At 58.9% G+C, this 57,671-nt stretch carries 46 protein-coding genes, 1 tRNA gene and 1 pseudogene (1 of these 48 cut by a window edge); 10 read left to right on the top strand and 38 right to left on the bottom strand.

Annotated features, from left to right (window positions below):
• The 20 genes from mfd to DWW12_RS04165 all read right to left on the bottom strand — a co-directional run.
• A protein-coding gene (mfd, locus tag DWW12_RS04260) for a transcription-repair coupling factor (RefSeq protein ID WP_117855143.1) crosses the window boundary here: on the bottom strand, positions 1 to 2,456 show its 5' portion. It extends 1,177 nt beyond the left edge of the window; only the first 2,456 of its 3,633 coding nucleotides appear in the window; the start codon lies at positions 2,454 to 2,456; its stop codon lies off the left edge, out of view.
• Between the two features lie 156 nt (positions 2,457 to 2,612).
• Complete coding sequence (gene nth / locus DWW12_RS04255; protein WP_117839838.1) at positions 2,613 to 3,278, bottom strand: endonuclease III; 666 nt, start codon at positions 3,276 to 3,278, stop codon at positions 2,613 to 2,615.
• 63 nt (positions 3,279 to 3,341) lie between these two features.
• On the bottom strand, positions 3,342 to 5,144 hold the full coding sequence (locus tag DWW12_RS04250) for an ABC transporter ATP-binding protein (RefSeq protein ID WP_117855142.1): 1,803 nt from the start codon (positions 5,142 to 5,144) through the stop codon (positions 3,342 to 3,344).
• 125 nt (positions 5,145 to 5,269) lie between these two features.
• Positions 5,270 to 6,625, bottom strand: coding sequence for a DNA recombination protein RmuC (locus tag DWW12_RS04245; RefSeq protein ID WP_117855140.1), 1,356 nt, complete (start codon positions 6,623 to 6,625; stop codon positions 5,270 to 5,272).
• Positions 6,626 to 6,748: 123 nt separating this feature from the next.
• Positions 6,749 to 7,183 (bottom strand): hypothetical protein, encoded by a 435-nt coding sequence (locus DWW12_RS04240; RefSeq protein WP_117583865.1) that lies wholly within the window; start codon positions 7,181 to 7,183, stop codon positions 6,749 to 6,751.
• 465 nt (positions 7,184 to 7,648) lie between these two features.
• A complete protein-coding gene (locus DWW12_RS04235; protein ID WP_199570677.1) occupies positions 7,649 to 8,248 on the bottom strand; it encodes a hypothetical protein in 600 nt (199 codons plus the stop codon).
• Positions 8,249 to 8,558: 310 nt separating this feature from the next.
• Positions 8,559 to 9,098 carry a rubrerythrin gene (gene rbr, locus DWW12_RS04230; RefSeq protein WP_117855137.1) on the bottom strand — a complete coding sequence of 180 codons (540 nt, stop codon included), beginning with the start codon at positions 9,096 to 9,098 and terminating at the stop codon, positions 8,559 to 8,561.
• 114 nt (positions 9,099 to 9,212) lie between these two features.
• A complete protein-coding gene (locus tag DWW12_RS04225; RefSeq protein ID WP_117855135.1) occupies positions 9,213 to 10,118 on the bottom strand; it encodes an adenine glycosylase in 906 nt (301 codons plus the stop codon).
• 21 nt (positions 10,119 to 10,139) lie between these two features.
• On the bottom strand, positions 10,140 to 10,625 hold the full coding sequence (locus DWW12_RS04220; protein WP_117564951.1) for an Rrf2 family transcriptional regulator: 486 nt from the start codon (positions 10,623 to 10,625) through the stop codon (positions 10,140 to 10,142).
• Between the two features lie 359 nt (positions 10,626 to 10,984).
• Positions 10,985 to 11,062: transfer RNA gene (locus DWW12_RS04215), tRNA-Asp, on the bottom strand.
• A gap of 409 nt (positions 11,063 to 11,471) precedes the next feature.
• Entirely contained in the window at positions 11,472 to 11,939 is a 468-nt protein-coding gene (locus DWW12_RS04210; protein ID WP_117640999.1) for a YfcE family phosphodiesterase, read from the bottom strand.
• A gap of 96 nt (positions 11,940 to 12,035) precedes the next feature.
• On the bottom strand, positions 12,036 to 12,752 hold the full coding sequence (locus DWW12_RS04205; RefSeq protein ID WP_006235156.1) for a LytTR family DNA-binding domain-containing protein: 717 nt from the start codon (positions 12,750 to 12,752) through the stop codon (positions 12,036 to 12,038).
• A gap of 72 nt (positions 12,753 to 12,824) precedes the next feature.
• A complete protein-coding gene (locus tag DWW12_RS04200) occupies positions 12,825 to 14,168 on the bottom strand; it encodes a histidine kinase (RefSeq protein WP_117855133.1) in 1,344 nt (447 codons plus the stop codon).
• Positions 14,165 to 15,352 (bottom strand): glycosyltransferase, encoded by a 1,188-nt coding sequence (locus tag DWW12_RS04195; protein WP_117855132.1) that lies wholly within the window; start codon positions 15,350 to 15,352, stop codon positions 14,165 to 14,167. Before DWW12_RS04195 ends, DWW12_RS04200 begins: the two co-directional genes overlap by 4 nt.
• Positions 15,353 to 15,534: 182 nt before the next feature.
• On the bottom strand, positions 15,535 to 16,785 hold the full coding sequence (locus DWW12_RS04190) for an MFS transporter (protein ID WP_117855130.1): 1,251 nt from the start codon (positions 16,783 to 16,785) through the stop codon (positions 15,535 to 15,537).
• A 101-nt stretch (positions 16,786 to 16,886) separates the two neighbouring features.
• Positions 16,887 to 17,831: a zinc dependent phospholipase C family protein gene (locus tag DWW12_RS04185; protein WP_117806053.1), complete on the bottom strand. Its 945-nt coding sequence runs from the start codon at positions 17,829 to 17,831 to the stop codon at positions 16,887 to 16,889.
• A gap of 92 nt (positions 17,832 to 17,923) precedes the next feature.
• Positions 17,924 to 18,658 carry a LytTR family DNA-binding domain-containing protein gene (locus DWW12_RS04180; RefSeq protein WP_117855128.1) on the bottom strand — a complete coding sequence of 245 codons (735 nt, stop codon included), beginning with the start codon at positions 18,656 to 18,658 and terminating at the stop codon, positions 17,924 to 17,926.
• Between the two features lie 39 nt (positions 18,659 to 18,697).
• On the bottom strand, positions 18,698 to 20,083 hold the full coding sequence (locus DWW12_RS04175) for a histidine kinase (protein WP_233539957.1): 1,386 nt from the start codon (positions 20,081 to 20,083) through the stop codon (positions 18,698 to 18,700).
• 117 nt (positions 20,084 to 20,200) lie between these two features.
• Positions 20,201 to 21,478 (bottom strand): amidohydrolase family protein, encoded by a 1,278-nt coding sequence (locus tag DWW12_RS04170; RefSeq protein WP_117648122.1) that lies wholly within the window; start codon positions 21,476 to 21,478, stop codon positions 20,201 to 20,203.
• Positions 21,479 to 21,609: 131 nt separating this feature from the next.
• Positions 21,610 to 23,061 (bottom strand): APC family permease, encoded by a 1,452-nt coding sequence (locus DWW12_RS04165; protein ID WP_117855126.1) that lies wholly within the window; start codon positions 23,059 to 23,061, stop codon positions 21,610 to 21,612.
• A 356-nt stretch (positions 23,062 to 23,417) separates the two neighbouring features.
• Between DWW12_RS04165 and DWW12_RS10010 the strand changes: the two genes are divergently transcribed.
• Complete coding sequence (locus DWW12_RS10010; RefSeq protein WP_233544226.1) at positions 23,418 to 24,419, top strand: C39 family peptidase; 1,002 nt, start codon at positions 23,418 to 23,420, stop codon at positions 24,417 to 24,419.
• 348 nt (positions 24,420 to 24,767) lie between these two features.
• On the opposite strand, the gene arcC is transcribed toward DWW12_RS10010, so the two are convergent.
• Positions 24,768 to 25,730 (bottom strand): carbamate kinase, encoded by a 963-nt coding sequence (gene arcC / locus DWW12_RS04155; protein WP_006235166.1) that lies wholly within the window; start codon positions 25,728 to 25,730, stop codon positions 24,768 to 24,770.
• A gap of 616 nt (positions 25,731 to 26,346) precedes the next feature.
• Here arcC and DWW12_RS04150 point away from each other — a divergent pair.
• From DWW12_RS04150 to DWW12_RS04140, 3 genes are all read left to right on the top strand, one after another.
• Positions 26,347 to 26,763, top strand: a complete 417-nt coding sequence (locus DWW12_RS04150; protein ID WP_117790295.1) for a DUF3830 family protein — start codon at positions 26,347 to 26,349, stop codon at positions 26,761 to 26,763.
• 2 nt (positions 26,764 to 26,765) lie between these two features.
• On the top strand, positions 26,766 to 27,290 hold the full coding sequence (locus tag DWW12_RS04145) for a hypothetical protein (protein ID WP_117855124.1): 525 nt from the start codon (positions 26,766 to 26,768) through the stop codon (positions 27,288 to 27,290).
• A 243-nt stretch (positions 27,291 to 27,533) separates the two neighbouring features.
• Entirely contained in the window at positions 27,534 to 28,895 is a 1,362-nt protein-coding gene (locus tag DWW12_RS04140) for an ATP-binding protein (protein WP_117855123.1), read from the top strand.
• A 435-nt stretch (positions 28,896 to 29,330) separates the two neighbouring features.
• Here the strand turns inward: DWW12_RS04140 and nifJ are convergent, their stop codons facing one another.
• A complete protein-coding gene (gene nifJ / locus DWW12_RS04135; RefSeq protein ID WP_117855121.1) occupies positions 29,331 to 32,870 on the bottom strand; it encodes a pyruvate:ferredoxin (flavodoxin) oxidoreductase in 3,540 nt (1,179 codons plus the stop codon).
• A gap of 477 nt (positions 32,871 to 33,347) precedes the next feature.
• Entirely contained in the window at positions 33,348 to 33,839 is a 492-nt protein-coding gene (locus tag DWW12_RS04130) for an FHA domain-containing protein (protein WP_187365023.1), read from the bottom strand.
• 431 nt (positions 33,840 to 34,270) lie between these two features.
• Between DWW12_RS04130 and DWW12_RS04125 the strand changes: the two genes are divergently transcribed.
• Entirely contained in the window at positions 34,271 to 35,629 is a 1,359-nt protein-coding gene (locus tag DWW12_RS04125) for a radical SAM protein (protein ID WP_082421808.1), read from the top strand.
• A gap of 169 nt (positions 35,630 to 35,798) precedes the next feature.
• On the top strand, positions 35,799 to 36,002 hold the full coding sequence (locus DWW12_RS09740) for a hypothetical protein (protein ID WP_124785779.1): 204 nt from the start codon (positions 35,799 to 35,801) through the stop codon (positions 36,000 to 36,002).
• A gap of 600 nt (positions 36,003 to 36,602) precedes the next feature.
• Here DWW12_RS09740 and DWW12_RS10085 read toward each other — a convergent pair.
• The 8 genes and pseudogenes from DWW12_RS10085 to DWW12_RS04090 all read right to left on the bottom strand — a co-directional run bounded on the left by DWW12_RS10085 (position 36,603) and on the right by DWW12_RS04090 (position 44,880).
• Positions 36,603 to 36,728: a hypothetical protein gene (locus tag DWW12_RS10085; RefSeq protein WP_255413194.1), complete on the bottom strand. Its 126-nt coding sequence runs from the start codon at positions 36,726 to 36,728 to the stop codon at positions 36,603 to 36,605.
• 368 nt (positions 36,729 to 37,096) lie between these two features.
• Positions 37,097 to 38,728: an ABC transporter ATP-binding protein gene (locus DWW12_RS04120; RefSeq protein ID WP_055310069.1), complete on the bottom strand. Its 1,632-nt coding sequence runs from the start codon at positions 38,726 to 38,728 to the stop codon at positions 37,097 to 37,099.
• 695 nt (positions 38,729 to 39,423) lie between these two features.
• Positions 39,424 to 39,690: pseudogene (locus tag DWW12_RS10115) on the bottom strand (methyltransferase); the annotation flags it as partial.
• Between the two features lie 327 nt (positions 39,691 to 40,017).
• Entirely contained in the window at positions 40,018 to 40,956 is a 939-nt protein-coding gene (locus DWW12_RS04110; protein ID WP_117855118.1) for an FHA domain-containing protein, read from the bottom strand.
• Positions 40,957 to 40,959: 3 nt separating this feature from the next.
• The gene (locus tag DWW12_RS04105) at positions 40,960 to 42,804 is read right to left on the bottom strand and encodes a hypothetical protein (protein ID WP_117855116.1); all 1,845 of its coding nucleotides are present in this window, start codon (positions 42,802 to 42,804) and stop codon (positions 40,960 to 40,962) included.
• A complete protein-coding gene (locus tag DWW12_RS04100; RefSeq protein WP_117855114.1) occupies positions 42,801 to 43,706 on the bottom strand; it encodes a hypothetical protein in 906 nt (301 codons plus the stop codon). The genes DWW12_RS04105 and DWW12_RS04100 overlap by 4 nt, the downstream gene beginning before the upstream one ends.
• Positions 43,707 to 43,949: 243 nt before the next feature.
• Positions 43,950 to 44,546 carry a recombination mediator RecR gene (recR, locus tag DWW12_RS04095; RefSeq protein WP_006235173.1) on the bottom strand — a complete coding sequence of 199 codons (597 nt, stop codon included), beginning with the start codon at positions 44,544 to 44,546 and terminating at the stop codon, positions 43,950 to 43,952.
• Between the two features lie 13 nt (positions 44,547 to 44,559).
• A complete protein-coding gene (locus tag DWW12_RS04090; protein ID WP_117855112.1) occupies positions 44,560 to 44,880 on the bottom strand; it encodes a YbaB/EbfC family nucleoid-associated protein in 321 nt (106 codons plus the stop codon).
• Between the two features lie 340 nt (positions 44,881 to 45,220).
• Here DWW12_RS04090 and DWW12_RS04085 point away from each other — a divergent pair, with 340 nt between their 5' ends.
• On the top strand, positions 45,221 to 45,694 hold the full coding sequence (locus tag DWW12_RS04085) for a hypothetical protein (protein WP_117855111.1): 474 nt from the start codon (positions 45,221 to 45,223) through the stop codon (positions 45,692 to 45,694).
• Positions 45,695 to 45,715: 21 nt separating this feature from the next.
• On the opposite strand, the gene dnaX is transcribed toward DWW12_RS04085, so the two are convergent.
• Positions 45,716 to 48,184: a DNA polymerase III subunit gamma/tau gene (gene dnaX, locus DWW12_RS04080; protein ID WP_158564378.1), complete on the bottom strand. Its 2,469-nt coding sequence runs from the start codon at positions 48,182 to 48,184 to the stop codon at positions 45,716 to 45,718.
• A 116-nt stretch (positions 48,185 to 48,300) separates the two neighbouring features.
• On the opposite strand from dnaX, the gene DWW12_RS04075 reads away from it, so the two are divergent.
• On the top strand, positions 48,301 to 49,017 hold the full coding sequence (locus DWW12_RS04075; RefSeq protein WP_117584192.1) for a hypothetical protein: 717 nt from the start codon (positions 48,301 to 48,303) through the stop codon (positions 49,015 to 49,017).
• 105 nt (positions 49,018 to 49,122) lie between these two features.
• Here the strand turns inward: DWW12_RS04075 and DWW12_RS04070 are convergent, their stop codons facing one another.
• From DWW12_RS04070 to DWW12_RS04050, 6 genes are all read right to left on the bottom strand, one after another.
• Positions 49,123 to 49,782, bottom strand: coding sequence for a DUF5028 domain-containing protein (locus tag DWW12_RS04070; RefSeq protein ID WP_117584193.1), 660 nt, complete (start codon positions 49,780 to 49,782; stop codon positions 49,123 to 49,125).
• A 5-nt stretch (positions 49,783 to 49,787) separates the two neighbouring features.
• Positions 49,788 to 50,432 carry an ATP-binding cassette domain-containing protein gene (locus DWW12_RS04065; protein ID WP_089573263.1) on the bottom strand — a complete coding sequence of 215 codons (645 nt, stop codon included), beginning with the start codon at positions 50,430 to 50,432 and terminating at the stop codon, positions 49,788 to 49,790.
• Positions 50,429 to 51,226 carry a hypothetical protein gene (locus tag DWW12_RS04060; RefSeq protein WP_147326479.1) on the bottom strand — a complete coding sequence of 266 codons (798 nt, stop codon included), beginning with the start codon at positions 51,224 to 51,226 and terminating at the stop codon, positions 50,429 to 50,431. Before DWW12_RS04060 ends, DWW12_RS04065 begins: the two co-directional genes overlap by 4 nt.
• 38 nt (positions 51,227 to 51,264) lie before the next feature.
• On the bottom strand, positions 51,265 to 52,146 hold the full coding sequence (locus DWW12_RS04055; RefSeq protein ID WP_089573265.1) for a hypothetical protein: 882 nt from the start codon (positions 52,144 to 52,146) through the stop codon (positions 51,265 to 51,267).
• Positions 52,147 to 52,200: 54 nt separating this feature from the next.
• The gene (locus tag DWW12_RS09730; protein ID WP_124785772.1) at positions 52,201 to 52,713 is read right to left on the bottom strand and encodes a hypothetical protein; all 513 of its coding nucleotides are present in this window, start codon (positions 52,711 to 52,713) and stop codon (positions 52,201 to 52,203) included.
• A gap of 109 nt (positions 52,714 to 52,822) precedes the next feature.
• Positions 52,823 to 54,301, bottom strand: a complete 1,479-nt coding sequence (locus DWW12_RS04050; RefSeq protein WP_199570675.1) for a LuxR C-terminal-related transcriptional regulator — start codon at positions 54,299 to 54,301, stop codon at positions 52,823 to 52,825.
• A gap of 1,096 nt (positions 54,302 to 55,397) precedes the next feature.
• Here DWW12_RS04050 and DWW12_RS04045 point away from each other — a divergent pair.
• Positions 55,398 to 57,251 (top strand): serine/threonine-protein kinase, encoded by a 1,854-nt coding sequence (locus DWW12_RS04045; RefSeq protein WP_117855105.1) that lies wholly within the window; start codon positions 55,398 to 55,400, stop codon positions 57,249 to 57,251.
• Positions 57,248 to 57,671 (top strand): FhaA domain-containing protein (locus tag DWW12_RS10005; RefSeq protein ID WP_233544225.1); only part of this gene is annotated, 424 nt, incomplete at its 3' end. The genes DWW12_RS04045 and DWW12_RS10005, both read left to right, overlap by 4 nt.

The raw sequence follows: 57,671 nt of genomic DNA, 5'->3' as shown, positions 1-57,671 counted from the left end.
TGCATGGTTCGCGGGATGGGCGTTGCCGAAAGCGTGAGCACGTCAATCTGCTCGCGCAGGTTCTTGAGCTGCTCCTTGTGCTGCACACCAAAGCGCTGCTCTTCGTCGATGATCACCAGGCCCAGGTTCTTGGGGTTCACGTCGGCAGAAAGCAAGCGGTGCGTGCCGATGAGCACGTCGATCGTGCCCTCGGCAAACGCCTTGAGCGCGCGCTTTTGCTGCGCCGGCGTGCGGAAGCGGCTGAGCACTTCGACCTCGAGGCCAAACGGGGCAAAGCGCTCAAAGAACGTCTCGTAGTGCTGCTGGGCCAGAATGGTCGTGGGGCAGAGCACCATGACTTGGCGGCCGGAGTCCACGCACTTAAACGCCGCGCGCAGGGCAACCTCGGTCTTGCCGAAACCCACGTCGCCGCACAGCAGGCGGTCCATGGGCTTGGGCGCCTCCATGTCGGCCTTGATGTCGGCAATGGCCTCCAGCTGGTCGCGCGTCTCGTCGTAGGGGAAGCTCTCCTCCATCTCGATCTGCTCGGGCGTATCGGGCGGACAGGCGATACCGGTAATCGACGAGCGGCGCGTATACAGGTCGACCAGGTCAAACGCCAGCTTTTTGGCGTTCTTGCGTGCCTTGTTGGTGGCACGCGTCCAGTCGGCGGTATTGAGCCTGGTCAGGCGCGGCTTGTCGCCGTCGGGGCCAACATAGCGCGTGATGCGGTCGACCTGCTCGAGCGGCACGTAGAGCTTGTCGCCGTCGGCATATTCCAGCAAAAAGTAGTCGCGTTCCTTGCCGCCCACTTCCTGGCGCGCGATCTCGCTAAAGAGCGCAATGCCGTGGGTAGCGTGCACCACATAGTCGCCCGGCTTAAACGGGAAGGTGATCTGCGTAATGTCAACCTTGCGGCGGCTGCGCGCGCGATTGGCATCCATGCGGGCGTTGAGGTCGGCGATCGAGAACACTGCCAAATTGGCGTCGGGCACCACCACGCCCTGCGGCAGAGCGGCATCGACAAAGGTCACGCGCCCGCGCGAGATGGTGGGCACGGCGGCACCGGCGGCAGCCTGGGCGGCACCCGCCTCGAGCGAGCGGGCGTTGAGCGCGTCGGCCTTGCGCTCGCGAATGGAAGCATGGGCCTCCTGGCGGGCGGCACGGTCGGCAGAATCCGCCGCCGCCACGCGTACACGGTCACCGATAACACCGGCGTTTTCGGGGGCGGCCGTCAGCGATTCCTCAAAGGTAATGCCCTCGTCGCCAAAGGTGAGCTCCATCGACTCGCGCGCACCGCGGTCGGGGATGGCAAACACGCAGGCATAGCGCTTGCCCACGACCTCCTGGATGCGCGTCATAAAACGGTTGTCCGAGCCTGCGATGGCCGGCTGCTCAATCTTGAGCTCGGCGGTCACCGCACCGCCGGCACGGATGAGGCTCACATAGTTCAGGCGCTGCTGGGCACCAAAATCGAGCTGTTGGGCGCGCACGTACAGACCATCCAGGCGGTCAATCCCTGCCTCGCCGGCACGGGTCTCAATATCCTCGTAGGCGCGCAGGCAGTCGTCGAACAGCGAGCGCGGCTCGGACAGAACCACGAGTGCCTTGCCGCTCACGTGCGCCAACGGGCTTACGGTCTGGCCGTACATCACCGGCAAAAAGCGGTCGAGCTCGGGCGTGACGATACGCGCATCCACCATCTCGAGCAGCGCCGCCAGTTTGCTGTCGTCCTGACTGGCGCGATAGAGCGCCACGTGCATGTTGTGGACGGCATCGTCGGTAAGCGCCAGCTCACGGCAGGGGAAGATCTCGATGCTGTCCTCGTTGCCGATGGTTTGGCCCGTGGAGCTCACCATGCGGCGGATGCGGTCAATCTCGTCGCCAAAGAACTCGATGCGCACGGGCGCCTTTTCCTGTGCGGGGAACACCTCGACGGTGTCGCCGTGCACGCGGAACAGACCGGGCGCATCGGCGGCGCCGGCATTGGTGTAGCCCATGCCCACCAGGCGCTGCGGCACCTCGTCAAAAGGAATCTCCTCGCCCACCGCAAAAGTGGTGGACTCCCAATAGCGACTCTCGACCGGCGGTACGCAGCGCAACAGCGCACGGGCCGAAGCGACCATGATGCAGTTGTCCCCGCGCACGATGCGCCCCAGAGCCTCGCAGCGCTGCGCCACCACGGCGTCGTCGGGCGCCTGCTCGCGCCACGGATAGTCCTTGCGCTCGGGAAAACGGCACACATGCGCCAAGCCCACGTAGGCGGCAAGGCTGCGCGCGGCGCGATCGGCCGCGTCCTCGCCGCTCACAATGTAGGCCGTGGGGCGCGGACGGCGCGCAAACTGGGCGGCCGCCATGAGCGTACGGCCCGACTGCGACACGGCCAGCGTCACGTCCTCGCCGGCATCGAGTCCGGCCTCGACGGTCTGCAGCGCCTCGGCAGTGTAGAGCTGCGCGGCTATACGGTGAATGAGCATGTGGTCCTCCGGCATCGCAACGCCAAAAGCCCGCCGGGGCAGGCTCGGCGGGTCGTACATCAAAACTATTGATTGTCATGGTAACGCATGGGGCGGACTCCGGCTCAAGGGCAAACCCAGCCCCGCAAAAAACGCCAGACGGAGATGCGTTCCGCCCTACCCCGCTACGCGCACGCTGGGGCACAAATCTGCCAGCGGACACTCGTCACACTTGGGTTTGCGGGCGTCGCAGATCTCGCGGCCAAAGGTGATCCACTGATGGTTGACCGACTCCCAATACTCGTGCGGCAAAATCTTGAGCAGATCCTGCTCGGTCTTGAGCGGTTCCTTGGCATGCGTCTTGGGACTCAGCATCAGGCGGTGCGCAATGCGGTTGACGTGCGTGTCCACCGCAATGCCCTCTACGATGCCATACCCCACGTTGAGCACGATGTTCGCCGTCTTACGTCCCACGCCCGGCAGCTTCACGAGTTCCTTCATGTCGGCCGGCACCTCGCCGCCATAGTCGGCGACGATCATCTGCGCGGCCTCGACGGCATGCTTGGCTTTGCTCTTGTAGAAGCCGAGTGACCTGATGGTGTCCGCCACGTCAGCTACGCTCGCCCCGGCCATGGCCTCGGGCGTGGGCCACTGGGCAAACAGCCGCGGCGTCACCTTGTTGACCTGCGCATCGGTCGTTTGTGCCGAGAGCAGCACCGCGATCAGCAGGCGGAAGGGATTCTCGTGGTCCAAAAAGCACTCGACCGGGCCATAGCGACGGTTGAGGCGCTCACACACCTCGATGGCGCGCTCGCGCTTGGCGGCATTGGTCTCGCGTGGCATAACGACTCCTCGGCTCAACGGCACAATAAACTTATGGGCACAATTGTCCCACGTCCGAGACGCTTACGCCTCCAAGAATGCGCCGGTCTGGCGGCCCCACAGGCTCGCGTACTCGCCACCCGCCTCGACAAGCTGCGCATGCGTGCCGTCCTCGACAATCTCGCCGTCCGCCAGCACCACGATGCGGTCGAGCGAGGCCACGGTGGACAGGCGGTGCGCCACCACAATGGAGGTACGTCCACGCATCAGGTTTTCGAGCGCCTCCTGCACCAGCGCCTCGGACTCGCTATCGAGGGCAGAGGTCGCCTCGTCGAGCACTAGAATCGGCGCGTCGGTTAGGATGGCGCGGGCGATAGCCACGCGCTGACGCTGGCCGCCCGAGAGCTTGACGCCGCGCTCACCCACCATGGTGTCAAAGCCACGGGGCAATCGGTCGATAAACTCCAGGGCATTGGCCAGGCGCGCGGCCTCGCGAATCTGCTCATCAGTGGCGTTGGGACGACCGTAGACAATGTTTTCGCGAATGGAGCGGTGGAACAGCAGCGCCTCCTGCGGCACGTAGGCAACCTGGCGGCGCAGGCTTTGCTGCGTGCAGCGCGAGACATCCTGACCGTCCACGAGCACGCGGCCGCCCTGAACATCGTCCAGGCGCAGCAGCAGCTTGGTGAGCGTCGTCTTACCCGAGCCCGATTTGCCCACCAGGCCCACGCGCTGGCCCGCCGCCACATGAAGTGTCAGGTCATCGAACACGTTCTCGCCCGCCGCAGCGTCACGGTACGCAAAGCTCAGGTGCTCAAAATCAATCGCGCCCTCGCTCACCTTGAGCTCGGGGGCATCCGGGTCGTCTGTCACCAAGCGTGGCTCGTCCAGCACGCGCGTCATCTCGGCCGCATCGCCCAAAGCGCGGTTGATGCGCTGCATCATGGAGCTTACGTAGTTCAGGCGCATGGTGAGGTTATAGGTGTAGGTAAAGATCATGACGAGCGAGCCGGCCGAGATGCCAAACCACGCATTGCCGCCCGCCACGAACACACTCACCACGGCCATGGTGATGACGATAAGGCCCGAGGTCGTAAAGTTTCGCTGCATCATGGCGTGCATCGAGACCGTCTCGGCGTCGCGCGCGGCGCGATCGGCGGTATCGAACAGGTCGCGCTCAAAGTCCTCGCGCCCGCAGGTCTTGACGGCCAGGATGTTCGTGACCGCGTCAGACAGGACACCCGAGAGCTTGTTTTGTGCAGCAGACGTCGCAGCCGAAAGTGGCATGATACGTTTGTACATAAGCCAGACAAACGCAATGTAGACGGCCATGATGCACACCAGGATCACGGTAAATGTGGGCACCACCGGAGCGAGCGCCGCCACCGTGCAAATGACCGAGGTGATAGTGGGGATGAGCGAATACACCGTCACGTCCACCAGACCCGTGTAGCCGCTCATAAAACGGCTTGTTTGGCTGACGAGCGATCCGCCAAAGCGGCTGGTGTGGAATGTCATGGATTGGTTGGAGAGCGTGTCGAAGCACAGACGCGCCAGGTGATAGTTGCCCGCAATCTCGAGCTTGTAGACGGTGTAGTCCTGCAGCTTGGAGAGGATTTGACCCACCAGGTTAACGAGCACGAGCGCCAGGATATAGGGGCCGAAGACCTCAAACACCTGGTCACCCGCCACGGGACCGGCTTGAATGCGGTCGACAATGAGGGCCATCACATAGGTATTGGCAAACGTCAGCAAAAAGATGTAGCCCGCCGACGAGAGCACCGAGAGAAAGACAATCAGCGGCTGCGTGCGCGTGATATCCCAAAACCGCTGCAGCGTGCGGCGCACGGTGGAGCGGCTGAGCGGGCTGGTGCTTCTCTGAGACATGGGCTTCCTTTCGCGTCTGATAGGGCGAAAGGCCATTGTTGCACATTAAAGTGCGCTTTAGGCAAGTGCGATGCGAAAAGCACCCGCGCCCTGCGCCTGCGCAGGCGCCCCGCCGTCAAGTGCCGCTAGTCCTCGTCTTCTTGGTCTGCGAGCAGGCCCGCGGACGTGAGCCCCAAGACCTCGTCGGCCTCCTTGGCGTCTTCCAGCGCGTCGATGTCCTTGAGTTTGCGCTCCATGACGTTGGTGCGCGTGGTAATGATGCCCTCGACCGTTTTGCCCGCGGTCTCGATCTGCTGCTGGGCGCGGCGCAGCGCCGCCTGATAACGCGGCAGCTCGGCCTTGACGGCGGAGAGCACGCGCAGTACGTCGTCGGTACGTTTTTGCAGCCTAAACGTCTGGTAGCTCATCTGCAGGCTGTTGAGAATGGCGGCCATGGTGCTGGGGCCGGCAACGTTGACGTGATAGTCGCGGCCCAGGGTCTCGATAAGCCCGGGGCGACTGACGACCTCGGCATACAGGCCCTCAAACGGCACGAACATAATGCCAAAGTTGGTGGTCGCGGGTACGCTCAGGTACTTTTCGCAGATGTCCTTTGCCTCGCGCTTCACCATCATATCGAGCGCCTTGCGCGCAGCGGCAACGGCCTCCGCGTCGCCCGACTCCTGCGCGTCGAGCAGGTGCTCGTACGCGTCGCCCGGAAACTTGGAGTCAATCGGCAACAGCACGGGATCGCCCTCGTCCACCGGCAGCTTGACGGCAAACTCAACGCGTTCCGAGGCGCCGGGCTTGGTGGCGACGTTTTCCAGATACTGGTCGGGCGTGAGGATGTCCGCCAGGATCGCGCCCAGCTGCACCTCGCCCAAAATGCCACGCGCTTTGACGTTGCCCAGCACGCGCTTAAGGTCGCCCACGCCGGTGGCGATAGACTGCATGTCGCCCAGGCCCTTGTACACGGCCTCGAGCTGGTCGCTCACCTGCTTAAACGATGCCGACAGGCGATCGTTGAGCGTACGGGAGAGCTTCTCGTCCACCGTCGCACGCATCTGATCGAGCTGCACGTTGTTGTCTTTGCGGATGGCGCCCAACTGGGCATCGACCGTCTCGCGCACCTTGTCCAGGCGGTGCTCGATGCCTTCGCGGTTGGCGCCAAGCTGTTGGGCCGTCTCGCGGCGCAGGTCATCCATACGGTCACCCGCCTGCGAGAACTCGCGCGCAATGGTCAGGTAGCGCTGCTGCTCTACGGCGGCGTCGGTCGTCTGCTGCTGCGCGATAGCATTGGCCGTGCGGCGGGTTTCGGCCAACGCGACGTTCAGGGTGTCGAGCGTGCTGTTGGCCTGCTCGAGCGCTGCCAGCGTTTCCGCGCTACTGTCGCCACGCTCCCACAACTCGGCACGCAGGCTCTTGAGCTGGAGGGCGCAAGCCACAGCAACCCCCACCGCCACCAAGGCGATCACAACAAGCACAATATCAATAGCAGACATAAACTCCGCCCAACAAACCCAATCGAGCACCAATCAAAGCCGCGATCAATCTTACCCTGTCAAACGCAGTTCATGTCCAATCGAGCGCAGACAAGTTACCTTTGCGCTATGGGTGCTGGTCCGCTAGCTCTCCCAGCTGGCGCGGATGGTTGCTGCGACATCCCCCAAGCGCTGACCAAGAGCTGCCAAGTGCTGAAGTACCTCATTGGGCGAGGCGCCGTTGAGGATGCACGTGAGGGCATATGAGGCCAAGAAGATTGTCGCGAGCCCCATCGGGATCAGCACGATCATCGCCAGCGTACGCAGGCGCTGGGCCCAGAGACGGTGACGCGCACGACGTTTATCGAACGCGAGCTCCTGCGCATATGAATCCTGCTGTACGGAATAGGCCTCTGGCGCCGAGTCACACCCGGGCACAGCTGCAGGTACAGCAGCGGGCACGACATTTTGCGCAAAGGGCTGGGCTGCCGCCCCTTGCATTTGCATCTCCATGAGTCGTTGCTGCTGACGCAGCATGCGCTCAGCTTGTTGCTGCGGAGTCTCAAGAAACAGATCCATGCTGGCCTCCAAAATCGGAGCATTCGATGCTTACGACCAGCATCCCGCACCGCCATGACCGCGACAACGCAATCGCCGGCAATAGCCACAAAGTTTCTTTTGCTCAAAAGCCGTCGAAAAGCCCAACAACTCCCCTACCAGCACTTTCTCTGAGCTTTTTTCGCCAGCAATCTTTTGGCCTTCCACTCTTACGCCAACTGACCAAAATCTAACCAAAAACTTGACGAAAATTGTGAAGACAGGGACCCCACACAAAAACGTGCCGCCCCAAAAGGGGCGGCACACAAACCAATCTATTAGCCAAAACTCGCTGGCAAGCTCGCGCCGTCAGACCCGCGGCGTATGCCTTTGCCTCGCGCGACCCTGCGAAGCCGTGAGCGAGAGGGAAAGGGATGCGCCGCGGGTCTGACGCCCGGAGCGGTAAAGCCAGCAGTTGCCCCGCGCTCCGCAGCTGGTGAAAGCAGATTACATGCCCGCGAGACCTCGAGCTGCGGTGGCACACATAAACGCCAGGACTAGGATCACGAGCGAGCCCGCGATGTCTGCCAGCACACCCATTGCACGGCGCTCAAATAGCCAGCTCTCAAAGTGCGGGGCAACGTTGCGCCAAACACGCCACAACAAGATACCCATGCCGATGACGCCGGGAATATTGAGCAGCAAAATCTCGGAGCACAAGAGGCCAATCAGGTTTCCGGCGGCAAAGCCCGCATCGCCCTCGCAGTATTTGCGATAAATCATGTACAGCATGTACGCCACAAACGGCTGCAGGCACGCAGAGATAAACGTAACCACCATCGAGGGGTCCTGAGAAAAAACATCGGTGAGCTTATCCACGCTCGCGGCATCCTTAGAGGCCAGGAACAGGCCAATGACCACCACAGGCACCACGCCCAAGATGACCTCGACCATCGTAAACAGCTTGGCGGTCAAATCCTCACTAGCAGAATTCAGATGCGGCGCCCACTCAGGATGGGCATGCGCGCCGACCTTCCTGTCCTTCTCGGCACGATCGGCCTTTTTACCCCCAGGAGCCCGACGACCAGGATCCTTGCGAGTCCCCACCGCAGCCACCCGAGCCCGAGACTTCTTGCCCATACAAAAACACCCCATCAGGTAGTAGATAAACTAAAAGTCGCTACCCAGTGTACCCCACCCATGAACGGTGCCGTCCCAACCACTCCCCATACAAAAACGTGCCGCCCCAAAAGGGGCGGCACACAAACTACTAATCAGCTTTTCAGTAACGAGCACGCGACGACCCAACGCCGGGGCGCGGGGCGGAGAGATGCCTTTCCCTCGCGCGACTCTGCGAAGCCGTGAGCGAGAGGGAAAGGTATCTCCCCGCCCCGCGCCCCGCAACTAGCATCACGCGCTAGTAGTTCACCACCCGCTCCTCAAAGTACGCCTTCGGGTGGTTACACACCGGGCACACCTCGGGCGCCTCGGCACCAACGTGCAGGTGCCCGCAGTTCAGGCACTTCCACACCTTCACGCCCTCGCGCTCAAACACCTCGCCCGACTCGATGCGCTCGACGAGTTTGTTGTAGCGCTCCTCGTGGGCCTTCTCGACGGCGGCGACACCACGGAACTTCTCGGCGATCTCGACAAAGCCCTCCTCCTCGGCGGTCTTGGCAAACTCGTCATACATCGTGGTCCACTCGTAGTTCTCGCCCGCGGCGGCGTCGCGCAGGTTGTCCAGAGTGCCCGGAACGGCGCCGTCGTGCAGATACTTAAACCACAGTTTGGCGTGCTCGGACTCGTTGCCTGCGGTCTCGGCAAAGATGTTCGAGATCTGAACGTAGCCGTCCTTCTTGGCCTTGGATGCATAATAGCGATACTTGGTGTGTGCCTGGGACTCACCGGCAAAAGCGGTCTCGAGGTTCTTCTTGGTTTGGGAATTCTCAAAATCCATAGGTGTACTTCCCTTCAACGCATGCCGCCCGTAGGCTTCGAGCGGCCTCGTCTTTAGGATGCCCTCATGTCGGAAATCTAAACCTTACAATCCTGTTCTTCAGATTTCCACGGGCTAAATGCTCAGCCAGCGATCGCCCTCGGCTCGGCAAAAGCCCTCACGCTCCAGGTCGGCCAGAATGCCCGCGACAAGCTCGCGCTCGACCGGCCCGCGCCCAGCCGCCGCTTCCATATCGTTAACGCCTGTAACAGCTTCATCAACCGTAATGCCCGCAGGCTGCCCATCGCGCGCCGCCAGCAGCATGCGCACAATGTGGGCGCGCTTTTGGCGACGCGAGCCCTCAAACTTTGATTGACGGCTATAGCCCGCCGAGCGCCTGGACGGATTGGGCAACGTCTTTTTTAGATATGCGCCGTAATCCAGCAACGCGTAATACCACGCGCGCGGCGTGTCGGCATCATCGAGCGGCACGGCAAAGGGAGCGATCTCGTCGGTCGCCGCACCGGGGGCCGCCGGACAGGCCGCCTGAATCAGCGGCACCAGCTCGCGGTCGGGAACAGCCGGTACATCGGGAAAGAAGTGATGCAGAAAGACCGTGCGCACGTTGGTCTCCAGATACACGCCTGGAAGGTCAAACGCAAACGACCGGATACCTTGCGCCGTTGCCGGGCCAATACCAGGCAGAGCGACCAAGTCACGCGTCTCACGCGGAAACTCACCGTCCCAGTCCTCCACAACGCGCTGAGCGGCCTTGTGGAGCGCCAGAGCGCGTCGGTTGTAGCCCATGCCCTGCCAAGCGTCCAAAACATCGGAAGGCGCGGCTTGGGCAAGCGCCTGCACGGTCGGAAAGCGATCGAGCCACGCCGGCATACGCGTCTCCACGCGTGGCACCTGTGTTTGCTGCAACATGACCTCAGAAAGCCAAATGATGTACGGATCGCGCGTGCGGCGCCACGGAAGGTCGCGATAACGCAGGACCCCTTCCGAACGAATCATCGAACGAAAGGGGTCCTGAATCATATCTATGCTCCTTATGCGGCGCTATTCCTCCCGGCATGTATACGCACAGGTGGCGTACTCGGGAAACGCTTCGCGGTCGGCGAACTTGGGATCGACGGCCGGGAACTGGCGGTGAGCGACGATGTCGCCGAGCGAAACGGAATCGAGGTAGTCGCGCATCAACGCTTGAGCTCCGGCCCACAGGGGATGATAGCAGCACGTGCCCATGCGCGCACAGTCGCCATCGGGTGCGGTGCAATCATTCATAACCATAGGGCCCTGAACGGCCTCGACGACCTGACGAATGGTGACGTCGTCCGGACTGACCTTGAGACGCATGCCACCGTGGACGCCACGCAGGCTCTCCACAATACCGGCCTGGACCAAACCGTGCTGAATCGAGCGGGCAAACGAATACGGAACATTGACCTCTTCGGCAGCGGTGCGAACAGAAAGCAAACGCTCCGGATCCTCGGCAAGCATCGCCAGCATACGAAGGGCGTAATCAGTCTTCCTCGATATGTCCATTTTTCCCCTTTCAAGGAATACGAACAGCTCGAACGAGCTCCGGGGCCGAGCTTGTGTCGAGACGCTAAATGACCGCTAGGACATCCAAATGGTAAATCGGATATCCACTGAGTGCCGCGCTTGGAGCGAAATGCATCAGATGCGGCCTACAGTGCAATTTAGTATAACCTAACCCCCTGTCTCGTTGAACAGGTGTTGCGCAACAAAGCTGTTGTTTAGACAGATATGCTTATTAGATTTTACTTGCGTTCCCGAAGGGGCGGGGATTCTGGGCGAAGATGCGCCAGGGCGATCGTTCTATCGAAACAAAGTGCATCAAACGCAAAAAGCCACGTCCGAAGACGTGGCTTTAATTGCGTTGGCGGGAAGTACGGGGCTCGAACCCGCGACCTCCGACGTGACAGGCCGGCGCTCTAACCAAACTGAGCTAACTCCCCAGGCAGGCGTTCGCGTTTGTTTCCGCTCGCGTGCGCTGCGGGGATTAGTATACACAGAAGTCTGTCCGGCGCGCAACAACTTTTTTGAAAAAATTTTTGGGGCCATCCGGGAGGGTCTCCGGGGCTGGGGGCGGGGGTTAAGTTTGCTGCTCTACAGTCCTGCGCAAGACGGAAAGCACATTAAGTGCTTTCCTTTGCGTGCGGAACTCGCGACAAACTTAACCCCCGCCCCCAGCCCCGGAGACCCTCCCTGCCGTCACATTATTCAACCAGTTTTGCGGGCGTGCGCCGCTGCGCGGCTAGCCCGCGTGCTTCCCGGCGGGGTTGGTCTGATTGTTCTGGTTGGACTTCTGACTTTGGCTCAAAGAAAAACGGGAGATGCGTTGTGCATCCCCCGTTTTTGTTGCGGTTAGTCCAAGTCAATAAACTTAGTGGTCAGTATCTTGCCGTCTTTGACGAGCATTCTGGCCATGGTGGGGCCTCGGCTGCCTCTGGGGTAGCTGGCGCTGCCCGGGTTGAGGACTAGGCAGCGGCCCACTTGGGCTTCTTTGGTTACGTGGGTGTGGCCGTTGATGGCTACGTCCACGGATCCCACCGGAAGGTCTTCGCGGTAGTGGGCTACGGCGAATTTGAGGCCTTCGTAGGTAAAGAGCGCCAGGCGATCCACATCGGGGCCGTAGTCGCGGTAGTAATCGTTGTTGCCCAGTACGGCCCGCACGGGGGCGATGGTGCATAGGTGCTCGTAGTCCATCTCTGACGTAAGGTCGCCGGCGTGGATGATCAGGTCTGCGCCCTCAAGCTCGTCCAGGAGCGCAGGCGATAAATAGCCGTGGGTGTCCGAGATGATGTCGATGCGCTTGGCGCTTGCACTGTTCATGGGATCCCTTCCGCAAAAAACGATTCGGCAGATACATACAAAAAAGGCCCCACGGCTCCGCAGACGATGGGTCTACAGGGCTGCGGGGCCAGTGTGCTAGAGACTCAGGGCCTTCTTGAGCGGCACGACGCGGCGGCGCGAAACCGGCACGCGTTCGTCGACGCCCGTAATGCCCAGCTGGATGGCGCCCGAGGGCACCGTCTCGACGTCCGTAACGCACGCCAAGTTGACGATATAGCGGCGGTGAACACGGAAGAAGCCAAAGTCGCAGAGCTTGGCCTCAAACTGCGCCAGCGAGGTCGTCGACAAAAAGCGATCATCGACGGTATAGATGCAGGAGTAATCGTCCTTGGCCATGATAAAGCGAATGTCGTCCACGGGAATGAGCACCTTGCGGCCACCCTTTTCCACCGGGATACGCTCGATGGTCACCTTGCTGTCCGTAACCGGCTTGGCGCGTTGCATGACCTTCTCGATCGCGCGATCCAAGCGAGCTTCCTCGACCGGCTTCATCAGATAATCGACGGCATCCACGTCGAATGCCTCGACCGCATGGTCGCTATACGCAGTCACAAACACGATCGCCGGCGGATTTTTGAGCTTATGCAGCGCCTCGGCAAGTTGCAGGCCCGAGGCACCGGGCATCGAGATATCGAGAAACACGACATCCACGCGACTTTCCATAAGCATCTCGATGGCGGAGCGGACGCTCGACGCCTCCGTGATCGTGCCGATCTTGCCCGTTTGCTCGAGCAGGAAGCGAAGCTCCGAGCGAGCCGGCGCCTCATCATCCACAATCATCGCACGCAGCATAGGGATAAAACCTTTCGTCAACTAACTACGCCGGGCATCCGTCGCATGACGTTGAGCCCGTAGCCTTTTATTTTACTCTTGAATGTCAAAGATGCTCTCTGACAAATCAAGATGAAGGAGCACTTTGGTGCCCTTGCCCGGCGCCGATTCGACACGCGTATAGGAGTGCGGCCCATAAAAGCGATGGATGCGCTCCGAAATATTGTGCATGGCCACACCGGCGCCGCCACCCTGGGGAGAGCTGGCGTCGGGACGGGCAGAGCGCTCGTCAAACAGTCTGGCGGCGGTACCCTCATCCATGCCCACGCCATTATCGGCCACGGCAATCAAGATTGCATCCTCGCCGTCTTGGTGAACGGTCACGTCGATCCTCAGGGCGTCGTCATCGCCCATACCATGACGTACGGCGTTCTCGACAATCGGCTGGATCACGAACGCCGGCACCAGCGTATCTTCCACGTCCTCGGACACATCGAACGTCGCAAGCACGCGGTCCTCGCCAAAGCGGGCCTTCTCAAAGGTAAGGTAGCGCTTGGTCTGTGCGACCTCGCGCGAGACCGGAATAAGCGATCCCGAGTTGTCGAGTGTAGCACGATAGAACGATGAGAACTCACGAAGCAGTTCGCGGGCCCGCAGCGGGTCGGTGCGCGTAAACGATGCAATGGTGTTCAGCGTGTTGAACAGGAAGTGCGGGTTAATCTGCGCCTGCAGCGCACGCACCTCGGCGCGCGCCGTGAGTTCCTTTTGCACCTCGAGCTCGTGGATGGCGAGCTGCGTGGACAAGATCTCGGCAAAGCCCGAGGCAAGCGCATACTGGGTACGGTCGACGGCGCGCGGGGTCTTGTAGTAGAACTTGAGCGTGCCGACGGTACGATCGCCCACCTTGATGGGGGCGATAATGCCGGCGGGAACTTGGTTGTGCGAGCCGTCCGAGCCCACGACATCCACCATACGGTTGAACGACTGCACGATGCCATGTTCGATAACGTAGCGTGTGGCAAGCGTGTGGATGGGAGTATCGGGCAGCAGCTTTTCCTCGAACTCGCCCGCGCAGGCCAGCACGTTGCCCTCATCGGTGATGGCAACGGTCATGGCACGTGTCTCGGGCAGGATACGCCGGCACACCAAAAGCGCCGATTCCTGCGTCAGACCGCCCTTAATGTCCTCGAGCATGGCCGAGGCAACCGAGAGCGTCTCCTCGGTGTACTGGGAGCGTACCGAATCGGGATTGAGCGTCAAAAAGATAAAGATGCACAGGAAGATGCACAGCAGCGCACAGGCAATCACCGTAGCAATCGGTTCAATGCCAGTCGCCAGGGCAAAGATAAAGTACGCCAACACGCAAACGGCGCAGACAACGGCGATGATGCGGAAGATTGAAATTGAATTATCGCGCTGGGCGCGGCGGTCGATCATTCAGCCCCCTCCAGGATGCTAATCAGTTGTGCGTCGCGCCAAAGTTCGTCCATAATCTTGGGCCAGAAACTCTGAAAACGCAGGTAGCTTGCGGCGTTTTGGCGGGCATAGGTCTTGGCCTCGTCAATACCATGACGCCAGATGCGCAGATACCCCTCGTGCTCGCGGGTAAACATGCTGCGAACCATGGCGGTCTTGCGTACGCGGTCGTCAAGCTCGCGCGAAATCCACGGACCCGGATAGGGCATGAGTGATGCGGCCGTAACCGGAATGAGCTCCTTTTGGTGTGCAGCGAACGTCAGCTTGGCCCGCTCGTAGTACCAACGGTACACGTCCTGCATAAAGCGCGGCGAGCGCTTCTCGGACTCGGGCGGCAGGTGGCGCACGGCCCACTCGTTATCGAACCACACGTCATAGCCGAACATGCGCATGTTAAACAGGTAGTCCAGATCCTCGCCGCGGGTGATAAACGGGTCGAAGGCCACGCGCGTAAAGGCGCGGGCGTGCAGGGCCATCAGGCCGCCGCACACGTAATTGGAGCGCGAGATGCGGGTGCCCGAGAGCGCCTTTTTCATCCAGCGATTGAACTCGATACGCTTGGTCCACCAGCGATGGCAAATGCCCGCTTTGTCCGTGGGAGCCAGCGGCGACCCGTCGCGATCATAAAAGTATCCGCTCTTGACTAAAATCGGCAGGCTCTGACGCGTCTGCTGGCCCAGCGCATAGGTCGCACGCTTCATAAAGTCGGCATCGATGACGGTCTCGTCGTCATCCAAAAACACAACCGCGTCGTGCCCCAGCACCGCCGCGCAGGCAAGGCCCATGTTGCGGATGGCACCGTAGCCGCGCAGGCTCACGCACTCGCCCGAGCCCTTGGGCGCAATCTGTGCCACGCGGTCGGCAACACGCGAAGCCTGAGTATTGGTAACGACGGTGACCTTAAGTGTGGGATGCGCATTAACGATTTCGTGCACGCGATGGGATACGTCGGCCGTGGCAGAAACCGGACAGACCACCAAGAGAATGATGCGCGGAATGTCGCGCACCTGTTCGAGTGAAGTCAGGCAGCGATCGAGTTCCGGGTTGGCGGCATTGAGCGACGTCGAGTGATCGTAGGTGCCGGGAGCGTTTGCTTGGGTATCATCGCCCGCCCAATATGTTGGGATCACAACCGTGGCGTTCATACCTTTACCCTCCTTGCAACACAAAAACGGGGCGCCGCCAAACACAGGCGACGCCCCGCGACCTAGCTGATTCCATCATACCCACTTGGGCTAAACATTGCTCGGAAGTCAGAATGATTTATGCGGCTACTTCCAAAAGAGTACTGCAGATAGGCACAATTGCTGTACTGAGCCCGGTTGCCTTACGCCGCCGCCTGAGTCATGCGGGACAGGCGGACCAGCAGCATAAAGCCAACAACCAGCAGCACGCCAATGGAAAGGACGCCCAGCGACGGGCTGCCGGTCAGCGAGGTGACGACCGACACTAGAAAGGTGCCCATGACGCTTGCATAACGACCAAAGATGTCAAAGAAGCCATAGTACTCGTTGGATTTTTCTTTAGGGATAATGCGGCCAAAGTAGCTACGGCTGAGCGCTTGCACGCCGCCCTGGAACAGGCCGACCATAATGGCAAGCACCCAGAACTCAAAGGCGGTCTTTAGGAAGAACGCGGCGAACAGCACAATGCCCATGTAGGCGGCGACCGCCACCAAGATCATATTGAGCGTGCCCACGCGTCCGGCGAGCTTGCCGTAGATGATGGCGGACGGAAAGGCCACAAACTGCGTGACGAGCAGCGCCAGCACCAGCTGGGTCGAATCGATACCCAAAGCCGAGCCGTAGCTGGTTGCCATGGAAATGACCGTGTGCACACCGTCGATGTAGAAGAAGAACGCGATCATGTAGACCAGCACGGTCTTGTTGTGGGCGATCTCGCGCATGGTGTGTCCGACCTCGGAGAACACACCGCCCACGATGTGGCCGATGGTGTCCTGGGGACCGCGCTCGCGACCGTACTTTTGCTTATAGGTGCGAATGAGCGGCAGGGTAAAGATGAGCCACCAGGCACCGGTGATGATAAACGACAGACTCGTTGCCAGCATGGTGGGGACGCCAAGAGCGGGGCCACCCATGATAAGCGCCAGGCAGATGATGAACGGCACGGTGGAACCGATGTAGCCCCAGGCATAGCCCGAGCTGGACACGGCGTCCATGCGCTCGTCGGTGGTAATGTCGGGCAGCATGGCGTCGTAGAACGTCATGGAAGAGTTAAGGCCGATGGTGCACAGCACGTACACGGTCAAAAATGCCATGGCGGACATTGGGATAGCCTGCGCCAGGCAAAGGACCAGGCCCGTGAGGAAGAAGCCCAAGAAGAACTTGATCTTGTTGCCGGCGTAATCGGCAAGCGCGCCCAGAATGGGCATGAGCATGGCAATGACCAGCGAGGCAATCGTCTGCGCGTTGCCCCAAGCGACCACCAGGTCTGCCGAGGAAGCACCGGTATTGATGGCATTAAAGTAGATGGGCACCACCGAGGTATTGAGCAGCACGAGGGCCGAGTTGCCCACATCGTACATAACCCAGTTACGCTCGAGCTTGGTGTATTTCATGGACAGGGCCCCTTCGTATTCGCCCGATATGCAGTTAGTTCATCGTACCCCAATTGTCCAGAGGCGCCGGTAAGGATTCGGCAAAGGGGCACGCACGAGCCCTACTCCTCGCGGTCGAACTCCTCGTCGGCGCCGAGCACGCGACCGCTGTAATTGACATGGTTGGTCACGGCTTCCATATCGCCGGTCTCGATAAAGCGGGCGACCGTGCACTCGTAATCGACCAGCGCGCGGTCAAAGACCTCGGGGAAACTCTCGTTCGAGACCTCGTCGGTAAAGGGGTTCTTCCATGCCAAGTGGCCCAGGTTGCCGGTACGCTCGGGCAGCTCGGTCGTCACACGGTGCGCAAGGCCGTCGAGCAGCGAATAATCGTGCACCAAGCCCTCGATCAGGGCAATCGCGCGCGTCTTGGCCGAACCGGCCGGCTCGATAGTGCGGTAGAGCAGCTGCATGTCGGCTACGGCGCCGGCGTACTCCCCCGCCGGGATATCGATACCGTACACGCGCCCGGCGACGTAGCTCATCAGCACGCCGGCAACACGATTGATGCGGTCGGTCGTAACGATCTCGCCCGCCGGCGGATAATCCTCGACCGTTGCCCCATCGCGCTTGAGCTGCAGCATCAGCACGTCCAGGTCGCTTTCGAGCACGGCGTGAACTTGGCTGCCCGAAGCCTCGAGCTCGGGATCGGAGTCCACAATGCCAAACTGCTGCTCGTAGACAAAGGGGTGGGCATTGCGGTCGAGCACATAGTGCGACAGCAGGCCCAGCGCAAAGGCGCGACCCAGGTTGGCATCGCGCGGTTGCAGGTGCGACACGCCGTCGCGCAGACACGATAACTGGCGCGACATACGCGAGCGGTGCATGACCTGAGCAAGCAACGTGCAATCGGAAACGCGCGGCGTGAGCATGTGGAAGAAAAACGGGTCGGGGCCCTGGTTGCCCAGGATAAAGGCAATACGCTCCTCGTCGGACGTGATAACGCCCTGCGGAAGACGGTCGATGCTTTCCTCGCCAAACAGATGATGCGTAATGAGCGCAGGCATAATGATCCTTTCGATTTCATTCGATGCCACCCATTATGCCCACCGCACGGTCATGCCAAACCCACGGCGGTAAACGACGGCACGCAAGCCTCTTACGCAAGTCCCAGGTGCGACTTGACCTCAGCGGCACGACGACGGGACACCGGCACCGTCGAGCTCACGCGGTCGAGCCTGAGCTCCATCAACCCCGTGGAGCCAATCTCAACATTGTGCACGTCTTCCAAATTGACCAGATAGCTGCGATGGACGCGGATAAAGCCCTCGGAGCCCAAGCGACGTTCGAGCGAAGAGATCGACTCATTAATCAGATATGTTCCCTCGGCGCAGACGGCGTTGCAAAAATCGGCACGCGCCTCAAAGTAGCAGACATCCGCCACGGGGATGAACACCTTTTTACCCCCGCGGTCCACCGTCAGGCGAAGGGGCTGGCGCGGGGTATGGACAGCGCGGCGAACACCCAGGGCGGTTTCGATCTTGTCGAGCGCCTTTGACAGGCGGGCATCCTCGACCGGCTTGACGACATAGTCGACAGCATCGAGGTTATACGCGTCGGCCGCGAACTCTGCAAACGCCGTCACAAACACCACCACCGGCGGCGTCTTTAGGTTTTGCAGGGTCTCGGCTAGCTCAATTCCCGAGCGGCCGGGCATCGTGATATCCAAAAACAGCACGTCGGGCTTGTTCGACAGAATCGACTCCACGGCCTCGGTGACATTGCCCGCCTCGGCAATCTGTCCCACACGTGCATCCTTTTCCAGCAGATAACGTAGCTCAGCCCTAATAGCAGGCTCGTCATCAACCACCAAGATGTTCCATCCCTCGGACATATGCGCTTCCCCTCTTTTTTCTCTCAATCCAACCGCGCGCTACACCTTCATCGGCGCCGGCTCATGCGGCTCGCCGTTCAGCTCGACGATGACCTGCGTCCCCACGCCCTCCTGGGACTTCACGCGCATGCCAGAATCTTCCCCGTAAAAGAAATGGATGCGCTGAAGCACGTTGAAGAGCGCCAGGCCGCAGCCTCGCTTGATGGAGCCGTCGGCGGTAATGCTCTCGGGCTCCTCTCGGCGATGCTGCTCAAACAGGTGCGCGCAGACTTCTTCGCTCATACCGATGCCGTCATCTTCGACGATGATCTCCAGACCGTCATCGGTCTCAAAAGCCCCAACACGAATAGAAAGCGGCTCGGTCTCGCGCTGCGCATGCTTGATGCAGTTTTCGAGCAGCGGCTGTAAGATAAACGGCGGCACCATGCTGTCGCGCACCTCAAAGTCGATGTCGACCGAAACGCGCAGACGGCCGTCGCCATACCGGGCCTGCATAAGATTGATATAACGAGTGCCCTGTTCCACCTCATGCTCGAGCGTGGTGAGCGTATCGGAGTCAGAAAGCGTCTGACGATAGTAATTGGAAAAGTCGATCAGCAGCGATCGCGCCTTGTCGGGCTCGGTTCGCACGAGCGACACGATCGTGCTGATGGTATTGAACAGAAAATGCGGGTCGACCTGCGACTGCAGGGCGCGCAGCTCCACGCGGGCCGTAAGCTCGTCCTGGCGCTCGAGCTCAAAGCTGGCGAGCTGCGTGGAAATGAGATCGGCAAAGCCCGAGGCTAACGCCGTCTGGCGCATATCGATGCTGCTCAGGCGGGGATAGTACAGCTCGAGCGTACCCACGCAATGCCCGCGCACGGTAAGCGGTGCGACAATACCGGCGCGCAGGCGGGGAAAATAGCCACCCGTCTCATTGGAGGTGTCACGCGAAAACACGCTCTGCTCGCCCGTCTCAATCACACTGAGCGTGGTCTCGAGCACGACCGGGGTGCCGGCGGGACACTTTGTCGAATCCTCGCCCCAACTTGCCAACACCTGCTTGCCGTCGGTGAAGCAGATGGCCGAGGCGATAGTTTCGGACAGAATGATTTTGGAGGCGCCCAGGGCAGCTTCGGGCGTAAGGCCACGCGACGTGTAGGCGAATATTTTTGATGCGATGGCGAGTGTACGGTCGGTTGCGCTCGATGTGAGGTCGTCGGGGACCACAAAGACATACGAGAAAAAGAAGCACAGCATGACCAGGCCGGCAATAACGACAACGCCCGGAACGGGATTGGGATTATCGGTTAAATCCCAGATAAGCAACAGGATAAGCGCCGGAACGACAACACCGAGCAGGATGGCCTGGACCACATGCTGGGCCGTACGAAAGACCTTGGTAGAGTTGTAGCTCTTGACCAGAATCAGCCTGTTTAAATCCACCGTCATCCCCTTTTATCTACCGCACCCATAGCAATAAAGAGGGCCGCAAGCGACCCTCTCCATTGCATTATGCAATCAAAAACTGTGTTTTACATCCAGCCATCGACAAACGGTATCTTAGGCGCTGTATTTGTTGGCCTCGCCAAAGGTGCCAGCCTCGACGATCCAGCCGTCCTTCATGATGACGTCCATGTTGTCGGTGTTGAGCACGTGGATGTCGGCGGCGACGTCACCGTTGACGACCAGCAGGTCGGCGCACTTGCCGGCCTCGATGGAACCGGTCTCGTCCTCGATGTGGCACATCTTGGCACCGTTGAGGGTGGCGCAGGTGATGGTCTCGACCGGGGTGAAGCCGATCTTGTCGACAAACTCGTACATCTCCTCGATGGAGCAGGTGCCGTACGGGGTGACGAAGGAGAAGGAGTCGGAGCCGATCGTCATGACGACGCCGCGCTTCTTGGCCTCGCGCAGGCAGTCGTAGTTGCGCTGCAGCTCCTTCTCGACCAGGGTGCCCTCGTACTTGTCGTGCAGCTCGGGGACGTAGACGGGCGGATAGGTGGCGTACCAGGTGGGCAGGAAGGCGATCGTCGGCGTGAAGAAGGTGCCCTGCTCGGCCATGAGGTCCATGGTGCGCTCATCGATATCGAAGCCGTGAATCAGCTGCTCGCAGCCAAAGCGGACGGAATCGTAGGCAGCGGCGTGGTTGTTGTAGCAGTGGCTCCACACGGGGATGCCGACCAACTTGGCCTCTTCGATCACGGCCTGGATCTCCTCGGAGCAGTAGTGCTGGTCGCGACCGGAGTCCCAGCGCCAGATGCCGCCACCGGTAGCCCAGATCTTGATGGCATCGGGGTTCTCGCGCAGGCGACGACGGACGGCCTTGCGCAAATCCCAAGGACCGTCGACCTGGTCGCCCCAGGGATGCGATTCCTTGTTGAGCTCCTGGCTGCAGTGGTGGGAGTCACCGTGACCGGCAACACGGCAGAAGCCCAGGCCGGTGGCCAGAACGCGCGGGCCCTTAAAGACGCCCTTGTCGATGCAGTCACGGATCTGGATACCAAAGCGGCCGATCTCGCAGACGGTGGTGAGGCCGTGGGTGAGGCAGTCGTAGGCCTGCTTGACGGCAACGGCCTGCTTCTCGAGGAGCGGCTGCATGACCCAATCGGTGTCATCGTCGGTCAGGTTGCCCGAGAAGTGCAGGTGGGTGTCGATCAGGCCGGGAAGGACGGTCTTGCCGGCGGCGTCGATAACCTCAACGCCCTCGGGAAGGTCCTGCATAGCACCGGCATACTCGATCTTGCCGTTGTCGTCGACGAGAACGAGGGAGTTCTCGACCGGCTCGGCACCGGTACCGTCGATGAGCTTGCCGCCAACGATTGCATACTTAGTGGACATGGTTCCTCCTTATGGATCCATATAGTGGGCGAGGCCGTGTTGGGTTAAGGCCTCACAAAACTACCCAAGTGGTGCCGGGTTCGGTGCGCGGAAGAGAGGATCCCGCGCACCCGATCCGCCCCGGCTAGGCGCTACTTTTTGCGGGAATTGGTAAAGGCCATAAGAGCCAGGCCAATGGCCAGCCAGCCGATCACGATGCTCCACTCCACCATGTTGAGGGAGGCGGGAGAGAACGGAATCACGAGCAGCCCGATGATGACGGCGCAGGCAGCGACAGCGAGGCAGATGCCAAACTTGCCGCCGGGCACCTCGTAGGGACGAGGCAGGTCGGGCTCGGTGAAGCGCATGCGCAGGCAAGCGAGGGCGACCATGCCGCAGGAGAAGATGAAGGCGAGGGCCGACACGTTGGTCAGAGGAATGAGCATGTTCTTGCCCAGGAACGGACCGATGACGGTGATGACGCCCAGGACGACGCAGGCGAGCTTGGGAGCGCCGGACTTGGGATCGACCTCGGCGAACTTCTCGGGCAGCTGGCCCTTGCGGCCCATGGCGAGCATGATGCGGCTCGTGGCGCCGTAGAAGGAGTTCATCGGGCCCATGGGTCCAAGCGTGGCGATGACGAGCATGGCCAGGTACAGAAGCATGTTGATGCCCTTGAGGCAGGCAAGCGCGGGAACCGGGCTCTTAACAAACTCATGCCAGTCGAGGATGGTGCCGAACGAGTAGATGCAGACCATGTAGAAGCCGCCTGCGGCCAGCAGGGCTAGGGAGATGATCTTGCCGAACTTGTTCCAGTTGAGGCCCTCGGCTGCTTCCTCAGCCTGCTGAGGAATGGTGTCGAAACCGGCGTAGAAGAACGGGGTCAGAACCAGGACCGACACGATGCCGGCGAACAGGCTGGTGCCCTCGGTAGCGGGCTTGCCGCCACCAGCGCCGGTGACCTGGGAGAACACGGGCATGGCGTGTTCCGGCGAACCGGTGAACAGCGAGACGCCCATGGCGAGCAGCATGCCGCAGAGCAGGGCCTTGGTCAGGAAGGCCTGGAGCTTGGCGGCCGAGCTGGCACCGCGGAAGTTGAGGAAGATGACGTAGACTGCAAAGCCGAGCGCGATTAGCGTCGGGAACAAGTAAACGTCGGCGCCCAAGATGGTGTAGAGCTTGACGGCGCGCAGCCACTCAAGACCGGGCAGGCTGCCGAACATCTCGGACACGAGGGTCGAGATGGCGATGGCCTCCCACGGGCACAGGATGCCGTTGCCCAGGGCCAGGAGCCAGCCGGTGATGTAGCTCATCGTACGGCCAAAGCTACGATCGACATACTCGACGATGCCGCCCGAGATGGGGATAGCAGCCGTGAGCTCACCGAAAACAGCTCCGACGGGCACGAGGAAGATTGCACCCAAGAGGAATGCGATCATAGCGGGAACGGGACCGCCGCCCACGACCATCCAGTCGCCGACCTGCAGGACCCAACCAGTACCGATGATGGCACCGAAACCGATGGTGAAGAAGTTCCAGAGCGAAAGCGTTTTCTTCATGCCGCCGTTACCTTCGACTGCAACTTCTGCGTTCTTGTCCGCCATTGTTCCCCTCCTTTCCTTATTGACGCCTCTTTGGCGTCACCCCTTGCGCGGTCTGTTTTGCCGCGCGCTTTTATTTCGTGGCTTTAAGATACGGCCTTGGCACAGCAGCGCCGCTTGTGGCTCGACCGAAGGCAGAACTGCAAAACGAGCGGCGCCGTTTTTGGGACGAACGGCGGAAGACGTCATTCGTCTTGGACGCTTTCATCTTGTCTGCTTTTGAATACCTGTTGCCGTGACGCTTGGCGCGCGGCGCGGCAACGTTCATACCATTTGTCAGGCTTTTGGCGCACATACCCATGTGTCGTGCATCTTTTTATGTAGGATAGACAAGTTACACATGAGGCAAGGTGATTCGAATGGCATACGGATACAATGACGGCGACCAACGGCCACAAAGCGTGCGCCTTGCCGGCCGTACCACACCAACGCCCAGAAGCACCTCCGACAACGACAACCAGCAGCGCCCCCAAGAGCAGCCCGGGGCTTCTTCTCGGCAACAAAGCCGTACCGTGCAGCAGTCAGACCGCGTGAGCACGAGCGCACGCCAACGCCAGATCGACACATCGCAGCCACGCCGCTACGATTGCCGTACGACCGACTACTACGTTAAGCGCTCCTTTTCGCGACCTCAACGCAATCGCGGCAATTCCGCCCCTCGCCCCGCGTCGCACACCACAAGCCACGCACTTCCAGCCCGCCGCCTACGCCTTGCGCTTTGCTCCATTGCCGCCTGCCTCGTCTTTGTGTTTTTGGGATCCTGTATCTCGCACGGATCAGCCGGTCTTGAGCCCACTGCCGAGGACAAGCTGCTTAAAGCTCCCGTCGCGCCCGGTTACTCCTTTGCGTTCTCGACCCCACGCTCGCAATGGCAGGCCGGCACCATGCCCCACATCTACCAAATTGACCCCGCATGGTCGGAGCTGCCCTATGCCGGTGGCACTATTCGCGAAAACGCTTGCGGTCCCACCTGCCTCACCATGGTCTATATCTTTAAGACCGGCCATACCGATAAGACGCCGGTCGATATATGCGCACTGGCCGAAGCCGGCAACTACGCCCCCACCGGTGCCACCGAGTGGTCGTTTATGACAGGCGGTGCGTGGCAGCTGGGACTTAACGGAACGGAGCTCCACAACGATCGCGAATCGATTACCCAAGCACTTCGCTCGGGTGCGCCCGTCATCGCCGCAGTGCGCCCCGGCACCTTTACCAACGTGGGCCACTACATTGTGCTTTACGGTATTGACGACGCCGACCAGATTCAAGTCTTCGACCCCAACTCGGCCAGCCGCAGCGCCCGCCGCTGGGGCGTCGTAGAGGTCCTCAACGAAGTCGAAGCCATGTGGGCCTACTACTAGTCATTGGGCACTCATTGGGGACAGACTTGAATGAGTGGCCCCAGACTGCCCGGAGCCGCCGGCACGGAAGGCGCATCCCGCTTTGAAGTTCGATAGCGGGATGCGCTTTCCGTTAGCGGCCTGCTTGGGAAACTGAGAGCCACTTTTCGGCATATTTCCGGGATGCATTTTCCGGTTGAGGGCCTCAAAGGAAACTGCACCCGTTTTGGACTACTCATTTAAGTCTGTCCCCAATGACTAGGTGAATAGCAAAAGCCCCGCAGTCGGAGCGGACTGCGGGGCTCATGAAGAGAGGCTAGTTTGTGGGCGCTTTGCCTGGCGCCCACGAGAGAGGCAACAGAGTAGAGACTACTCGTGGATGCGGGTACCGGAGAGGCCGGCCATGGTCTCGGCGGCCTTGTCCAGAGCGCCGATGATGCAGGTGCGGCCCTTGCGGGAACGGGCGAACTTGATGGCAGCGCGGACCTTGGGCTCCATGGAACCCTTGCCGAACTGGCCCTCGTCGGCCAGGCGCTCGGCCTCGTCGGCGGTGAGGTCCTCGAGCTCCTCCTGGTTGGGCTTGCCGAAGTTGATGGCGACATGCTCGACGGCGGTCAGCAGGAACAGAACGTCGGCGTCGCAGTCCTCGGCCAGCAGCTCGCCGCCCAGGTCCTTGTCGATGACGGCGGGAACGCCCTTGTAGCAACCCTTGTTCTCGTAGTCGCGGACGACGGGGATGCCGCCGCCACCGCAGGCGATGACGATGAACTCGTTGTCGAGCAGGTTGAGGATGGAGTCAGCCTCGACGATCTTCTTGGGATCGGGGGAGGCGACGACGCGACGCCAGCCGCGGCCGGAATCCTCGACGAAGACCTTGGAGGGATCCTCGGCCATGAACTCCTTGGCCTGCTCCTCGGTGTAGAAGGGACCGATCGGCTTGGTCGGGTTCTTGAACGCAGGGTCGTCCGGATCGCACTCGATCTGGGTGACGACGGTGGCAGCGTGCCAACGCTTATAGCGCTTGTGCATCTCGCGGCCAATGCCCTGCTGCAGGTGATAACCAATGTAGCCCTGGGACATGGCGCCGCACTCGGGCAGCGGCATCTCGGGGGTACCGATGGCATCGTGGGCAGCGGCGAAGGCGTTCTGGATCATGCCGACCTGCGGGCCGTTGCCGTGGGTGATGATGATCTCGTTGCCCTGCTCGATGAGACCGAGGAGAGCGTGGGCGGTGTTGCTCACGGCCTCGATCTGCTCGACGGGGTTGTTGCCGAGGGCGTTGCCGCCGAGGGCGACGACAATACGATCGGGCTTGCCAAGAGGCTTAGACATTGCTGGAATCCTTTCTGTAAAAGGCCTACAACCCATTAATAACCCGCGTCCGTGCGATACGCGAGTTTATTAAGGTTTATATTCTCTTTATCGCTCATTTTATTCATTTTGAAAATAGCGGAACGGTGAACGGTCGTTTTTATCCGCTCAGCGTACAGAACCCCAGCTCAGACATATCTACGCCATTTACGTGCAACTTTATTTAAATGCAGCGAGGATTATGTCGGATTATGCAAACTACATCTCTGCTAAACACAAAACGGACAGCGCAATATCTTACTCGCACTATACGAGATTCTATGCACTTATAAGTTGAGTATGCACCCCTGCAAAAACAAGGGGCTTTTCATCCAGCATAAGGAATAATCAATCGCGTCTCACCCTTCGGCAAGCGACCGAGAGCGAACTGCGGTTTGACCATGCGGGTCTGACCAAGGGTCCAAAAAACGAAATAGGAATATTGCTTTCGCTCCTCAAGCGTGATACTTTAGCCGAGTACAGCACGGGCTGGGGCGGCAGGCGTCTGTCGTGAAGTTTGGGTTCGGCGACCCCGTAGCTGTCTTCTCCTTTATCCGCCAGCGAGCCCCTTGAGCGACGGATTGAGGAGGTCCTTACTATGACAAAAATGCTCAAGATTACGCTGAATGGTGAGACGTTTCTCGCCGACATGCTCTGGGACAAAGCGCCCGAAGCATGCAGACTGTTCGAAGCGTCCTGTCCGGTCGAGTCGCGCATCTTCTCGGCAAAGATTTGCGATACCGAGGTGACCTATCCCGTATCGGGCCCCATCGCCAACTACGAGCACATCGAGAATCCCGTCTTTAACGAACCCGCGGGTGCGGTGAGCTGGTACGGCGGCTGGTCTTCGGTCTGTATCTTCTTTGATGTTTGCGAGCCTTTTGGCACCTGCAACATGTTTGCCCGCATCTGCGAGGCCGACCGCGAGCGCTTTGCCGCCGTCTGCCGCAATGTCTGGGACAACCAAGGCATGTACATTAAAAACGAAATCGTCGAGATCGAAACGGAGGCCTAAAGATGATGGATATCAACACCCTGCTCACGCTCGACCTTGCTGAGTACACCACTGCACTTGAAGCCCTCGCCGACCAAATGATGCTCGAGGAGCCCCGCGACATCGACCTGATGCGCCGTCGCAAGCTCGACACCGGCCGAGAGTTCGCAGTATGGAACTTTACCGTCGGTTACTGCATGAACGCCGCCGATGCCCTTTCGCTCCTGCGCGCCCAAGCAACCGAGAACGCCAACGGCGACACCGCCAACTTGGCCACCCTCAATAACAGCGCCGCGCGCCTGTGCGACTGGTTCTCGGGCGCCTTCGACGTCACCGGCAAGATGGACGACACGACCGCCATCCTCGCCCGCAGCCGCGATCTCTACACCCTGGTCGAGACCCGCGAGCAGTTTGCCGCCCTCACCCGCGCCACCGAGCGCTATCTGGTTCAGCTGCAATTTTGGGTCGATCGCCAGATTCCCTGGCCGGCCATCAGCGACCTGGTCCACGGCTACCGCCTACGCACCGAAACCGGCGAGACAAGGTAAGCCGAACTAGCAACACCAACAACGCCCCATCGCGGGATCAAAAACAGCAACCAGGAGGCTGGAGACGCAAATAACGACGTCCCCAGCCTTTTCGCAAAGTGCCGTGCTGGTTCGATGGCTTTGAGACCTAAGCGAATCTTTGCTATTTGCCAATTTTTGTATGATTTGGGGCATTTCTATTTGCCATTTTTTGTATGATTTAGGTCAATTCTATTTGCCAATTTTTGTCATTTGGGGGTTTTAATGCTACGCCGTAAGGTCACTAATAGGCTTTTGAACTGGAAAAATAACTCTCATAAGGCATTGCTTGTTACCGGTGCGCGTCAAATTGGCAAGAGCTATGCGATTCGCGCGTTTGGAAAGAGCAACTACGCTTCGTATTATGAGGTCAATCTGCTACTTGATGCCGAGGCAAGAGACGTACTTGTTGGCGCTAAGAACTCCATTGACTTCATCAACCGTGTGGCCCTTCTTGCGGATGCACCGCTTGTTGAAGGAGACACGCTTATCTTCGTCGATGAGATTCAGGAGTATCCGCAGATCGTTACACTTATGAAGGCGCTGGTCGAGGACGGACGCTTTAGCTATGTCTTCTCGGGGTCTATGCTTGGGACTGAGTTTAAGGGGATCTCTTCTTTTCCGGTAGGGTATGTCGAGCACATTGTTATGCGGCCGATGGATTTTGAAGAGTTTTGTTGGGCAAACAGCGTCAGCGAAAATGTGCTTGCAGATATTCGCAGCCGCCTTGTCGAGAGACGTCCCGTCGAAAACTATATTCATGAGGCGATGCTCAAAAACTTTAGAGTCTATATCGTTTGCGGCGGCATGCCGGAGGTCGTTCAGAACTATATCGATTCGGGCTATTCGCTCGTGAGAACGCGTGAGCTTCAAATTCAGCTAGTCGATCAGTACAAAAGCGATATCTCTAAATATGCATCGACTCGAGCGTTTAACGTTCGCTCCATTTTCGAGCAAATTCCCGTTCAGCTTGAGGCGGAGTCCCATCGCTTTATCGTCTCGTCTCTAGGCGAGGGAGCTCGTCTTCAAAAATACGAGCAGGATTTCCTATGGCTGGTGAACGCAGGCGTTGGATTGATGGTCCCCCAGGTGACGGAGGCACGAAGCCCTCTCAAGAGGACGGAGAAAACGACGGCCTTTAAACTATACGAGTCCGATACAGGTATGCTCGCATCGCGGTATCCCGGCAGCACGGCACGCGCCGTCTACCTTGACATGAAAACCCCCAACCTCGGCGGCCTCTATGAGAACGTGGTCGCACAGGAACTCGTTGCCCTCGGAGCAGATACGTGGTACTACCAAACGCGTGAGGTCGGTGAAGTCGACTTTGTAATCGAAGGTGCCCGCGGGCATGTTGTCCCAATCGAAGTCAAATCGGGCAAGAAAGTTCGAGCACATGCAGCCCTCGACCGTTTGATGAGTGTGGGCGAGTACAAAATTCCCGAGGCCGTTGTGCTGAGCCACGAAAACCTTTGCAAAGAGGGCAAGATCCTTTACGTTCCAATCTATATGACATTCTGTCTCGATGAGTTTATGGAAAAGGACGACCCCAACAACGATTTCTCGTTTGCACCCATATCTCTCTAGGTCATCTGAGTCCGCAAGCCAGCCCCCACGCCCAAAGTACTGCGCCTTTCGCGCCAAAGGCGCGAAACAGCAAGGGGATAGAAGGCAGCGACAACCAACTCCCCCACTATGCCCAAAGTGCTGCGATGTTTCGCGCAAAGCGCGAAACAGCACTGGGGCAGCAGAAGGCCACAATCAGCTAGCCCTCCATGCCCAAAGTGGCGCGCTGTTTCGCGGCCACGCCGCGAAACAGCGACCGGGACAAGGCACCCCCACAGCCACGTCCTTCATTCAGCCCCACAATCCGAGGACGTAGTCGTAGCAGGATCTGAGGGCTAACCTTCGCGGACACTCCGCAGGACGAAAGAACCCCCGCCGCACGTAGTGCGCAGCGGGGGTTCTTTCATGTCCGAGGACGTCCGCGAAGGTTAGCCCTCAGATCCTGCGGTGGGAGACCTAGGCCTCGTTGTACACCGTCTTGAGCTTCAACAGGTGAGCGTAGCGGTCCATAGCGGCCTGCTCGTTCTCCTTGAAGAGCTCCTCGGCGCGCTCGGGGAAGGAACGCGTCAGCGAAGCGTAACGGGCCTCGTTCATCAGGAACTCCTGATAACCGCCCGCGGGCTCCTTGGAATCGAGTGAGAACTTCTTGCCGGCAGCAGCCTCGGGGTTGAAGCGGAAGAGGTTCCAGTAACCGCACTCGACAGCCTTCTTCATCTCGGCCTGGCAGTTCTGCATGCCGCCCTTCTTGATGGAGTGCATCTCGCAGGGGCTGTAGCCGATGATGAGGGACGGGCCGTCGTAGGCCTCGGCCTCGTGGATGGCCTTGAGGGTCTGAGCCGGGTTGGCGCCCATGGCAACCTGTGCCACGTAGACGTAGCCGTAGCTCATGGCAATCTCGGCCAGAGACTTCTTCTTGGTCACCTTACCGGCGGCGGCGAACTGAGCGACCTGGCCCAAGTTCGAGGCCTTGGAGGCCTGACCACCGGTGTTGGAGTAAACCTCGGTGTCGAAGACGAAGACGTTGACGTTGTGGCCGGAAGCCAGGACGTGGTCCAGGCCACCGAAGCCGATGTCGTAGGCCCAGCCGTCGCCGCCGAAGATCCAGAAGGACTTCTTGGTGAGGTAAGCCTTGTCGGCGAGGATCGCCTTGGAAGCGTCGCAGCCGCACTTCTCGAGCTCGGCAACGTAGGCAGAGGCAGCGGTCTTGGAGGCCTCGGCGTCGTTGACGGAGTCGATCCAAGCCTGGCCGGCGGCCTTGAGCTCATCGGACGGACCATCGGCAGCGATGATGTCCTGGGTAGCGGCGATCAGCTTGTGCTGAACGGCCTCATAGCCAACGGCCATGCCCAGGCCGTGCTCGGCATTGTCCTCGAACAGGGAGTTGTTCCACGCCGGGCCGTGACCGTCCTTGTCCTTGCAGTAAGGAGCGGTGGCAGCGGGGTTGCCCCAAATGGAGGAGCAGCCGGTGGCGTTGGAAATGAACATGCGGTCGCCGGCGACCTGGGTCACCAGACGTGCATAGGCGGTCTCGGCGCAGCCGGCGCAGGAGCCGGAGAACTCCAGGTAGGGCTGCTTAAACTGGCTGCCCTTGACGTTGGCCGCGATGAGCTCCTTCTTCTCGGAGACGTTCTCGACCATGTAGTCCCAAACAGGCTGCTGGTCCATCTCCTGCTCGGTGGGAACCATCTCGAGGGCGCCCTTGGGGCAAACCTTGACGCAGTTGGTGCAACCCATGCAGTCGAGCGGGGACACAGCCATGGTGAACTTCATGCCCTTGGCCTTGGGGCCCATGGCGTCGAGCGTGCGGGTAGCCTCGGGCGCGGCGGCAGCCTCGTCCTCGGTCATCGCAAACGGACGGATGGTGGCATGCGGGCACACGTAGGCGCACTGGTTGCACTGGATGCACTTGGTCTCGTCCCAGTGGGGAACGACCACGGCGACGCCGCGCTTCTCGTATGCGGAGGCGCCCAGCTCAAACTGGCCGTCGGCGCAATCGACGAAGGCGGAAACAGGCAGGCTGTCGCCGTCCATGCGATCGATGGGCTCGAGCAGGTTCTTGACCTGCTGGGCGATGGCGGACTTGGTCTCCTCGGAGAGCTCGATGGGGGCAGCATCCTCGGCAGTTGCCCAGTCGGCCGGAACCTCGAACTTACGGAAGGCGGTAGCGCCGGCATCGATAGCCTTGTGGTTGGCGTCGACGATGGCCTGGCCCTTCTTCATGTAGGACTTGGTAGCCGCGTCCTTCATGTACTGCAGGGCGTCCTCGGCGGGCAGGACCTTGGCCAGCGCGAAGAAGGCGGACTGGAGCACCGTGTTGGTGCGCTTGCCCATGCCGACCTTGGCGGCCAGGTCGATAGCGTCGATCAGGTAGACGTTGACGTTGTTGTTCGCAATGTAGCGCTTGGCCACAGCGGGCATGTGCTCGGCGAACTCCTCGTCGCTCCACTGGCAGTTGACCAGGAAGGTACCGCCCGGCTTGACGTCGCGGACCATCTTGAAGCCCTTGACGATATAGCTGGGGTTGTGGCAAGCGACAAAGTCGGCCTTGGTCACGTAGTACGGCGAACGGATCGGGGAATCACCAAAGCGCAGGTGCGAGACGGTGACGCCGCCGGTCTTCTTGGAGTCGTACTGGAAGTAGGCCTGGACGTACTTGTCGGTGTGGTCGCCGATGATCTTGATCGAGTTCTTGTTGGCGCCGACGGTACCGTCGCCACCCAGACCCCAGAACTTGCACTCGATGGTGCCGGGGGCTGCGGTGTTGGGCGCATCCTCGGCCTCGGGCAGGCTCAGGTTGGTCACGTCATCGACGATGCCGATGGTGAACTCGCGCTTGGGCTCGTCCTTCTTGAGCTCCTCGAAGACAGCGAACGCGGACGCGGGAGGCGTGTCCTTGCTGCCCAGGCCGTAACGGCCGCCGACGACCTTGATGCCCGTCTTGCCGGCCTCGTAGAGAGCAGAAACGACGTCCTGGTAGAGCGGCTCGCCGATGGAACCCGGCTCCTTGGTGCGGTCCATGACGGCAATCTTCTGGACGGTCTCGGGGAGAACGTCGACAAAGTGCTTGATGGAGAACGGACGGAACAGGCGAACCTTGACCAGGCCGACCTTCTCGCCGTGAGCGTTGAGGTAGTCGATGACTTCCTCGAGCACGTCGCAGAAGGAGCCCATGCACACGACGACGCGGTCGGCATCGGGAGCGCCGTAGTAGTTGAACAGGCCGTAATCGGTGCCGAGCTTCTCGTTGATCTTCTTCATGTAGCCCTCGACGACGGCGGGAAGCTCGTCGTAGACCTTGTTGCAGGCCTCACGGTTCTGGAAGAAGATATCGCCGTTCTCGTGGCTGCCGCGGGTGTGCGGGTGCTCAGGGTTGAGCGCGTGGTCGCGGAAAGCCTGGACGGCGTCCATGTCGCACATCTCGGCCAGATCCTTGTAGTCCCACATGGCGACCTTCTGGATCTCGTGGCTGGTGCGGAAGCCGTCGAAGAAGTTAAGGAACGGGGTCTTACCCTCGATGGCGGCAAGGTGAGCCACCGGCGAGAGGTCCATGACCTCCTGGACGTTGCCCTCGGCGAGCATGGCGAAACCGGTCTGGCGGCAGGCCATGACGTCGGAGTGATCGCCAAAGATGTTCAGGGCGTGGGAAGCGACGCAACGCGCGGAGACGTGGAAGACGCCCGGGAGCTGCTCGCCCGCGATCTTGTACATGTTCGGGATCATCAGGAGCAGACCCTGAGAAGCCGTGTAGGTGGTGGTCAGAGCACCGGCGCCCAGCGAACCGTGAACGGTACCGGCTGCACCTGCCTCGGACTCCATCTCGACGACCTTGACCGGGGTGCCGAAGATATTCTTGCGACCCTGGGCCGCCCACTGGTCGACATGGTCGGCCATCGGGCTGGACGGCGTAATGGGATAGATTCCCGCTACCTCGGTGTACGCATACGAAACATATGCGGCCGCCTCGTTGCCGTCCATAGACTTAAACTTACGCGCCATATACCCCTCTCCTCTCATATAGGTATACAGGCCCCGGCGATCGCCGGGATGTTGGCGTGATGGGGTTTTCGCTGTTGCTTCCAATCATCTGGCAGGCAGGCTCAGCAGCAGGTACATGGCGTGGAGAGAAGGCATGCCGAGGCGAGGAGGGCTGCACGCGCTCCACAAGCCCAGCTACCCGTCTTGCACATGACCGAGCGCCGCAAAGGCCGCATGCCGGATGCTCCCGGGCACGCCCCGGCGATGGGAAGCGCCCGCAACGGAAATCCGCATGCGGGTTTATTGTACCCCGCCGTCAAGTGTAATTTCGGCAAATATAGGCGGGCGGTAAAGGTTTACCTTGGGTGACCATCAAGGGCAAAATTGATCCTTCCGTCACCGAGGGACCAAATGGCAGCTGCGGTGAAATAGGAACTGTTTTTGCCGGCCGTAGCCTTAAACAGCCCCTATTTCACCGCAACTTATTTAGGAGATGAGTCAGAGGGCGCCGAGGAGGATGGCGTAGGTTGTGGATTCTCCGAGCTTGAGCTCGTCACCGGGGTTGAGCTGGGCGGAGCGGCCGGGCTCGACCTGGGTGCAGACGTTCGTCGCGTCGTTTACCACCACGGTTCCGTTGGTGGACGACAGGTCCTCAACGTACCAGACATTTTGGTCATCGCACCACACGTGGGCATGGCGAGCCGAAACGTCATCGCCCACATCGGTGATGCCGCCCTCCCCCGTTGCCAGCGCGCCGATCTCGACGCCTTCCTCACTCGGCTGAATCCAGCGCGGGACGCTCACCGCGTAGCCGTTTTGCACGCGCAGCAGTCCCAGCGGATGCGCCGGCGCGACCTCGTGCTCGCCCGACTTGGAACCAAGGCGGGCGTGAGAGCAAACGGCATAGGGAACGAATCTTGCGGATGTACTCCTCGACGTCAGGCAGGTAAGCCCCACGAAGTCACCGGGGAGGCCCAAGCGGCCCGGCACCACTTCCAGATTCTGACCAGGGCGAGTCGTTCGCCGGTGGCTGAAGGCTCGCTCCCACCCAAAAGGGGAGATTCGCGTTGTTCCCCAATCGCTCTCGCATCTTTCATTTTGCTCGAGGTGGGCTATAAAAACTTTCCTGGTGAAAGGCGGCGATTGGTTTCCTTTCTTTCTAGAGGAGCGCGCCTGTAATCTGTTTTCATCCTAAATCAAGTTGAGATCGGACCTTCCAGAGGCAAGTCGACTCAAACTGCGAGGCTCCATGTTGGAATAAAGAGCGCTGTCGAAGTGCCAACAACACAAAGCTTGCCAGTCTCAAATAGAACCTTTTGGGAGTCCGATTGGGCCGCACACCGAATCCCCGCTGGTGGTTTTTTATAGCTGCGTAACAATAAACAAGGTTAGTGCCAGTCCAGCATGAAATTGAGGAACGTATGCATTTTTTCTCAGTAAGTGATCGTCGTTACTGCTTCGATGAGGTCACTCGCAATTGCTTTCAGGTTGACCAAGCATCAGAAGATGCGCTTCGCATATTTGAAGCATCGGGAAGAACGGTCAACTCGAAGTTGCTAACAAAGTCACTTGCTGCGAAAGGCTACGACCAAACGACCATAGCAGAACTTGAAGACGACATTGATGAGTATCAACGATTGTCTGAGCGGACTTTCTTAACAAAAGACACGCCTCGAAAACTTAGATCCATCGAACTCCACGTTTCACATGCATGCAACCTTGGTTGTAGTTACTGTTTTGCCGGTAAAGGAGATTATGGAACGTCTCCTCTGCTGATGACAGACGAGATAGCCTTCAAGGCGGTCGACTACCTCGTCGCAAGTTCATCGGAAAACGAAACGCTTGCAATCGTCTTTTTTGGTGGGGAACCCATGATTAACGAGCCGCTGATATGGAAAACGGTCGACTATTCAAAAAGAATATACCCCAATAGAAACTTTACCTATTCTATTACGACCAACGGAACGCTTTTGAATGACACTGCTGTGAATTCTTTCAAGGAGCACGGGTTTTCTGTTCTGATTAGTCTCGATGGTACAGGATGCAAGCACGATGCATCGCGCCCGTACAAGACGGGAGGCGGCTCTTTCTCCGATATCGACAAAAACGTTCGTCGTTTTTCCGAGTCGTTCCCCTTCGGCGCAAGAGCGACCTTAACAAATAATAACTGTAACCTTGTTGAAGACTATCTTCAGTTTAAAGAGATGGGCTTCAGAAGGATTTACTTCTCGCCCGTGAGCTCATTCGATGAGAATATCAAACTCGACGAACACTCATTAAACAAAATCAGGGCGGGCCTAATAGATTTGGCGGATCAATATCTCAAACAGATTGATCAAGGGGAAAAGCCCTTGTTTAGAACATTGAAAACTGCAGTTGATTTGATTATGAGCAACAGGATCGCCTTTGTCGGATGCGGGGCTGGCAGGCGTTTTATTTCCGTGACTCCCGAAGGGGACGTATACCCCTGTCACAGGTTTGTCGGGATGATGCGATTCAAAATGGGCAACATCGTCACCGGAATTGACGAAACTAGGTATATTGAAAACTGGAGTCAGGGTGTCGAAAAAAGAATTGACTGTACGGACTGTTGGGCTCGGTCTTTCTGTGGTGGGGGCTGTAGCTGGGAGGCTGCAGACGAGCACGGCTACTTGCCCAAGAGTCTACACCCTGCATCATGTGAATATAGAAAAATGTGCTACGAGATGGCTTTTGACCTTATTTCCCGCCACTCATCTTCGCAGGAGAAAAATCAACGAGAAGCTACTGTATCGGAATAAGCGGTTCAGCGCATTGCTGTCACCATTGTGGAGGTGTTCGTTCTTCTGATTACCGTCTGCGAAGCTTATTGCTACGTTCGCCGAAACCATTCTAGAAATATGGTGAACTAGACATCTTGGTTTGTTATACACAATATTGAGGTTTTTCTGCACTCAAAGGGAGGTAGTCGTGAAGCATATTCATCCGATTAATCCAGGAAGTGGCGACGAGGCAGGCGTGAAGCCGATGTCTTTTGACTGCCTCTTGGGCATTACTGACATCTGTACTGTTTATGATAAAGCAGATGGCTGTGGTGCATACGATTACTGCGACTATGACATGGATGGCGGCAGCATCTGCGTTGTAGATCACTGTGGCATTGATCAAACGTAGTCTCTAATTGGATTAAGGTGAGGAGCTGTTATGAAGCATATCCATCCTGTTGGTTCAAATGAACATACTCCCGTTGAGCCTTGTTGTCTTGGAGTTGATATATGCAATTTTTACGACATCGCCGAGTGCCCTGTTGCGGATTGGTGCTATGTCGATAAAGAATCAAGCTGTGTTTTGCCAGCAGATTGGTGCGATCCAGTTGACGAGTAGTTTTTGTGTCTAGGAACTATTTGGTCCAATTCAAAATAAGATGGGGACAAATACCAAAATCTCGTGTCTGGGAGGAGTTATGCCATTATTGCAAGGTCTCGTTGGATTAACCTTTGTACTTGCTTTATATCTGGCACCTTTTTTATTGTTATTCTTCATTATCCGATTCTTTCTTCGGAAAAAATAGGAGTATCACGCAAACATTAGCGTAGCTTTCTTCCAATATGAGCCGAGCATTGGCAAGTGGAATAAGAAGCCCGACCGTTCGTCACATGAAAGTGATCGGACGGGCCTCTCAATTTAACCCGGGCCGCCACCCATAGCGGCTTTCCGGGCGTATTTTCGGTGCAAAGCAATCGTCAGTTTAATCCTATGCGTCGATACCGCATTTCATTTGTTCGGCTCGTATTCTACGGCCTTGTAACCCTCGCACTCTCCGGCAAACGGATTGAACACGAAGGCAGAGATGATGTGTGCGTGGACATCGAGGCTGCTGTAGGCAACATACTGGGGCATGGACCCCCGCTGCGCGTGGCATGCGGCCCGGCATATTCATTGCCGTCCAACCCCGTGTAGTTGCAGCAAAGGGTGGAACTTCAATGCTCAGCTCATGTTGTCCGTGGGACACGAGAATTGTAAGTACACTTTGGTGTGATTCTCACGATGATACTGAGCCACCTGGAATAAGATACGTCGCGACAACACTTCGCTTCACCTCTGTCTCGACAAGACAACGTAGACTAAAGTTTCCTTTAGTAAGAGAATGAGAACTATATCTGAAAGCGTTGCGATGGCGTGAAGGCACCGAGTCCGAACCGACTGAATGCTACGTGCATCTGCATCGCTTTTTTGTTATCTCTGTCAGTTGGGTAGCACTACACTTGTCAGCATTTACCCCGGTACATGCTGCCTAAATCCACTACCCCTTCTACCGCGCCGACCATCTCGTCATCGTGAGAGACAATGATGATCAGCTGGCTTTGCTTGTTGCGCTTAACATAGGCCGCAAGCTCGGCGCGGCTTACAGCGTCTAACCCAGTCGTGGGCTCGTCGAGTACCAAAACTGACGACTTGCGTGAAATCGCCGACCATAAGTACACTCGGCGCAGCTCACCGCCCGAAAGCGCGGAGCAACGTTTCCCGAGCAACTCCTTCACGCTGTTTTCCAGCGAAAGTAGGCCATCTACACCCCGGTGATAGGAAGAAAAGGGCGTGTCGAAATACTCTAACAGCTCTTTCACCGTTTCGTCCGGCGCGAAGCACGACTGTGGGCAGCACGATATCTCTCTCGCACGTATGTAATCCAAGTCGCATTCTTCGATTGGCACGCCGTTGTATTTTACTTTGCCTTTCGATGAGTATAGCCCGAGCATCAAGTAAAGAAGTGACGTCTTGCCTCTTCCGTTTTCCCCAACTATGCAATATGTACCAGGACCGGAAAACTTGAAAGAAAACCCGCCGAGGACCTCTCGGACAGATCCGTCTGGAAGGGCAACCGAGAATTCCAAATCAGATACCGAAATGTCATTTATTTCATCGAGTTTAGCTAAATCGGTCCGATTCCACCCCGATCTCTCCTTTTCTCTCGTCGCGATAGCCGTCCTATCCCATGATGCTTTGGCATCTTGATAGGATTTGAACAATGACATCATACTTTTCAAAGTCTTAAAGAGAACCGCGAAGTATGTACCGATGATAGTGTACTCGCCTATTGACATAGTTCCGTTAATGATTCGTACTCCGGAAACAACAAGTATCACCGCTTGAAACAACGCTGCGAAAAGACCATCGAGCGATGTCAGAGAATATGATAGCTTTCCGGAGCGCAAAACTTTGGGAAAATAGCTCTTAAACCCAGCGTCGAGCGCTTGTTCGCTCTTGCCGTACGAAGATGTCAGTTGAATGTTGAGAATCTGATTAAGCTGCGATGCAATTGCGGCGTAAAAGGCGCTGTCCGCCTCTTTCTTCTCATACGTGACCCTATACAAAAGTTTCCTCAACCCAGTAATTACACAGAAATACACGATGAGGAGAATGATGGAAAACACCGCGAGAGTTGAATCAATTGACCATATGATAAGCAATACGATGGGAATGGCTACAATGGACAGCGGCGCACTGATAAAATTCGCCAAAACGAAGGATGAGACCACGCTAGAGTCGGAAATAATCCGTTGCGTTGTATAGGCTGGATCGATGGTCCGACTCACCAAGTAATCGTCTCTTTCAAAACGCAAGACGGCCTCCCTGAGAAGATCAAAGGAAAGTCTCGTGGTTATGCGAATGGAAAGTGTTCCTGCAAAATAAGTAAAGAGGGTGGAGAAAACTCCTATTGACGCAACCAGGAGCGCGAAGAGTACGGCGTCTCTTTCGCTGCGGTTACCGAGAAGAAAATCTAAGAATTTCCCGTTCACGTATGGCATGGCATAGGAGAGAGCGGTTCCAATCACCGTGATAGCAATGAAGACGAAAGCCCCTTTTGCTCTGATGAACCTCGAGAGAACGCATCGAATCAAGGAAGGCCCCAATCTACCCGCCACAAAACATCAATCACTGATACCTTACACCTCAACACAACAGGAGCGAAGATTTGCCAATGAGACTGCTTTAAGATTGCCTTGGACCAATACGATCTCAAGCTCTTCCTACAAGAGAGTCGGAATCGGACATCTCCTCCGACGAACCTGGCAATCGGGCGGTTAAAATATCTTTTTCACCCGCCCGATTGCCACAATAGATTTGAGCATCCGCCCACAAACGTCCGCGTTTTATACCCATCAAATCCTTTGCCTTTTGTCGTCTAGACTAGAAAAATCGCTCGAAATAACGCAACCGGCCTGCTCGCTTGAAGAAACCTAAGCCCGTAACGTAGATGTGCAAACTTCCGAAACGCCTTGCGCGGCATAGTGCGTATAAACTTCGTCAACCGCCTCAGAAATATCTGAGTATCGCGCCGGGTCAAAAGCATACGATGTCGCAGCTATACCCTGCACCCATTCGGAACGCGGATTAATTGAATAGCCACACAGCATCATCATACATGCATCTAGACCTGATTTCCCAAGTATCCGACGTATTGATGAGAGCATCGCGGGTCGCCCCCGCACCATCGTCGTCACCCCTATTAGCAGTATTTACCGTTTTTCTCTAAATGCGTATCGCCACCCTTAAGAATACGAAGTGTTTTATCCAGACCCGATTGTCCTCCATCTCAAACGAAGGGATAAGGAATCTCATCCGGAATCGGCAGTAACGGAGGATTCACAACGACAAGCGAAAAACATGAGTCATCTCTCAGAGGGGAGTAAAGGCTCCCCTCAAGCACCCTAGTTTCGTCATCCAAAGAGTTGATGGCAGTGTTTTTCTTACAAAGGTCGACAACAAAAGGGTTGATTTCTACAGATGTTACATCCATGCCACAGTTGGTAAGTATCAGGCCCTGTATTCTGGGGCCAGAACACAAATCGAGAGCCTTCCGTGCGCTCTGCGGTGTAAGGCGCCAATCTCAGCAAATCTGTCCCACAATACTGCGCTGAAGAACAACACGGAACCCCTGAGCCAAACTCCCCTATACCTTATTAAGGCTAAGACAGGCAAGTTCACGCACCCGGCATATTCCAGAATAACATCCTATTGTTTTAGATGCTCTACAAGCATGAACAGCCGCGAATCGGAAAGATCTTCTAGTTTCGCCCCGACTGACCGCCAAGGGCCAAAATGGCCTCTCCATCCCCAGGCGACCGGCTCTGGCGCGCCGAGGAGTGTCCCCAAGTGCCGGCAGAAAAGGAACGCCCTTAACTGCCGGCTAGAGGGCACCGAAGAGGATGGCATAGGTAGTGGATTCGCCGAGCTTGAGCTCGTCGCCGGGATTGAGCTGGGCGGAACGGCCGGGCTCGACCTGAATGCAAACGCGCGTGGCCCCGTTTACCACCACGGTTCCGTTGGTGGACGACAAGTCCTCGACGTGCCAGATATTTTGAGCATCGCACCAGATATGGGCATGGCGGGCCGAGACATCGTCGCCGACGTCGGTAATATCGCCCTCACCAGTGGCCAGCGCGCCAATCTCAACACCCTGCTCACTCGGCTGAATCCAGCGCGGGGCGCTCACGACAAAACTGTTTTGCACGCGCAGCAAGCCCAAAGGGTGCGCCGGGGCGGGTTCGCGTTCGCCCGCAGTCAGCGACATGCCAAGCGAACGCGGCGTGGATGTGCCTCCGCCGCAGGTCGCGTTCGCGTAGTCGATGGCATAGTTCACCGAGGACCGCACATCCGCCGAACAACCGACGGCGACAAACAGCACCAGCACGACCTCGGCGCGCTCGGCGGGCATGAGTTCCGCCGCCTGGGACAGGCGATCGAGCGCGTTGCGATAGAAATTCGTGTCCTGGTGGCACTCTTCGAGCGCGCGTACCATCGGTTCACCTGCAGGACCGCACACCATATTGATTACAGCCGTGGAGTCCATGGGATTGCGCTGGCGCAGGGCCAGTTGCGACATAATACGCGCAGCCGAGGTACCGTATTCGGCAAAGTAGCGCTGCTGAAGCGTGCCGACCGGCGCGCGAACGATAAAGCGGGAAACCCAAGAGCGATCGGCGGCTCGGCTCTGCGGGCTGCGGCCGTCGGCGAGCGGACGGGACGAAAGCACCAAGCCGCACAGCTCGATATGGCTCAGATGCGCTGCGCGCTTAAAGATGTCAAACATGGCCCCGCATGGGGTGAGCTCAACTTGAGATGCCATGACCTAGGCCTCCTTGGTCGTAGAAATAGAATCGGACGATACTTCGACAGGTCCGCCAAAAGTACGGACAGCTGCGGCTCCACCGGCAAGCGGAGTCGCCATCTGGGCTTTTGTGCGTCGCGGTGCCGAAACGGGAAGTTCAAAGGCAAAGCCCATCGCAAGCAAAAACCACGTAAGCGTATAGGTTGCAACCAGAGCGGCAACAAGGCCGCCCATCACGGCGCGTTGGGAAAATACGCTACATGCAGCCACAACCAGCACCGGAACCTCGCAGGCAGAAAGCGCAAGCACACCCTGCAGGAAGCCCGAGCGCCGATCGCGCGCAAGTGCCCCCGCGGCAACGCCGGCTATGCCTGGCAGCGCCAACGCCAGTGCGGCAATAATACCCGGTAGCGACCCAGACCACACGAGCGATCCCAAAGTCGCCGTCACGCGAGCGCCCGACGCCAGCAGCACGGCCGAAACCACGACCACAGCCCAAACCACGCCACAGACGACCGTCGCGCCGACCATCAGCGCGCGACGAACCGCGCGGCCAGACGCATCCATGGGGCACGGCGTGAGCGGCTCGCCGCGGAGCGAACGACCGACATTTTGCGCATAGTGGTCACAAAACGCCGAGAGCGCCGCCTCGACCGCCGCCGGCTCGGGACGATCTTTTTGATGGCTGGACAGACAGGCCATCACCACGTCGAACAGCTGGGCATCGACAAACGCCAGCGCATCGCGTAGCTCCTCGGAATCCGGCTCAAGCCCCAGCTGCTGGGCCTGCTCGGCCGCAGCGAGCGCCACATCGGGCTCACGACGAAGCAGCTGAGTCAAATCGCAACCGGGCGCATGGGCACCAATGGGATAGTCGGGCAGCGTGTCCATCTTGAGACGGTAGGGGCTGGCGATGTCGCGCGTCTTTTTGCGCGAACCCGAGGTGCCCGAAGTGCTCGGCGCGGCTTCGTATGGCGCGGCGCCGGCAATGAGCTCGTAAACCGTGCTTGCTGCGGCATAGACGTCGATCGCCGGCGACATACGCAAAGCGCGCAGGTCGGGAATATCGTCGGTGAGCATCTCGGGCGGGGCATAGGCAACCGTCGCGCGACGCAGCGTGGCATAGCGCTCCGTAAACGACGCCTTGCCGCCGGTACCGGCCACGGCCGACGCAGGCTCAAGCGCCAGCGACGAGCCAAAGTCGATCAGGCACAGGTCAAAGGTGCCCTCGGCAAGCTGCCGGTCAAGCGGTAGACGCGCCGTACGCACCATAATATTAGCGGGCGAGATATCGCGATGGACAAAGCCCTCGCCCACCAGGCTCATACGGCAGAGCAGATCGAACAGGTCGCGACCCAGACGCGCCGCCACAAGCGGCGATAGGCGGCCGGCATCGTCCACGGCAAAGCGCGAGCGCAAGCGGGCGAGCGTCTCGCCCTCGACCCATTCCATGACAATTGCAGGCACACCGTCGACCTCGCCCCAGCCATAGAGGCGGGGAAAGCCCTTAAGGCCCGAAAGGGCGCGATGGCATTCGTATTCCTCGCGAAACGCCGCTTTGAACTTGGCGACCAGCGCCTCATGGGCGGCGGCATCGTCAAACTCATCGCACGTTGGCAAGATGAGCTGCTTGAGTGCCACGGCCTCGCCTTGGGCGTTGACGGCACGCGTCACGCGGCCGATACCGCCACGGCGCATGGTGGCATCGTCGGCAAACAGTATCGTAAAACGACGCAGATAGGCAGGCAGTTCGTCCTGACCGAGCGCAATGGCCGGCTCAAACCCGTCGACACGCGCCAGGCGCAGGCCGACCATGGGATCGCGACCGAGCGATTGTGGTGTGGTGGATGCAAGATCGGTCATCATAGGGCAAGCGCCGCCACGTTATTGTTGAAGTTACCGAGCGCGACGTCATCATCGCCGTAATGGCCGACCCATTGACATAGGTTGGTGTAACAGCCCCACAGATTGGCATACTGCTGATACCACTTTGACCGGGGCGAGAATGTCTGACGACCGAACTCGGCTCGAATGACAAACATCTCCCCGACCAGGCTGTCGCACGGCCTGGGATCTCCCGTAGAGTTATAGGTCGAGACCACGTCATTGGCACGAGAAACATAGCCGTCGAGCATGTTGTACTTGGTCACAAGCCAGCTGTGAATGCTCTCTTCCTCAGCAGCGGAAAGGCCACCGGAGTTTGCATCGTTGTCAGTGTTGCCGCCCGTCGAGCCGCCGTTTCCAGACCCTCCGGCAGAGGAACCCGACCCAGAGCCACCGCCCGAACTCGACGAATCCGAGCCGGAGCCAGAAGTATCCGAGCTACCGGGCTTTCCGGACTGCTGGGCGTCCTGCTCCTTCTGCTGCTCGACCTTATTCACCGTTGCCGCCACGCTATTGTTGGACAACCGATCGATGATCTTGGTGTTGGTGAGCACGATGGTTTTGCCGTTTGCCAGCGTAACCTCGTTGTCCGATGTTTCGGGACTGTCCGCATCGTCGCCACCGAACACAACATGCGAGACCACGCTCGCCCACGCATATCCAGTTGTCGTTCCCAAGTCGCTTTTGGCCTTGCGCCCAATATGCAGCTCGCGCGCAGCATGCGCCTGCACCATGGACGGCACCGTCATACCATAAGCCGAAACACCGGCTATGACCAGCACGAGCGAGCAAGACAGCAGCACATACGCCCGAGGCGCCAGGCCCAGCCGGCGTCGCATGCGCACCGTGGCGCCACGCTTTGTCTGAGTGCCCCCGGGCCGCATGCGTTCTCCTCCAACAAAAACACGCCGCTCAGGAGCGGCGCATTCTTTCATATCCACATTTGAGTGTATCAGCGAACCCAAAAGGTTGCGCAACGAATGGACAAATACGAGGTGCAAGCGGACCCATCCACGCGATAAGCGGATGAAAAGCAGGTTTGTTGCACAACAAATGCATGAACGCGCGCTCGATTATGAGCGCCCCGTGCGGCAGGCCGACGGGACATACCGCGGAGCTGGCGCCGCCTAGATCGCGCGGCGGGCCTCGATAGCGCGGCCGAGCGTAAGCTCGTCGGCATACTCCAAGTCGCCGCCCACGGGAAGGCCGCTCGCAAGACGCGATACCTCAACGCCCAATGGCTTGATGGTGCGAGCAAGGTAGCTCGCCGTGGTCTCGCCCTCAATGTTGGGGTTGGTGGCGATAATGACCTCGTGGATGTCCTCGTGGCCCAGGCGCGCAAGCAGCTCGCGAATGTGCAGCTGCTCGGGACCGATCTTGTCCATGGGGCTGATCACGCCACCCAGCACATGGTACAGGCCATGGTAGCTGCCCGTGCGCTCGATTGCCTGGACGTCGCGCGGCTCGCCCACCACGCAAATGCGAGTGGTATCGCGCATCGGGTCCTGGCAGATGGAGCACTCGTCGGCCGTGGCGTAGTTAAAGCAACGGCTGCAAAAATGGACCTCCTGCTTAACCTCCAGGATGGCCTCGGCCAGGCGGCGGGCCTCCTCGGCATCGGCCTCGAGCAGGTAATAGGCGATGCGCTGGGCCGACTTGGGACCAATGCCCGGCAGACGACCCAGCTCATCGAGCAGTTTTTGCAGACTGTGATTCGCACTCATATATATGCGTGTCTTAGAACGGCATGCCCGGGATGTTGAGGCCGCCGGTGATGGCGCCCATCTGCTTGCTGGCAAGCTCGTTGACGCCGCGAACGGCCTCGTTGACGGCAGCCATGATCATGTCCTGCAGCATATCGACGTCCTCGGGATCGAGGGCATCGGGGTCGATGGTGAGGTTGACGAGCTCCATCTCGCCGTTAACGGTCACCTTGACCATGCCGCCGCCGGCAGAGGCGTCGACGGTCTGGGACTTGAGGTTCTCCTGCGCAGCGGCAAGCTGCTCCTGCATCTTGCGGGCCTGCTTCATCATCTGCTGCATGTTCATACCGGCCATAATGGCTCCTTTACGTGCGGCCGCACGCCAAGCTGCAAGGGCAGCCGGGACGCGGCGGGGCTTTCAAACTCAAAAATCGTACCACGGCGCGAGGCCAGCAAGCGGGGCGGACACGCTACCTCAGTCGATATACATGTCCTGGAGTGCAAGCCGCACCCAAAGATTATGCAAAGTTGAATAATTCGCATCTGAATAATATTGAAAGCTAAATCTTGTGGAGCCGGAATCCAACATTTTATGCGTACCACTAAATGGCTAAATGCCGAACCGCTGCTCGAGGTGGCGCGCATGACGGCAGGGTATAATTTGATTGTCACAGACAGCAATTTGGAGGTGCCCCATGAACGCCCCCGACGTGCTCCAAAACATCCGCTCAAAACACCCCGTTGCATATGTGGTTCTCTATCTCTTTGTCGGCTGGGCATTGCTGGTTGTCATCACCCATGTCATAGCCTTTGGAGCAGAACTGCTGGTAGCCAGCTCGGACCAGCCCGTCGTCAAATGGGAAGCAACCGATGAGTGCACCGATGGAACCCGAACTGTTTACTACAACAGCCCGTCCCTCTACCAAGAGTTCAAGGTCAAGATAAAGGACTTCAAGATTGTCGATGCCGAACTGGGCTCTTTATTTACAATCGGAGCAACCGTCAACGCCGAGCAAGTCGAGTACACGGACAGCCATGCGACGTATCGTATCGACCTCAGCATCCTAGGCCGACCGTCACGCGCCTGTCTGCTCGAATGCGATATACGCGGCACCACGTTGCACATGTCCGAAATACAGATGCGCCCGGGCAAGGGGTTCTCTTCTTGAGCAGTATACCCGCCCGCGCAGCTACTCCACCGGTTTGAAGATGGTGGACTGGCCGAAGACACTGCGGATGAGGGCTTTGGCCTCGTCCTCGGTCTGCGGGATGCTCGGGGCTGCGCCCCGATGGCCGAAGGGGCTGCCCGCGCCGGGGTTGGACTCCCAGGGAGCCGCAGGAGCGTCCTGATCTTTGGGGGCAGTTGCAGCGGGCTTGGGCGCGGACGCCGCACCCGGCACGTCGAACGGGGGCAGATCGTCCCCGCCGGCATCGGCAGCAAAACCGCCGACCATGGCATCGTCGTAGGGAACCTGCTCGGATTCCCACGGCACAGACGGCGCGGCGGGCTGAGCCTTGGAAGCGGACGCGCGCTCGGGCGCTCGGGGTGCGGGCTCGGTCGGGAGCTTGCCCGTGGCAGGAGCGCCAGCAGGGTTGTCAGAGCGCAGCCAGGGTGCCTTGGCCAGGTCGGATGACTTGGGCGCAGGCGCGGCGGCAGGATTGGGCGCGGGGACCGGAGCAGCCGGTTTGGGCACAGCGGGTTCAGGCGCCGACGGGGTCGGTGCCGCTACCGGTGCCGCTTTTGGCTGCGTCGCGCTGGCGCTCGAGGATGCAGGGGCCGCCGAGGACACGGGTTGCGGGTCCGCAGATGCCGCAGCCCGTGCAGATGGAGAATGCTCCTCATGTTGAGGAGCCGGCGTGCCACCCCCATCCAGGACATAGTCGACGGTACGACGACCGAAGACCGCGCAGACCGTCGGCAGGACCACCGACTGCGTGTCGGCGCGACCGAGCATCTTGATGGCAAAGGTCGAGCCCGCGGGGAACGAGACCGTGAGCTTGGAGCCGTCATCTGACGTGGCGCGGGCATTGAGCAAAAGCCCTGCGTAGGAGGCCTGACGGGCCTTGACGCGTTCGACGACCTCGGCCCATTTGCGCTGGAGCTCACCGGCATCCTCGACCGCGGGGGTCTCGGCGGCGCCGGCGGCAGCAACCTGAGCGGCAGTGTTGGGCTTGGACACCGGCACGGTCGATGCAGCAGGCGCGGGAGCCGTAACGGGTTGAGGCGCAGGCGTTACAGGTTTGGACGCGGGAGCCGGAGCCGCGGACTTGGGCGCAGGCTGGGCAGCTGGAACAGCAGCGCCGCGGTCCCAAGGCATGCCACCCTGATGCGCGGACGTAGCAGCGGGGGCGGCGGTCGCCGCAGGAGTAGCAGCTCGGGCACCCGAGATCAGCGTCGGTTGCTGTGTCGTCGCAGGTGCAGCCACGACAGCCGCAGACGCACTCGCTTGAGCAGCAGCCACGCTCGCCGGAACGGCGGCGTTGGCAACCATGGCCTCCAAGCGCGCCACGCGCTCGGCCAGGGCCTCAATGGTCAGATCGGCCTCGGGACGTGCCAGGCGGGTGCAGGCGATCTCGAGCACCAGGCGCACGTCGCTCGCGCCCCTCATCTCCAAGGCGGCATCGTCGAGCACCGTCAGCACGCGAGCCAAACGATCGGCAGGATGCTCGCCAAAGGCAGCGGCCTCGGCAGCAAGCGCCTCGGCCTGCTCGGCCCCGCCCTCAAACAGCTCGGCGCGGGCGCCGGCAACGCAGGCCACGTACACATCGCGCACATGCGCCACCAGGTCGCGCGTCAGCTCAAGCAGGTCATTGCCTTCCTCGACCTGCGCGCGAATGAGCCCATACAGCTCGGCGACATCACGATCGGCAATGGCACGCGCAAACTCGCCCAGAATCTGGTCCGAAACTTCGCCCAAAAGCGAGCGGGCATCGTCCGCATGCACGGTGCCGTTGCCAAAGACGCTCAGCTGCTCCAGCGTGGAGAGCGCGTCGCGCATGCCGCCCTTGGCATGGCGTGCCACGATGGCAAGCGCCTCGTCGTCGTAGTCGAAGCCCTCCTGCTCGCACACGTATGCCAGGCGGCGCTCGATATCCTCGTTACCGATGCGGTGGAAATCGAAACGCTGGCAGCGCGAGAGGATGGTCTCCAGAATCTTTTGCGGGTCGGTGGTGCACAGCACAAAGATCACGTGTGCCGGCGGCTCCTCGAGCGTCTTGAGCAGCGCGTTGAACGCCGCCGTCGTGAGCATGTGGACCTCGTCGATGATATAGATCTTGTACTTGCCGCGCACCGGGGCAAAGTTGACGGAGTTGATGATTTCCTCGCGCACATTGTCCACGCCCGTGCGGGAGGCGGCATCGAGCTCGTAGACATCGGGGTGGTTACCCTCGGCAATGAGCTCGCACTCCTCGCAAGTACCGTCGGGCATGCAGCCGCTTGCACCCTCGGCGCGCGCCGCCTCGGCATTGCGGCACAGCAGCGCCTTGGCCAGAATGCGCGCCATGGTGGTCTTGCCCGTGCCGCGCGGTCCGCAGAACAGGTAGGCGTGGGACAGGCGCCCCTCGGTGATGGCGTGCTCGAGCGTCGAGACGATATGCTGCTGGCCCACCACGGAGTCAAAGGTGAGCGGGCGATACTTTCGGTACAACGATTCCATGGGTGCTCCCCGGGGTATACTGAGTCTTGTTGCCGCGGCGGCCATGCGGTCGCACGGCATACTGCATTCCATAATAACCCGTACGGCGAGCCCGCCGCGATAGGAGTCCAAAGAGCATGGCAGACGCAGAGAGCAACCTCGTTCCCTCCGAAGCAGCCGACCAGGTCGAGGTCGCGCTCGAGGAGCAGGCCGCAGCCGACGACGGCATCCTGTACCTCAACGAGTACCAATACGAAAACGACCTCGTCACCGACTTCGCCCGCCTGGTCGCCTCGCCCAGGCGTCGCGGCTCGCTGTATGTCGCCGCGGCAATTGCCGCGCTGCTCGGTATTGGCATGCTGTTGGCCGGCGGTAACTGGATCAAGTTTGGCGTCGTCCTGATCGTATTCGGCGCCTTTTTGGCCTGGTGGAGCAAAAACCTGCACCACACCCTCGCCCGCGACTTTATCGACGCCGTTGAGGCCGACGAGTCCATGGGTGGCCGCTATCGCCGCGTCGCCGCCAACGAGGACGGCCTGATGGTTTGGGGCACGAGCGGCAAGTCGCAGTTCTTCCCGTTTGAAAAGCTCGACCACGTGCTCGACGGCGAGCGCATCTTTGTGGCCATGTTCGCCGACCAGGGCGTGACGATCCCTAAGGACACCTTTGTCCGCGGCGATGCCGAGCAGTTCGGTCCCTTCCTTAAGGCGCGCATCAACAAAAAACTCCGCATCGAGACCAAACGCAAGAAGATGAAGGCAGAAAAGGCCGCTGCCGAAGCAAAACAGGGCGACAAGCCCCAGGAGACCAAGGGCAAGCAGCGCAAGCAGAAGAAGAGCAAGAAGAAGCGGTAGGCCGGCCGACACCGAAGGCGCCTCGTCCCGCGCCCGATTCCGGGCCGGGGCGCCTGGAATCGGGCGCGCGTACCGCCAATGGACCCGTTTTGCCTTGCTCTCGAGCTATTTCACTTCAAACCTTAAGAGCCTCCGCTCCGGCAGATCGGTCATCTTCATCGTGTAAGTCCCGGGAAATGCTTTCTCAAAACGGACGGTCTCGTAACCTTCGAAATAGTCGTTGGTGTTCTGCATCATAAATGGGACGAGCAACTCGTTTTCTGCCCCAACCTCCACGGCAAACGCAGCAGAGCCGCCAAGGACCGGCATGGCTTGCGTTATCAGATCGGTATTGACTACAAAATCATAGTTTGGCGCAGACTCCGGAACCAGATGCCAAACATACGCTTTGATTCCACCGTCGATATTATCCCTATTTCTGACACGCATCTTTACGGCGATAACGCACGTGATGTCGGCATCCTTCAGTCTCGTTTTCGTATCCACGGTGCCATATTTTGAATAATCGTCATGTGCTCGTTTGAGATACTCGCGCGGCGTGAGCAACTCTGCCCCGTCTATGCAAAACGAATACCCATCAGTCACCACATCCTTCGACCCCAGAAACGCTCCATCCATCGAGAGCCATTCGCCCTCCGCGTAATATTTCTCAGGAATGACCGTCCGGTTCCCGTTAACGACGCTCACCCTCATGCCCGCAAGGCCGGCAGCAGCACAGCAAAAAAGCGCGAGCGCCGATCTTCTCGTCCACAGGGTCTTCTTCATCGCGCTCACGACCTTTCCCGAACTTTCACAACGGCACCGTCGCGCATGCAGTAAACCCGATCGGCCAGTTCCTCGAGCACCTCTCCGTCATGGCTGGACAGAAGGACCTCACGACCCGTTGATGCCGCCATCGCCACAACGCGCTTGAGCATTTCAACGCCCGCTTCGTCGAGGGCATTCGTTGGCTCATCGAGAACAAGCAGCTTCGGCTTCTCCATAATTGCCGCAGCTATCCCCAGACGCTGCTTCATCCCAAGCGAGTATGCTCGGAACTTCTTTTTTTCGTCTGCATCGAGCCCCACGAGCCGCAGGGCAGAGCGAATGTCCTCGGGGGTGGCAACGCCCTTGATCTGAGCGATGAGCTTCAGATTGTCGTAGCCAGACAGATATCCCAAAAAGGAAGGCGCCTCGATCAACATCCCCAGACTCGGCGGGAACGAGATGTCCGCCCCAAGCCTTTGGCCATCGATAGAGATTTCGCCTTCGGTAGGCTTGATCAACCCGCAAACCGCTCGCATGAGCATGGTCTTACCCGAACCGTTTATCCCCTGAAGCCCGACCACAGTCCCAGGGTCAACCTCGATGGACACGTTGCGCAGGACATCGTTTTTACCCATGCGCTTCGATACGCCCCTTACGATCACACTCATATCTTGTCCCCCTTTTCTATAAGGTCGGCCCTTCGAAACCACAGTCCACCCAACGATAGGCATAACGACATAAGCCCAATTGATGACAAGACACTCGAGCCCGCCGCGATTCCCTCTTTGACAATTCCACCCCAGCGCAACAGCATCAAGGCGTTACCCAATAGCGCCCAATGTCGTGCATATGCCGAGCAGATCAGGTAGCTCATTAAAACCACAAACGAGACTGACGACCCAAGCACAAACCCAACCGCTGCCTGCGCAAACGCAAGCGCCTCAAAAGCAAATAAGAGACCTATGAAAAACGGCAGCGCATCTGCCTCGGCAGCTTTGAGAAACCACGGCGCCAAATTAGCCAGTTGAAGCGACTCACCATGAATGACCGCGCTGAACGAGGAGCTCACCACCAAGCTCCAAATCACAACAGAGCAAACCACCACGAGCAGTGAAAATGCCGTTACTGCCGCCACCAAGATAAAACGCGAGACCCACCAAAGGGTTCTTGCCCGGCATCGAACAAGCGCTTGCAAACCAAACCCGTGCAACGATTCGGTCGGATAGTCGAGTGTTGTATAGAGAATAAGCAGAATGAGAAATAGCCATCCTAGCGGAGGCACAAACATGACCCCGGGCCTAGGCTCAAACGGAGCAGATCCGGCAAACACGAGCGCAAGATTATCCGCAAACCCCAAGGTATCCGTTCTAACCCCATACACAGAAGACAATCCGTAGGCGTACACCAAGTTCGCAACGGTCACTGCCGCAATTGCAATAAAAGTGATGATGTTCTTCTTCAAAACGGTCCTCAGGTCCGCGGCGACCAGCCTAAACAGCATCAGACCACCTCGCGTCTTTTCCACGCCCCAGAAAAAGCCAACGAAGCAAGGGTCAATAATATGATTTCCGCAAAACCGGCTCGAATGTCTGGCCAGTTATTCAGCGATTCCGACCTGATGCTGTTGAGGATATTGCAGTTAAACCCCACACAAGCCATTACGCCGAAGATCCAGCCATTTGCAAAATGCCACGCAACCATTAGCAGATACGGGACAATTATCGCTTTGATTCTGCTACGAAACAAAATTGAGAAGCCAGTTACAGCCATGGATAAAGTCCCGAGCGTGACAGCATCGAACAGCGTGTATGCGAGCACATATGACAAAGGATGCGAATAAAATAGACCGGAGAAGTAGCTATGCAGGTAAAGTCCTACGTAAGTCGACTCATCGACCCGAGGAAGATACGCAGGAAAAAGCATCGAGACGATCAGGAAATTGACGAGCAGAGGAATGGCAGTCACTGTAAACGCGGAGAGGAAAGCAGACAGCATCTTTACGTTCACGTACGCCTTTCTGGAAACGCGCGTGCATATCTGCATGTCATAACCACTCAAACGCTCAAAGAGACACGACCAAGATCCAGCCAACATTGCAAGCAGGGGCAGTGCATAGAAAAACACCGACGCAGACAGTGGCGCGTTCGCGCTCACAACAATCCAGTTACCGAAGCTGCTTTCACGTGTTTGACCGAGATAATTTTCGGCTTGCACGCCAACGCCGTAACCAAAAGAAAGAAGGTTGTGGCGCTCTTTTTCCAAATTTGCCCACGGCTCCAGCGCGGCAGCTATTGCAACTGCGACCGCAATCAAGAGAGCAAGGATAAAAGCTGGACGTCTAATCGTTTTCGACAGTTCGTATCTTGCGAGCTTTTGGTTCATACGTCCTCCTCCCCCTTCCGACCCAGAAAGCCGGAAGGGAGCCATTTCAAACAACTATGCGGGAAGCTTGTGGAAATGCCCGACGCAGTCGGGGCTCCATACACCAATAACAGTGCCGTAGCCAGACTCCGCCCATGCAGTCAGTCGCGCCGCAGATCGCCCGTTCTCACGGACGAGGTTATACATTTCCCACTGTCCCTTGTGATTCGAACGATACGTTCCCTGAGTACAATTCATGCTGCCGCTACCGCTTGTGTTATACGCACCGTCTGTATATAACCGAAGCGGATTTCCCGTATGGCCCTGGATATCCAGATAGAGCGATGAGGAATCATCCTTTTGACGGTAGCCAGTTGCACTCGTCCCGGCACATTGAAAACTAAATGCCTTATCGGCATTGTTCGTACAGGTCGTAATTCCCGTATCGGCGTTTTGAGTAATGCTGGAAACCTGAGAGGTGTCAAACTCCTCTTGTGCAAACGATGCAGCGGGAACCCCTAGGGACAGACCAGCTGCAATCACCAAGCCGACTCCGATTCGAGCAATAGCGCTCCTTGGCTTAATCATGGCCTTCTCCAATCAAAAGCGGTTAACAATGCGTCGACGCACGGCAACCTTCGCATGAATAGAGAAAGATGTCTGTAAACACCCGCTATTGAGTTGATTGCTCAGGCGTTTACACGTTATTTACCTGCGATAACAATAAAATTAGCTCCGCCTTATTCTTGATCTTCAACTGGCGGTAAGATGCAGACCGCAGCGCTTGCACCGTAGATGCAGCGTAACCGACATCCTCCGCAATGGCCTTTGTCGTTGCCCCCTCTGCCGTCATCAGCAAAATTTGCGACTGAACATCAGAAAGGGAGCGCGACGTAAGCAGGGCCAGCTGGCGCACGCGGGCCGTTTCGGTGGACCCGTTCGCCCGGTACTCCAAGACGGCCTTCTCGTCCTCAACCGAGCGGGCGAGCGCGATGTGCGTAACGAACATGGGCACAGACCAGCAAACAATCACCGTTGCCACGACGACATTGACAGCCGAACTTTGCCCCAACAACGACGCGAGGAACAACGGCTCGAAAACCGTCAGATCCTGCACCATATTGAGCAAGACAGCCCAAACAGGAGCCGTCGCCCCGAAGCAAAGCATCCATATCCCAAGCATTTTGCGCTGCGGACAGCTTCGCATCACTATATATGTGAGCAGCACCCCCGTCAGCACCGCAAGTCCATGGATTCGCCCCCTAGCGACCGCATAGATTAAGGCAACCATGCCCATTGACACCAACGGCACGATAGCCCGAGCATGGGCATGCACCTTAAACGGACGCAGCCCAACAGCGAGCGAAGCCGTAGACGCCACGCCGCAAAACAGGACCGGCACAGCCATCAACGGAACGCGCATGCACATCAATGCCGCGATATAGATAAAAGACCATTCCACAGCAGATAGCACCGCCCATACGTACGGGCTTCCGAGCCAAATCGCTTCACCCGCTCTATCCAGCGCAGCGCCACGATTCGCTTTTCCACCCGCGTAGCGTAGCGACAGAAGCAGTCCGAGACCCAATGCGTAGCTTAAGAGGGAAAAGGCGACAGCCCGCGAAACACCGGACCCCCAATCGCTATCCGCCATTACCAAGGGCCCCGCCGCAAGGAGGATAAAGAATAATGTGAGCAGGTATCGAAACAGCCGGCGCGTTCGAGCTGATGCCACTATATCGTCAGCATGCCGCTGCGGTAGCTCATGCCCTACAGTATCGCCCTCACCCGCAAACAGCGCCACGAGCTCGCGTGAGCCCGCAACCGACGCCTTCCCGTATGCTCGGTGAAGCGTTGTTCTCACCGTCGATGGCTTCGTATCCGTCTCCTTGGCAATTTCCGCCGGCGTTTTCCCTTTGAGCAGCAGTCGAACAAACTGCTCTTCTCTAGGCGACAGGGCGGGGGAAAACGCCCCCGCATCGAATGGGTCGGACGCACAGGCGATATCCGAATTGTTGTCCCGTTTCCCCCTTAGCAACATGCATACGAAGGCAGCAGCGATAACGGACCCCATCGCCAGCAATGCAATGACCACGGCATCGCTTGCGAAGTATGCCGCCTCAACAGCCGGAATAAGACCAATAGGAACTGCTACGAGCACAGAACAGGCAAACACGTCGCGCCGCCCATGGCCAAAGGCACGAGGGCGGCAAAACGGCGGGGCCACAGTCAATGCGAGATAGACCAACGGAATTAAAAGCGCAAGGCCAATTGACGCGGCCGTTACAGGGGGCATCCCCCATGGCTCGGGAACGACTCTCCATGAAACTCGACAGCAAAACAGCAGGCAAGACATGACGGCTATTGTTTCTGTAAAAATCGCGTCCTGCGGGTGACGAGTTTCCCTTTCGTCAGTCCGTGTCGACCTCTGCGTCAAAGGAGAGTCCGCCGTGCCCCAAATAACATATGAGAGAAGCAGCGACCCAACAAAGCACGAGACACACGAAACGCCATGTAACAACCAAATCGGTGCAAACACGATTGGAATAGAGTCTCCGCGAGCATAGAAAGCCAGGTCGGCCCATTCGGGAACCGTTGCAATAACACCAAGGAAAACACCGATGGCACCGAGATGCCTCGGCCTTCTCATTCCCCCCTTGCATAGCGCAGCACCATGAACAAACGCCGCGAGGCATGCGCCCAGGATAACGAGCCAGGTCATTGCACCTGACGCTAGGCCGATTGAAGATGAAAACCGGTGATAAGGGGTGACCGCCATTACGACAAGTGCAATGGCGCAGGCAGACGTAGCAGAACGGCGGGAAAAGAGCATACGGCCTCCATAGCGTGTCATTATATCGCTCGAGCCGCTCGTTTATCTCTGTTCTCACACCAGCCAGCATCAATGATTCAGGCGAACTCCAATCCGCGCCAGATCACGGTCCGGCTTTTGTTCGCAGTCCCCACATCAAAGCGGGATGCGGTTTCCTTTTGGACGCCGGTTCGGAAAGCGCATCCCGTTCCAGGGCAATATTCTGGGATGCAGTTTCCGCAGCCCACCCCATTTGGAAAGCGCATCCCATAATTTGGCTGAAAACTGAGATGCGCTTTCCAAACGAGCCGGAACGGGCCGAATCGATCGGGCCACCTCGCATCCCGCTATCCTCGCCATCTGCCCGAGCGTGCTACACTAGCAGCATCTATGCCACCGCGAACGGCTCGGCCCCGCGCCCGCCGCTCGCAAACGAACTTTAAACGCACGAGGGTTGGCCATGCCGCTTTTCTCGCAACATACCGCCCGGTTCTCGCCGGACGTTCCTTTGGAGGGCACCAGCTCTCGCGAGCTGCTCAAGCGGTACCAGCCGCTCGAGACACTTGCGACCGGCGGTTTTGGCTCCATCGAGATCTGCCGCGACACGCACCTGCGCCGCCGCGTCGCCATTAAACGCATCCCCCTTATCAACGGTGCCGGCATGCCCGCTAGCGACATCATGGATGTCCTGCGCGAGGCGCACACTGCCGCCATGCTTCAACATCCCAACATCGTGCAGGTTATCGACTTTACGCACGACACAGCCTATGCCTACCTGGTTATGGAATATGTCGATGGCATGTCGCTGGCCGAGTTTTTGCACCGCGCGGACGGCCACTCACTTACCTTTGACGAGGCCGCGGCCATTGCCGATGCCCTGGGCCAGGCGCTCACCTTCGCCCACAGTAATGGCGTACTCCACCTGGACATTAAGCCCGCCAACGTGCTCATCGACCACTCGGGCAATGTAAAGCTCACCGACTTTGGCATGGCGCGGCTGTCGTCCGCCGGTGGCTTTGGCGGCTCACGCGGCGGCACCATCGGCTACATGCCGCCCGAGCAGCTCGATATCGAGACCGGCACGGTCGACGAGCGCGCCGATGTCTTTGCCCTCGCCTGTGTGATCTACGAGGGCCTGTGCGGCAGCGCTCCTTTTATGGCGGCCACGCCCGCCGACTCGCTCGGCCGCATCATCGGCGGCGCCACCTATCCCAGCGAGCTGATACCACACTTTCCCCCGGGAGCCGAGGCCGCGCTCATGAGCGCGCTCTCCCCCATGCCGCAGGACCGCCCCAACAGCATCGAGGCATTTTGCGACCAACTCCTTGCCGGTCTGGGCAGCGTGCGCGAGGGCCGTCGCAGTCTGGAGCAAATGGTTGGCGAGCTTTCGGATGACGAGCAGGAGCTCGACGATATCGAGCCGTCGCACTACGAGGACGACGCCATCGAGGTCGACCCCGCACTCGGCTGGGCGGGCACGCGCTGGAGCCATGCGCGCGACTACACCATGCGCACTATCTCGGCGCTAACGTGCGGCACCTATAGCTTTTTGCTGATGCAAACGGCCGGGGTCGCGGCGCTTCCCGGCCTGGTCATTGCGGCCATCGCGATCGGAGCGGCGGCTGGCCTGGCCCCCCAGATTGGCTCGGCCATCTCGGCTGTGGGCTTTTTGGTGCTCATGGCCAACGCCACCATGCAGGCGCAGGGCATCTTGTCGATGTTGCCCGTCGCGGTGATCTTTGCCGCCGCCATGTCCGGTTGGTGGATTGCCTGGGGTCGCACCGAGGCTGCCGCGAGCGCCGCGCTCACCTGTGCACTCGCGCTTGGCTGTCTGACCGGCAATACCTTCCTGGCAGCTGGGGTCGCCGCCGGCGTCGCGTCATTTTGGCTCGGCCCGGCAAGCGCCGCCGCGGCAACGGGCATGGGCGCGCTTTTTGCCCGTCTGGCCACGGTCGCGCTTTCAGCCGGAGGCGTGCTGGGGCTCGGTAACGTTGCCGCAGCGCTGGGAGACCCGCTCCTTTGGGCTGCCTTTGTGCTGGTCGCGGCAACTGCCGCAGCGTCATCTGCGCTGCTCAATACCCATGCCAAGCGTGCCGATCAGGGCTCAAACCTTGTCGCAATCGCCGCCATCGCTGTCACCGGCATCGGCTGCGCAGCGGCGTCCTGTCTTGCACACCATATGGAAATTGCCAGCCTTGCAGCCGCGGTCATCGCCAAGGCGGCGGTTGCGGGAACCCTATCCTCTATAATCGTTGGGATATGCCTATATTTGCTCGGATACCAAAGAACCTATACGGAGAGTGATCTTTCGTGAACTTCCTGAACATCTTCGAGGACCACGTGGCCGGCATCTTCGGTGCCACCCGTGCCCCGTTCTCCTTTAAGAAGCTTGCCAAGCAGGCCGCTCGCGACATGGAGGATCAGACTCTGGTGATCAACGGCGTCAACACGGCGCCGGCACTCTATACCATCCTTATCGCCGCCGACGACGATCCCATGCTCGCCCCGTTCTACCCCGAGCTTTCGCGCGAGGTCCGCGAGTTTGTGAAGGCGCAGGCCGAAAAGCGCCGCTATGTCTTTGTCGGCGAGCCCCTCGTGCGTTTTATGATCGATCCGCAGCTGCGCGCCGGCAAGTTCTCGGTCTTTGCTGAGAACGTCGATGCGCCCACACTCGGCCGCCTGTACGAGGAAGAGCGCGCCTACCAAAACGGCCTGGGACAGAACAACTCCGCGG

Source organism: Collinsella sp. AF14-35 (assembly GCF_003464565.1).
GTDB lineage: Bacteria > Actinomycetota > Coriobacteriia > Coriobacteriales > Coriobacteriaceae > Collinsella.
This window is presented reverse-complemented; position numbering and strand designations above follow the sequence as displayed.

Coding starts and splice junctions, on each gene's coding strand:
- DWW12_RS04075 (WP_117584192.1), top strand. CDS start 48,301: ATGGCAGACGCAGAGAGCAACCTCGTTCCCTCCGAAGCAGCCGACCAG.
- DWW12_RS04070 (WP_117584193.1), bottom strand. CDS start 49,782: ATGAAGAAGACCCTGTGGACGAGAAGATCGGCGCTCGCGCTTTTTTGC.
- DWW12_RS04055 (WP_089573265.1), bottom strand. CDS start 52,146: ATGAACCAAAAGCTCGCAAGATACGAACTGTCGAAAACGATTAGACGT.
- nifJ (WP_117855121.1), bottom strand. CDS start 32,870: ATGGCGCGTAAGTTTAAGTCTATGGACGGCAACGAGGCGGCCGCATAT.
- DWW12_RS04240 (WP_117583865.1), bottom strand. CDS start 7,183: ATGGATCTGTTTCTTGAGACTCCGCAGCAACAAGCTGAGCGCATGCTG.
- rbr (WP_117855137.1), bottom strand. CDS start 9,098: ATGGATTTTGAGAATTCCCAAACCAAGAAGAACCTCGAGACCGCTTTT.
- nth (WP_117839838.1), bottom strand. CDS start 3,278: ATGCCACGCGAGACCAATGCCGCCAAGCGCGAGCGCGCCATCGAGGTG.
- DWW12_RS04195 (WP_117855132.1), bottom strand. CDS start 15,352: ATGAACGCCACGGTTGTGATCCCAACATATTGGGCGGGCGATGATACC.
- DWW12_RS04105 (WP_117855116.1), bottom strand. CDS start 42,804: ATGATGACCGATCTTGCATCCACCACACCACAATCGCTCGGTCGCGAT.
- DWW12_RS04090 (WP_117855112.1), bottom strand. CDS start 44,880: ATGGCCGGTATGAACATGCAGCAGATGATGAAGCAGGCCCGCAAGATG.
- DWW12_RS04110 (WP_117855118.1), bottom strand. CDS start 40,956: ATGGCATCTCAAGTTGAGCTCACCCCATGCGGGGCCATGTTTGACATC.
- DWW12_RS04100 (WP_117855114.1), bottom strand. CDS start 43,706: ATGCGGCCCGGGGGCACTCAGACAAAGCGTGGCGCCACGGTGCGCATG.
- DWW12_RS04065 (WP_089573263.1), bottom strand. CDS start 50,432: ATGAGTGTGATCGTAAGGGGCGTATCGAAGCGCATGGGTAAAAACGAT.
- DWW12_RS04200 (WP_117855133.1), bottom strand. CDS start 14,168: ATGATCGACCGCCGCGCCCAGCGCGATAATTCAATTTCAATCTTCCGC.
- DWW12_RS04205 (WP_006235156.1), bottom strand. CDS start 12,752: ATGCTGCGTGCGATGATTGTGGATGATGAGGCGCCGGCTCGCTCGGAG.
- DWW12_RS04140 (WP_117855123.1), top strand. CDS start 27,534: ATGCTACGCCGTAAGGTCACTAATAGGCTTTTGAACTGGAAAAATAAC.
- recR (WP_006235173.1), bottom strand. CDS start 44,546: ATGAGTGCGAATCACAGTCTGCAAAAACTGCTCGATGAGCTGGGTCGT.
- arcC (WP_006235166.1), bottom strand. CDS start 25,730: ATGTCTAAGCCTCTTGGCAAGCCCGATCGTATTGTCGTCGCCCTCGGC.
- DWW12_RS04150 (WP_117790295.1), top strand. CDS start 26,347: ATGACAAAAATGCTCAAGATTACGCTGAATGGTGAGACGTTTCTCGCC.
- DWW12_RS04185 (WP_117806053.1), bottom strand. CDS start 17,831: ATGCCTGCGCTCATTACGCATCATCTGTTTGGCGAGGAAAGCATCGAC.
- DWW12_RS09730 (WP_124785772.1), bottom strand. CDS start 52,713: ATGATTAAGCCAAGGAGCGCTATTGCTCGAATCGGAGTCGGCTTGGTG.
- DWW12_RS10085 (WP_255413194.1), bottom strand. CDS start 36,728: ATGCCCCAGTATGTTGCCTACAGCAGCCTCGATGTCCACGCACACATC.
- DWW12_RS04210 (WP_117640999.1), bottom strand. CDS start 11,939: ATGAACAGTGCAAGCGCCAAGCGCATCGACATCATCTCGGACACCCAC.
- DWW12_RS04125 (WP_082421808.1), top strand. CDS start 34,271: ATGCATTTTTTCTCAGTAAGTGATCGTCGTTACTGCTTCGATGAGGTC.
- DWW12_RS04220 (WP_117564951.1), bottom strand. CDS start 10,625: ATGGACATATCGAGGAAGACTGATTACGCCCTTCGTATGCTGGCGATG.
- DWW12_RS04165 (WP_117855126.1), bottom strand. CDS start 23,061: ATGGCGGACAAGAACGCAGAAGTTGCAGTCGAAGGTAACGGCGGCATG.
- DWW12_RS04085 (WP_117855111.1), top strand. CDS start 45,221: ATGAACGCCCCCGACGTGCTCCAAAACATCCGCTCAAAACACCCCGTT.
- DWW12_RS04180 (WP_117855128.1), bottom strand. CDS start 18,658: ATGTCCGAGGGATGGAACATCTTGGTGGTTGATGACGAGCCTGCTATT.
- DWW12_RS04245 (WP_117855140.1), bottom strand. CDS start 6,625: ATGTCTGCTATTGATATTGTGCTTGTTGTGATCGCCTTGGTGGCGGTG.
- DWW12_RS04145 (WP_117855124.1), top strand. CDS start 26,766: ATGATGGATATCAACACCCTGCTCACGCTCGACCTTGCTGAGTACACC.
- dnaX (WP_158564378.1), bottom strand. CDS start 48,184: ATGGAATCGTTGTACCGAAAGTATCGCCCGCTCACCTTTGACTCCGTG.
- DWW12_RS10010 (WP_233544226.1), top strand. CDS start 23,418: ATGGCATACGGATACAATGACGGCGACCAACGGCCACAAAGCGTGCGC.
- DWW12_RS04170 (WP_117648122.1), bottom strand. CDS start 21,478: ATGTCCACTAAGTATGCAATCGTTGGCGGCAAGCTCATCGACGGTACC.
- DWW12_RS04045 (WP_117855105.1), top strand. CDS start 55,398: ATGCCGCTTTTCTCGCAACATACCGCCCGGTTCTCGCCGGACGTTCCT.
- DWW12_RS04190 (WP_117855130.1), bottom strand. CDS start 16,785: ATGAAATACACCAAGCTCGAGCGTAACTGGGTTATGTACGATGTGGGC.
- DWW12_RS04225 (WP_117855135.1), bottom strand. CDS start 10,118: ATGATTCAGGACCCCTTTCGTTCGATGATTCGTTCGGAAGGGGTCCTG.
- DWW12_RS04250 (WP_117855142.1), bottom strand. CDS start 5,144: ATGTCTCAGAGAAGCACCAGCCCGCTCAGCCGCTCCACCGTGCGCCGC.